General features: G+C 70.1%; 31 protein-coding genes, 1 rRNA gene, 1 pseudogene and 1 riboswitch. Of the genes and pseudogenes, 19 read left to right on the plus strand and 14 right to left on the minus strand.

Going from position 1 to position 42,045, the window contains the following annotated elements; translation table 11 throughout:
• Positions 1 to 92: ribosomal RNA gene (gene rrf / locus ACWGJY_RS28625) — 5S ribosomal RNA — on the plus strand; the annotation flags it as partial.
• 104 nt (positions 93 to 196) lie between these two features.
• Here rrf and ACWGJY_RS28630 read toward each other — a convergent pair.
• The 5 genes from ACWGJY_RS28630 to ACWGJY_RS28650 form a co-directional block, all read right to left on the minus strand.
• Positions 197 to 433, minus strand: a complete 237-nt coding sequence (locus ACWGJY_RS28630; RefSeq protein ID WP_453263751.1) for a sigma-70 region 4 domain-containing protein — start codon at positions 431 to 433, stop codon at positions 197 to 199.
• Entirely contained in the window at positions 402 to 4,442 is a 4,041-nt protein-coding gene (locus ACWGJY_RS28635; protein WP_453263752.1) for a trypsin-like peptidase domain-containing protein, read from the minus strand. Before ACWGJY_RS28635 ends, ACWGJY_RS28630 begins: the two co-directional genes overlap by 32 nt.
• 44 nt (positions 4,443 to 4,486) lie before the next feature.
• Positions 4,487 to 4,813 carry a CU044_2847 family protein gene (locus ACWGJY_RS28640; RefSeq protein WP_453263753.1) on the minus strand — a complete coding sequence of 109 codons (327 nt, stop codon included), beginning with the start codon at positions 4,811 to 4,813 and terminating at the stop codon, positions 4,487 to 4,489.
• Positions 4,814 to 5,137: 324 nt separating this feature from the next.
• Entirely contained in the window at positions 5,138 to 5,581 is a 444-nt protein-coding gene (locus ACWGJY_RS28645; protein ID WP_453263754.1) for a hypothetical protein, read from the minus strand.
• Positions 5,582 to 5,614: 33 nt separating this feature from the next.
• On the minus strand, positions 5,615 to 6,721 hold the full coding sequence (locus ACWGJY_RS28650; protein ID WP_453263755.1) for a SagB/ThcOx family dehydrogenase: 1,107 nt from the start codon (positions 6,719 to 6,721) through the stop codon (positions 5,615 to 5,617).
• A 757-nt stretch (positions 6,722 to 7,478) separates the two neighbouring features.
• Between ACWGJY_RS28650 and ACWGJY_RS28655 the strand changes: the two genes are divergently transcribed.
• Together ACWGJY_RS28655 and ACWGJY_RS28660 are read left to right on the plus strand one after the other, a co-directional pair.
• On the plus strand, positions 7,479 to 8,081 hold the full coding sequence (locus ACWGJY_RS28655; RefSeq protein WP_453263756.1) for a hypothetical protein: 603 nt from the start codon (positions 7,479 to 7,481) through the stop codon (positions 8,079 to 8,081).
• Between the two features lie 32 nt (positions 8,082 to 8,113).
• A pseudogene (locus ACWGJY_RS28660) lies at positions 8,114 to 8,292 on the plus strand (IS5/IS1182 family transposase); the annotation flags it as partial.
• 360 nt (positions 8,293 to 8,652) lie between these two features.
• Here the strand turns inward: ACWGJY_RS28660 and metE are convergent.
• Positions 8,653 to 10,971: a 5-methyltetrahydropteroyltriglutamate--homocysteine S-methyltransferase gene (gene metE, locus ACWGJY_RS28665; RefSeq protein ID WP_453263757.1), complete on the minus strand. Its 2,319-nt coding sequence runs from the start codon at positions 10,969 to 10,971 to the stop codon at positions 8,653 to 8,655.
• Between the two features lie 164 nt (positions 10,972 to 11,135).
• Positions 11,136 to 11,363: riboswitch (cobalamin riboswitch) on the minus strand.
• 594 nt (positions 11,364 to 11,957) lie between these two features.
• Here metE and ACWGJY_RS28670 point away from each other — a divergent pair.
• Positions 11,958 to 13,136, plus strand: a complete 1,179-nt coding sequence (locus ACWGJY_RS28670) for a Cmx/CmrA family chloramphenicol efflux MFS transporter (RefSeq protein WP_453263758.1) — start codon at positions 11,958 to 11,960, stop codon at positions 13,134 to 13,136.
• A 313-nt stretch (positions 13,137 to 13,449) separates the two neighbouring features.
• Here ACWGJY_RS28670 and ACWGJY_RS28675 read toward each other — a convergent pair whose 3' ends face one another.
• On the minus strand, positions 13,450 to 14,895 hold the full coding sequence (locus ACWGJY_RS28675) for a glyceraldehyde-3-phosphate dehydrogenase (protein WP_453263759.1): 1,446 nt from the start codon (positions 14,893 to 14,895) through the stop codon (positions 13,450 to 13,452).
• An 898-nt stretch (positions 14,896 to 15,793) separates the two neighbouring features.
• Here ACWGJY_RS28675 and trpC point away from each other — a divergent pair.
• Positions 15,794 to 16,585: an indole-3-glycerol phosphate synthase TrpC gene (gene trpC / locus ACWGJY_RS28680; RefSeq protein ID WP_453263760.1), complete on the plus strand. Its 792-nt coding sequence runs from the start codon at positions 15,794 to 15,796 to the stop codon at positions 16,583 to 16,585.
• Positions 16,586 to 16,658: 73 nt separating this feature from the next.
• On the opposite strand, the gene trpD is transcribed toward trpC, so the two are convergent.
• Positions 16,659 to 17,717, minus strand: coding sequence for an anthranilate phosphoribosyltransferase (gene trpD / locus ACWGJY_RS28685; protein ID WP_453263761.1), 1,059 nt, complete (start codon positions 17,715 to 17,717; stop codon positions 16,659 to 16,661).
• 145 nt (positions 17,718 to 17,862) lie between these two features.
• Between trpD and pdxR the strand changes: the two genes are divergently transcribed.
• Positions 17,863 to 19,281 (plus strand): MocR-like pyridoxine biosynthesis transcription factor PdxR, encoded by a 1,419-nt coding sequence (pdxR, locus tag ACWGJY_RS28690; RefSeq protein ID WP_453263762.1) that lies wholly within the window; start codon positions 17,863 to 17,865, stop codon positions 19,279 to 19,281.
• Positions 19,282 to 19,395: 114 nt separating this feature from the next.
• On the opposite strand, the gene ACWGJY_RS28695 is transcribed toward pdxR, so the two are convergent.
• Entirely contained in the window at positions 19,396 to 19,968 is a 573-nt protein-coding gene (locus ACWGJY_RS28695; RefSeq protein ID WP_453263763.1) for an anthranilate synthase component II, read from the minus strand.
• Positions 19,965 to 21,512 carry an anthranilate synthase component I family protein gene (locus ACWGJY_RS28700; protein WP_453263764.1) on the minus strand — a complete coding sequence of 516 codons (1,548 nt, stop codon included), beginning with the start codon at positions 21,510 to 21,512 and terminating at the stop codon, positions 19,965 to 19,967. The genes ACWGJY_RS28695 and ACWGJY_RS28700 overlap by 4 nt, the downstream gene beginning before the upstream one ends.
• A 273-nt stretch (positions 21,513 to 21,785) precedes the next feature.
• Here ACWGJY_RS28700 and ACWGJY_RS28705 point away from each other — a divergent pair, with 273 nt between their 5' ends.
• From ACWGJY_RS28705 to ACWGJY_RS28755, 11 genes are all read left to right on the plus strand, one after another.
• The gene (locus ACWGJY_RS28705) at positions 21,786 to 23,150 is read left to right on the plus strand and encodes a class II 3-deoxy-7-phosphoheptulonate synthase (protein WP_453263765.1); all 1,365 of its coding nucleotides are present in this window, start codon (positions 21,786 to 21,788) and stop codon (positions 23,148 to 23,150) included.
• Between the two features lie 175 nt (positions 23,151 to 23,325).
• The gene (locus ACWGJY_RS28710) at positions 23,326 to 25,536 is read left to right on the plus strand and encodes a non-ribosomal peptide synthetase (protein WP_453263766.1); all 2,211 of its coding nucleotides are present in this window, start codon (positions 23,326 to 23,328) and stop codon (positions 25,534 to 25,536) included.
• A 55-nt stretch (positions 25,537 to 25,591) separates the two neighbouring features.
• Entirely contained in the window at positions 25,592 to 26,602 is a 1,011-nt protein-coding gene (locus ACWGJY_RS28715; RefSeq protein ID WP_453263767.1) for a TauD/TfdA family dioxygenase, read from the plus strand.
• 22 nt (positions 26,603 to 26,624) lie between these two features.
• Positions 26,625 to 27,662, plus strand: a complete 1,038-nt coding sequence (sbnB, locus tag ACWGJY_RS28720; protein WP_453263768.1) for a 2,3-diaminopropionate biosynthesis protein SbnB — start codon at positions 26,625 to 26,627, stop codon at positions 27,660 to 27,662.
• A gap of 40 nt (positions 27,663 to 27,702) precedes the next feature.
• Positions 27,703 to 28,692, plus strand: a complete 990-nt coding sequence (gene sbnA / locus ACWGJY_RS28725) for a 2,3-diaminopropionate biosynthesis protein SbnA (protein WP_453263769.1) — start codon at positions 27,703 to 27,705, stop codon at positions 28,690 to 28,692.
• A 64-nt stretch (positions 28,693 to 28,756) separates the two neighbouring features.
• Positions 28,757 to 28,963 carry an MbtH family protein gene (locus tag ACWGJY_RS28730; protein WP_453263770.1) on the plus strand — a complete coding sequence of 69 codons (207 nt, stop codon included), beginning with the start codon at positions 28,757 to 28,759 and terminating at the stop codon, positions 28,961 to 28,963.
• Positions 28,964 to 28,968: 5 nt separating this feature from the next.
• Positions 28,969 to 29,949, plus strand: coding sequence for a TauD/TfdA family dioxygenase (locus ACWGJY_RS28735; protein WP_453263771.1), 981 nt, complete (start codon positions 28,969 to 28,971; stop codon positions 29,947 to 29,949).
• 1,002 nt (positions 29,950 to 30,951) lie between these two features.
• Positions 30,952 to 33,066 (plus strand): BTAD domain-containing putative transcriptional regulator, encoded by a 2,115-nt coding sequence (locus ACWGJY_RS28740; protein WP_453263772.1) that lies wholly within the window; start codon positions 30,952 to 30,954, stop codon positions 33,064 to 33,066.
• A gap of 326 nt (positions 33,067 to 33,392) precedes the next feature.
• Complete coding sequence (locus tag ACWGJY_RS28745; RefSeq protein WP_453263773.1) at positions 33,393 to 33,794, plus strand: hypothetical protein; 402 nt, start codon at positions 33,393 to 33,395, stop codon at positions 33,792 to 33,794.
• A 228-nt stretch (positions 33,795 to 34,022) separates the two neighbouring features.
• Positions 34,023 to 34,358: a hypothetical protein gene (locus ACWGJY_RS28750; RefSeq protein ID WP_453263774.1), complete on the plus strand. Its 336-nt coding sequence runs from the start codon at positions 34,023 to 34,025 to the stop codon at positions 34,356 to 34,358.
• A complete protein-coding gene (locus ACWGJY_RS28755) occupies positions 34,342 to 35,547 on the plus strand; it encodes a DUF6545 domain-containing protein (RefSeq protein WP_453263775.1) in 1,206 nt (401 codons plus the stop codon). Before ACWGJY_RS28750 ends, ACWGJY_RS28755 begins: the two co-directional genes overlap by 17 nt.
• Positions 35,548 to 35,605: 58 nt before the next feature.
• Here ACWGJY_RS28755 and ACWGJY_RS28760 read toward each other — a convergent pair whose 3' ends face one another.
• From ACWGJY_RS28760 to ACWGJY_RS28775, 4 genes are all read right to left on the minus strand, one after another.
• A complete protein-coding gene (locus ACWGJY_RS28760) occupies positions 35,606 to 36,436 on the minus strand; it encodes an ABC transporter permease (RefSeq protein ID WP_453263776.1) in 831 nt (276 codons plus the stop codon).
• Positions 36,433 to 37,392 carry an ATP-binding cassette domain-containing protein gene (locus ACWGJY_RS28765; RefSeq protein ID WP_453263777.1) on the minus strand — a complete coding sequence of 320 codons (960 nt, stop codon included), beginning with the start codon at positions 37,390 to 37,392 and terminating at the stop codon, positions 36,433 to 36,435. Before ACWGJY_RS28765 ends, ACWGJY_RS28760 begins: the two co-directional genes overlap by 4 nt.
• A gap of 182 nt (positions 37,393 to 37,574) precedes the next feature.
• The gene (locus ACWGJY_RS28770) at positions 37,575 to 38,231 is read right to left on the minus strand and encodes a response regulator (RefSeq protein ID WP_453263778.1); all 657 of its coding nucleotides are present in this window, start codon (positions 38,229 to 38,231) and stop codon (positions 37,575 to 37,577) included.
• Positions 38,228 to 39,553 carry a sensor histidine kinase gene (locus ACWGJY_RS28775; RefSeq protein ID WP_453263779.1) on the minus strand — a complete coding sequence of 442 codons (1,326 nt, stop codon included), beginning with the start codon at positions 39,551 to 39,553 and terminating at the stop codon, positions 38,228 to 38,230. Before ACWGJY_RS28775 ends, ACWGJY_RS28770 begins: the two co-directional genes overlap by 4 nt.
• A 412-nt stretch (positions 39,554 to 39,965) precedes the next feature.
• Between ACWGJY_RS28775 and ACWGJY_RS28780 the strand changes: the two genes are divergently transcribed.
• Together ACWGJY_RS28780 and ACWGJY_RS28785 are read left to right on the plus strand one after the other, a co-directional pair.
• Entirely contained in the window at positions 39,966 to 40,637 is a 672-nt protein-coding gene (locus tag ACWGJY_RS28780; RefSeq protein ID WP_453263780.1) for a DUF6875 domain-containing protein, read from the plus strand.
• Positions 40,624 to 41,622, plus strand: coding sequence for a methyltransferase (locus tag ACWGJY_RS28785; protein WP_453263781.1), 999 nt, complete (start codon positions 40,624 to 40,626; stop codon positions 41,620 to 41,622). Before ACWGJY_RS28780 ends, ACWGJY_RS28785 begins: the two co-directional genes overlap by 14 nt.
• Positions 41,623 to 42,045 lie beyond the last annotated feature (423 nt).

Genomic DNA, 42,045 nt, shown 5'->3' on the forward strand with positions numbered 1-42,045 from the left:
CGCCCGGTTACATTCCGAACCCGGAAGCTAAGCCTTTCAGCGCCGATGGTACTGCAGGGGGGACCCTGTGGGAGAGTAGGACGCCGCCGAACAATCATTGTGGGAAAGCCCCGCACCTCATGGTGCGGGGCTTTTCTGCGTTCCGGGTCCGTTCGTCTCCTTCCATGTGCCGGTCGTCTGCGCCGGCTCTACCGGTTCATCCGTCGAGCCCGTAGGAGGGACGGGCCGGATAGGAATTCCGGTGTACCCGGAGCGCTGCCACCGCGCGCACGACATGAGTGGCGACCGTCTCCGGCTTCTTGTTCATGGCCGCGGCCGTCTCGGCGTGTGTGTAGGCCAACTCCTTGGTCGCCCACACTGCAGTCCGCTGCTGCGGAGGCAACTCCTGGCCCGGACACTGCTCACTGTGGTGGAGTCTGCGGGCGCAACCCATCGAGGGACAGCGCCAGGAGTCCCTGCTCAAGTCCCACGACGAGCCGGTCGGCTGTCCAGGTCAGGGCGTGCGCGGGATGGCGCACGGGAATCTCTTCCACGAGCGCGCCGGTCGACGGATCCCACAGCCGCACCGTGCGGTCGGTGCTGGCGGACGCGAGCAGTGTACGGCCGCCGAGGTCCACAGCCACCAGGGCGTTGGCAGCCGCGTCGTGGCCCCCTGTCTCGGCCACGGTGTTTCCCGACGCCGGGTCCCACATTGTCACCTGGCCCTCCGCGTCTGCCGTAGCAAGGGCGACGCGGCCGCGCGCCGGTACCGTGCACAGGGCGTAGACGTCTGTGCCGAAGCAGGCGCCTACGACCCGCCGGGTCTCGTCTCTTTCGGGGTCCCACAGCCAGATACCACCGTTGACGCCTACTTGGGCCGTGGCGACGAAGGTACGGCCGTCAAAGTCGAGCCGACACAAGGCATAGCCGTTGCTGTGGTGATGAAGAGCCCGCACGTTGCGGTTGAGCCGGGGGTCCCAGAGTCGTATGGATCCGTCCGCCCCTGCGGTGGCAACCATCGTCTCCTCCCGGTATGGGATCTCGCACGCTGCGTACACGGCGCGCGGGAACCGGCTCGTCACCGGTGTCGTCGTGCCGTCAGGGGCCCATAGCGAGACGGCACCGTCATCCCCGCCCCCGGCAATCCGGGGCTCCCCGTCCAGGGCGATGCCACACAGCGCACGGATCCAGTCGCGCTCCCGGCCGGCTTTGCCGATGACCTGGCCGCTGACGGCATCCCGCAGCCGTACCGTCCCCTCATCCCCGGCGTAGGCCACCAACGGGCGGCCGCCGACGGGGACTGCGCACAGAGCGCGGATCGCGGTCGTCCGGTCGGCCGGGGGCATGGCCGGGTCCCACAGGCGGACCGTGTGGTCATCGCCGCCGCTGGCCAGCAGACTCCGACCGTGGACGTTCAGCACGCACAGGGTGGACACGGCATCGACATGGCCGTGCAGGCTCTGTTCCTCGGTTCCGGTGACGGGGTCCCACAATGCCACGACGTTGTCGTTGGTCGTGGCGAGCAGCGTCCGCCCGGCCGCCTCGACCGCGCGGAGGTTGACGACCTGATCGTAGGGGAGCTGGAGCACCTGGACACATTGCCCACTGACGGAATCCCACACCCGGATGGTCCCGTCTGACCCGGCGCTCATCAGCCGGGTGACGCCGTCGATGGGGGCCGCGCATACGGCATTGACGGCCTCGGTGTGGCCGGTGAGCGTGAGTACACATCCCCCGGCGGGGTCCCAGACCTTGATCGTGGTGTCATCACTGCCGGACGCCAGCAGCACCCTGTTGCCGTTCCGTACTGTGCAGACGCTGGTGACCCAGTCGTTGTGGCCCGACAACACCTGGAGTTCGCGACGGATGACCGGATCCCACACACGTACGGTCTCGTCGGAGCCGGCCGTAGCCAGCCGGGGGCCGCCTGCCATGTCGAACGAGCACATGTCGTTGACCCTGCCGCGGTGCCCCCGAAGCCGACCGGCGCCCGAATGCCCGGAGTCGTTCCACAGGCTTATCCCGTCCCCCGCGGCGACGGCGAGCCAGGTATGGCCGGCGTGGACGAATCCGCACATGACGGCGCCCACGCCATCGCGTACAGAGAGCATGCGCGTCGGGAGGGAGGTGACGGGGTCCCAGAACCGCACTGCCCCGTCCGCACTGCTGCTGACGAGTTGGGTATACGGGGGCAGGCCGACACCGCAAACGGCGCGAATCTCGGCTCCGTGGTCTTCCAGGACGGCTTCCTCAGCCCTCGGGGCGACAGCTGCCCACTCGGCGCGGTAGGTGCTGGTTGCCGCCAGCCGTCGATAGGTGTCGCCGAGCTCTTCCTGCGCCTCGGTCACACTGAACAGGGCGGCGCGCCGAGCGGGCGGTCGGTCGATCGCCTGCGGGGTCTGCCGCAGCAGCTGGCCACGAGCGCGGGCCGCGCCCCGGGCGGTGCCCGCCGCGGCGATGAGCCGTCGCAGATCGGCGTGAAGCGGATATTGGTCGTCGTCCAAGAGTTCGTCCACGACGCCGCCGCGTGACGCGTGCCGGGGCAACGACCGCAGCAGATAGGCCGGCACCCGCGCCCAGCCGGTCTGCTGCCCACTGGCAATGAACGCGCGAGTGATTGCACGTTCGTCGGCCGCCGTCGAGCCGGTTTGTGCGCGGGCATGCTGCAAGGCGTCGTCCAGCGCCTGGTGGAACAGCCGGAAGGATCCGGCGTGTTGTTCGCTCGTGCTGGCCTCGACCAGGAAGTTCGCAGCGGCGGAACGGGCGAAGGCAATGAGGCGTGCCTCGGAGGGATGGCTTCCGGTGAGCGCCTCGGTCGCCGCGCGCCACAGGGACAATGGCAGGCCAGGGGCTTCCGCGTATGCGAGGGCACTCAGTACGTCGGATGCCGGAATGCCGTCGACGGGCGGCAGCGCGGCCATATAGTCGCCGAGGGCGGCGGCGACGGTGGGAGTGAACGAGATGTCCTCGGGCGCGGCGGCGACGGTGTCATGGAGGCCGTGGGCACGCGCGGTGAGCCCCGCAACCAGGAAGTTGGCGTCGGCCAGTTCAGCGATACGGGCAGCGGCAGGGCGGGCGACTTCATCGTCGTCGTAGGGGTTCTCGGGCCTTTCGTCGCCGAGCAGCTGGAGGGTGGCCATGGCGTAAGCGACCAGGTCGGCCCGGTCGAAGTACGCCGGGTCGTCCAGGTCGATGACGCGAGTGGCCACGCCGAAGGCGTGAAACAGATCGCCGTCGTCGTCCCGGCGGCGGCTGCCGACCAACACCCGGATCCGGAGGTCGGCGCAGGTCTCGGCCAGCGGTACGGCGATGTGCCGGGCGATGAGCCGGGCTTGCTCCGGAGTGGTGGCCTCGTCCAAGGCGTCGATGACGACCGTGAAAGGGCGCCCGCCGGCGGTCGGTCCGCGCTCGGTGAGCGCGACGCGCAGCACGGCGGCTAGATCGTCTGGAGATGAGGGCGGTGCGGCAGAGGCGGCTCGGGCTATCTCGTGCGCGACTTCCAGCGCGGTCTTACCTTTGGCGTGGACGGCGCAGGCGACCGAGCCGAGAGGGGCCCGTACCGCGTGGTCCTCGGCCGGCAGCGCGGCGGCGATCTGAGGGTCCGCCGAGGTGACGATCCGGCCGAGTACGGCCGACTTCCCCACCCCGGGCGAGCCGGTGAGCACGAGCACATGACGCGGGGTACTTCCGTCGCTCAGCCAGTCGACGATTGTGGTGAGCGCGGTGGCCCGGCCCCGAAACCGGAAGCCCCGCTCAGCGTCGGTGCTCACGCCTCGGGCACGCGGTCTCCAGTGCCGCCCGGCCTCGGGGTCGTCGTCCAATGCCCAACCCCAGGCCGCTAGAGCGGACTCCCCGGCAGCCTCCGCGGTCCACTCGGTGAGCAGTCCTAGCTTCTGGCCCGGTAGGTACCGCTCGACCTGATGCAGGGTGAGGGCCCGTGCGTCTCCTGTGGCTCCGCTGGCTTGGCCCACCAATCCGACCACGGACCGGTACGTCGGCGACCAGAGCGCGGCCCCGCTGTAGCCGCCTTGCACCTGATAGCGCGATCCCGTGTCCAGCCTGATCCAGCCGTAAACAAGCGACTCACCGACCACACCGTCCGCGGAGTTACCGAACGGGTCGCCGCCCGGGAAACCGAAGGACCACCACGGTTCGCCGACGAGCTGCGTTGGCGGAGGCCGCCGGAGTCGAGCCGCGATCCCGCTACCCACGCTCTCTGCGAGAACAAGGACTGCGACGTCCTGGATGCGCCGAATCCTCTCGGGCTCGGGCGCCACGACCTCGCGTACCGCGATCCTGCGGTCCATGAGCTGGTCAGACTTGGGGAACGCCACCCACAGCGGCTTTTGCTTGCTCCAAGGCGGACAGGCGACATGGGCGCAGGTAAGCACCCGGCGGTCGTCGATGAGGAAACCGGAGCCGAGCGGTTCGTCATCGAACTCGCTCAGATGGACTGCGGCCACCCACCCGTCGTCCCCGGGGCGCGGACCCAGCCCGGGAGAGACGCTCACTGGGGATCGGCGGTTCCCTCCGGCGCCTGTCCAGGGCGCCAGAGCAGCGACACCTCGAAATTGGCCTCAGTGGCGGCCTTGGCGACGAGCCAGTTCGCCGTACCGTTGACCTTGATGCCGAACTTCACCTCAACCTCGGCAGGCCGCAGCGCCGCCGCCTGGTCGAGGACCGTGCGGGCCGCCTCGACGGCGGGGCGGACAGCGTCCCGGACCCGGCCGATGACTTCCCCCGAACTCACCTGGTGGAACCCGTCGGAGGGATCGATCTCGAACCGTACGACTGTTTCCTCATCGAGCTCGTACGACACCACCTGCACTGCCACGAACAACCCCCATCCCCTCGGACTCCGCATAGCTTATGTCGTGAACGCGGGCCCCCGCTTCCGGGTGCGTACGGGGCCTGTCCCGAGACGTCACAGGGGGCACGCGTGCCGTAGCCGGGACACTCCCTTGACGCCGAGCGGGTAGAACTGGGGGCTGACTCGATGGTCGTGCCGGAACGGTAGTTCGACTCGTAGTGCTCGTGGAGGCGGCAGGAGGCGCGGTGGCCTCGGATGCCGCCGTCGCGGAGTGGTTCGATCTCGTGGTGGAAGCGACGCGCGATGATCCCGCGGGGCCGGCGGTTGCGTTGACGAAGTGGCGTCTGGTCAGCTCGTTTCTGCTGTGGCTTTCTTGGTTCGGCTCTTGGTTAGTCGGTTTGCAACAGTCAGCCAGACGGCCATGGCCAGGCAGGTGATGGCCGGCAGGGGCAGGAGCACGAGGGCTGGGTTGACCCATGCCGGGACCAGGTCGTAGGTGGCGTTGCATTTGTCGTGCAAGGGGAACCATTGCGCAGGCTCTTGCCAGTGGATCGAGCGGTCGGTCCTGTCGTAGGTGGTGCCGGACGCGTGGCAGGACTCTTCCGGGTCCATGGAGGTACCTGCGAAGGCGCCGATGAACCACGTGACGACGGTGGCGATGATGCAGAGGCCGGCTGTTCCGACGAACCAGCCGGGGGTTTTCCACCGGCCGGTGAACAGGGGCCTGGTCCACAGCCACAGGATGAGTACGGCGAGTACGGCGAGGAAAAGGGAGTTCGCGATGACGTCCATGCCTTACCGGTTGGCCAGGCCGTGTCCGATGCGTCAGTTGTCAGACCGTCCCGGTTGTCCGTGGTGGAGGGTCGTGTGCCGGAAGGCGTTCAGGTCGGCGGTGTCGGTCGGAGTGCCGGAGGTGGGGTGTCCGGCAGCCAGGATGTAGAGGGTGCTGTGGGTGGTGCTGTCGAGCCCGAGGCGGCCTTCGACGGCGGTGTCGTCGAAGGCGGCGGTCTGGAAGGGGCCCAGGCCCAGCGCGGTGGCGGCCAGGGCGAAGGTCTGCCCGAGGTGTCCGGCGTTCAGGTGGCTGGCCCGGTAGACGCGGGGGTGTCGGTACTTCGCGCGTATGCGTTCCCAGGCGGCGGTCACGAAGATGATGAAGGCCGCTTGGTCGATGCCCTCCTGGTGTGCGCACAGGTCCCCGGCTTCGGTGTGGGTGAAGCCTTCGCGCAGGAGCTCCAGGCTGTGTTCGCGGGCGTTGTAGTGGAACAGACCTGCGGGGACGCCGGTGACGTTGGGGGTGGCGAGGTAGGCGTCGAGTTCTTGCCGGGCTCCGCCGGAAGGGCTGGTGCGCCGGATGAGGGCCCCGTACTCGAAGCCGTCGATGAACTCGGCAGGGCCGAAGACGGTACCGAGCAGGACCGCGAGATCGTGCAGGCTCACCGGCTGGGCGCTGAAGGAGCGGTGCGTGCGCCTGCGGTAGAGGGTCTGCTCCAGCGGTGCGGACAGGCGAGGGTCCGGTATGCGGGGCAACAGGATGCGGTCGGCCTCGGGGTACTCGGTGAACAGCGCCGGACGCCCGTCCCGGGTGAGGTGCTGACGCAGCTCGGGGGTGGCTGCCTCGAAAGGGACATCGCGGGTGGCGTAGTGGAAGAAGGATGCTTCCGGTGACCAGGGTCCCCAGGCGTCCGCCAGGCGCTCGTCCTCTTCGGCCTCGGGGCTGCCTTCCTCGGCCAGCAGGCCGCATTCGAGCAGTGTTCCGGCTGCCTTCACCACCGTCTCGGGATGCAGGTGGTCCAGAGCCTCGGCCGCTTGGGCGGGGGTGGTCCAGGTGTCGAAGGCGCTGAGGATTTCAGCGGTCGAGGGGTGCAGAGCAACCGGGACATGGCCCCGGTAGGCATGGGCGACAAAGTCCCCCCGGTGCCAGTAACACGTCAAGCCTCTCAGCCGCCGCAGCCGCACATCTACTCCTCTCGCTCACAGGACTGGTCCCTGATCTGCCCAAGGGCACGAGGCCGGCATCGGCAGATGCCGCGCCGGCCCCGCCCCTCGGGTCACTTGTGAAGGAGAGCACCGGTGCGGCGCTCTTCCCGCTTGACGGGCACAGGCTTGATCTCGATCTCGCGCATGGTGGACACCTCCTTCGGCCTCCGTTTGCGTACGCTGCCCAAATGTCCCCCGCACTTCCCAGGGGACGAGGGTATAGCCCAACGGCCCGTCAGCGGACCGTAATTGTCCGAAAACGACCGCCCGCAGGACAATCCAGCGATCTTGACTGACAGGCACTGGGGGGAGACGCGCCCACGTCGCCACGACGCCCTGGTGCCCGCCGTCAGGCCGCCCCGCCCGCCAGGCAGGACGATGAGCGGCCGGGGCTTGCGTGTGACCTATCGGACAGGGCAATACACCCAGGGCATGTCAGACGGGATGAGCGCAATACCGATGTGGTCCAAGCTTCGCGGGATCACGCGCCGCCGATCCCAGACACTCCGGCGGGCCCCTGAACGAGGTGGGGCAGGCCCTGCATCGGGTCTTCACTGCACGCGGTAGAGACCCGGAGCTCCCGGCGGGTTGAGCGCTTGGGTGCCGAGAGCAGAATGAACCGTTTCTTGACCTCCCGTCCCCTATTCGCTTGTTCGCTCGCCTGCCAGGGTTCTCATGCAAGCCACTGAGGTACGGGGAGAGAGGACTCTCGGTGAACTTAAAGGTGAGATCGGCACTGGCGGCCGGCGTGCTGGCGGCTGCGGCAGTGGCGGGAACAGCGGGCACCGCCCAAGCGAACACCTACCAGTACAACGTGATGCTCCAGGACTACGCCACGGGCTACTGTCTGGACTCCAACGGCGGCGATGTCTACACCAATCCGTGCCAGCCCGGTAATCCGTGGCAGCGGTGGAACGTCGTGTCCTACGACAGCAACGTCGGTGGCTACTACGACCGGGTGCAGATCGTCCATCGCAAGGAGGGCAACTGCCTTCGAGTCCAGTGGTCGCACTCCATCTCGGATCCCAGTGGCTGGTTCGCAACCCGCGCGGCCGGGTGCAATTCGAGCGACTACCACGACCAGTGGAACATGACCTGGGCCGGCAACAGCTCCGGCAACCCTCGCAACAGTTGGCAGTTCGCCAACTACCAGGCGGACTCCAATCTCAACGAGGTGCTCTGCCTTGATCGCGGGCAGGACGGACACTACAACCAGCTGCTGTGGGACCAGGGCCACCCGCAGGGTGCCCCGGTCGCCAAGACCACCTGCTACAACCACACCAACCGGTACCAGATGTGGAACATGGTCCATTGAGCGTGTCCAAGGGGTCGGGTGACGGACTCGTCGGCAGACAACGTCGCCCTTCCCAGCATCGGTCCGATGAGGCGGTGGGCCGCTCACGCGGCGGGTTCACCACCAAGATCCATCTGGTGAGCGAGAGGGCAGGTGCCGGCCGCTGGCTATCCTGATCACGCCCGGACAGTGGGGTGACACACCGCAGTTGATCTCAGTCCTGGACCGTGTCAGTGCGGCTGCCTGCTGTTCTTGTGCGTGGCGGCCATGGTGTTCTCCAGGCCGGTGAGGGCGAGCAAGCGAGGCTGAAGCCCAGTCGGTACGAGTCGAGCTTGTCGCTACCGTCGGGGGGTTGAGCGATCAGCTGGGACGGGAGCATAGCTCCCGAGGTCATGACGAGCTTTTTGCGGGCGGGATCGGTCAGGGCGGCCTGGTCGGCTGCCGCGCCGGTGAAGTAGGTGACGATGCCTTGCGGGTGACCTTCCCTCTCTTCCTGTGGGTGTCGTCATCCCAGGTGAAAGGGTGGGTGGAGATGCCGGGACGGCCGGGAGGACGGGGTTGTGGTTCCTCCCGGCCGTCGACGGGATCAGAATCAGGAGCCGGCGAGCTCTGTCCGGACGGTGCGGGCGGCGGTGACCAGGTTCTTCAGCGAGGCGCGGGTTTCGGGCCAGCCGCGGGTCTTGAGGCCGCAGTCGGGGTTGACCCAGAGGCGTTCGGCGGGGATGGCTTCAAGTCCCTTGCGCAGCAGGGCGGCTGCTTCGTCGGTGCTGGGGATGCGGGGGGAGTGGATGTCGTAGATACCGGGGCCGGCTTCGCGCGGGTAGCCGTGTGCGGCCAGTTCCCGGGCGACCTGCATGTGGGAGCGGGCGGCTTCCAGGCTGATGACGTCGGCGTCTAGGTCGTCGATGGCCTGGACGATGTCGCCGAATTCGGCGTAGCACATGTGGGTGTGGATCTGGGTGCGGTCCTGTACGCCGCTGGTGGTGAGGCGGAACGCCTCGGTGGCCCAGGCCAGATATGCGGCGTGGTCGGCGGTGCGCAGCGGCAGTGTTTCGCGCAGGGCGGGTTCGTCGACCTGGATGACCGAGGTGCCGGCGGTTTCGAGGTCGTTCACTTCGTCGCGCAGGGCGAGGGCGACCTGGCGGGCGGTGTCGGCGAGTGGCTGGTCGTCGCGGACGAAGGACCAGGCGAGCATGGTGACGGGGCCGGTGAGCATGCCCTTGACGGGGCGGTCGGTTTGCGACTGGGCGTAGGAGGTCCAGCGGACCGTCATCGGCTCGGGGCGGGAGATGTCGCCGGCCAGGACCGGCGGGCGGACGTAGCGGGTGCCGTAGGACTGGACCCAGCCGTGCTGGGTGGCCAGGTAGCCGGTGAGCTGTTCGGCGAAGTACTGGACCATGTCGTTGCGTTCGGGCTCGCCGTGCACCAGGACGTCGAGGCCGGCCTTCTCCTGGAAGGCGAGGACGTCGCGGATCTCGGCCGCGATGCGGTCGTTGTATCCGGCGGTGTCGGTCCGTCCCGTGCGCAGGTCGGCGCGGGCGGTGCGCAGTTCGTTGGTCTGGGGGAAGGAGCCGATGGTGGTGGTGGGCAGCAGTGGCAGCCCGAGGTGGGCCCGTTGGGCCGTCGTGCGCTCGGCGTACGGCGCGCAGCGGCGGCCGTCGGCGTCGGTGACGGCGGTGGTGCGGGCGCGCACGGCCGGGTCGTGGGTGAGGGCGGAGTTCGCGCGGGAGGCCAGGTCGGCGCGGTTGGCGGCGAGTTCGGCGGCGATGGTGTCGGTGCCCTGCGACAGACCCCGTGCCAGGGTCACCAGCTCGGCCGTCTTCTGTTTGGCGAAGGCGAGCCAGCGGGCGATCTGCGGGTCGATGTCGCGCTCGGCGGTGGCGTCCAGCGGGACGTGCAGGAAGGAGCAGGAGGCGGCCACGTCGACCCGGTCGGCGAGGCCGAGCAGGGTGCCGAGGGTGGACAGCGACTTCTCCAGGTCGTTGATCCAGATGTTGCGGCCGTTGACCACGCCTGCCACCAGGCGCTTGCCCGGCAGGCCGCCGACCGCGGCCAGGGCGTCGAGGTTGGCGGCGGCCGTGTCGGTGAAGTCGAGCGCGAGACCGTCCACCGGGGCCTTGGCCAGGACGGGCAGGGCGTCGCCGAGCCGGTCGAAGTACGAGGCGACCAGCAGCTTCGGGCGGTCGGTGAGGGCACCCAGGTCGCGGTAGGCGCGGGCGGCGGAGTTCAGCTCGGCCGGGGTGCGGTCCTGGACGAGGGCGGGCTCGTCGAGCTGCACCCACTCGGCGCCGGCGGCGCGCAGGTCGGCGAGGACCTCGGCGTAGACCGGCAGCAGCCGGTCCAGGAGCGTCAGCGGCTCGAAGTCGGCAGCCACCCCCGGGGCGGGCTTCGCCAGCAGGAGGTAGGTGACCGGTCCGACGAGCACCGGCCGGGTGGTGAGGCCGAGTGCGAAGGCTTCCGTCAGCTCGGCGACCTGCTTGGTGGAGTCGGCGGTGAAGACGGTGTCCGGTCCCAGTTCGGGGACGAGGTAGTGGTAGTTGGTGTCGAACCACTTGGTCATCTCCAGCGGCGCCACGTCCTGGGTGCCGCGGGCCATGGCGAAGTAGCCGTCGAGGGCGTCGGCTGCGACGGCGTCGCGGTGGCGGTCCGGGACAGCGCCGACCATGACGCTGGTGTCCAGCACGTGGTCGTAGTACGAGAAGTCACCGGTGGGCACCTCGTGGATGCCGGCGCCGGCCAGTTGCTGCCAGTTTGTACGGCGCAGGGTGCGGGCGGTCTCCTTCAGGGCGTCGGCGGTGACCGTGCCCTTCCAGTAGCCCTCAATGGCCTTCTTCAGTTCCCGGTGCTGTCCCTGGCGGGGGTAGCCGTACACGGTGGCCCGTGCTGCCGCGGCTGCGGACTTCGCTGTCACGGAACTCTCCTTCGCGAATACGTGTCATGAAGTCCCGGAGATGGAACGAGGCACGCGAAGGGGTGACGAACCCGGCGGAAGCACGGTGTGTCTGCGACGCACGTGTCCGCCTGGTATGTACGCCGACCCGCCCTCGAGGTCACCGGGATATCCGTCCACACATGGGTGTGCACGGGCAACGGGCAGGTCTTCGGACTCGTGGGCGCGCCTGCCGGAGTGTTCCGGCGGGCACCTACTGGCCGTCGCTTCCCGGATCCGCTTCCCGGATCCAGTGCGTATGACGGCGGTCGTTCCCACTCACCGCTGCGGGGCAGTCCCGGATTCCCACCGGGTTCCCTCTTACGACGCGGCCCGTCTGGCGGACGGGGCGAACCAATTGCCCGGCCAGCGTAGAACGTGGCCGCCGGGCCGGACACCTCTGTTCACATGCCGGACCGTGAGATGAGACACCGGAAACACGGCACGCCGCCCCGTCCGGTGTGGGGCACGCTGAGCAAGGTGCCCGGAGTGCCGGGTGGAGATGCCGAGTTGTGCGACGCCAGGGCGGGAAATCGGGTCGGAGTCGCCGTCCGGCCGACGGGGTTCGGCGGGCCGTACGGAGGCTTGGCAGGGGCGCCGAGGGCCATCAAGCGGGGAGGGGTGCCAATTTCTGCGCGCCCCGGACCACCCTGGGGCCCGGCCGGTTGAAGCAGGCGGGGCCGTCGAGGATCCGGGCGGCATCGTTGCGCATGGCGGGCAGCCCTCCCAGCCGGGCAGTTCGGTGATACCGACGTGCTTCGTCAGGCATCGGTCGGGTAGCGTGCGGGGCATGTCGAGCCCTGAGGCATCCACGGTGGGGGTTTTCGGTCACGCCGTCAGCCCCCTGAACCACTGAGTTCGTAGCTCTGTCGTCCCGCCGCGTCTGCGGCCGGACGAGTGCGCCTTTGGGTGCTGACCGCGGTGACGAGACGTCTCTTCTCGTGCTTCTCTCACCTCGGAGTCACTCGATGCCGCTCCCGCTGTACATGCTTGCCGTGGCGATCTTCGCTATGGGCACTTCCGAATTCATGCTGGCCGGCCTGTTGCCGGACATCGCCTCAGATCTCGATGTGACCGTCGGGGCAGCAGGCACGCTCACCTCAGCCTTCGCGATCGGGATGATCGTCGGCGCCCCGCTCATGGCCGGGCTCGCCCGCAACTGGCCGGAACGGAACAGCCTCCTCGGATTCGTCGTCGTGTTCCTGACGGCCCATGCGGTGGCAGCTGCCACTTCGAGCTTCCCGATCCTGTTCGCGACGCGGGTCGTCGCGGCGCTCGCGAACGCGGGATTCCTCGCCGTGGCCTTGACGACTGCCGCGACGCTTGTCTCTCCCGACAAGAAGGGACGCGCACTCGCGGTGCTGCTGTCCGGCACTACGGTGGCCACGATCGCCGGAGTACCAGGGGGATCAGTACTGGGCACGCTCCTCGGATGGCGCGCCGGCTTCTGGGCCGTCGCTGCCCTCTGTCTTCCCGCTGCCCTCGGCATCATTAAAGCAATCCCGGCGCGCAGGGCGGACAAGCTCACGACCGACGCGCCGTCCTTGCGATCGGAGCTCGCACAACTCCGCAAACCGCGATTGATCCTCGTCATGTTGCTCGGCGCACTGGTGAATGCGGCAACCTTCGCAAGCTTCACTTTCCTCGCCCCCGTCGTGACCCACACCGCCGGCCTGGGCGAACTGTGGATCTCCCTCGTTCTGGTGCTCTTCGGCGCCGGTTCCCTCGCCGGTGTCACCCTTGCCGGCAGGTGGTCCGACCGGCGCCCCGGCCTGGTCATCGCCGTCGGTGGTCCCCTGCTGCTCATCGGCTGGCCGGCCTTGGCCGTGCTGGCCGACCGGCCGACCGCGCTGCTCGTCCTCGTGTTCGTGCAAGGCGCCCTCTCGTTCGCACTGGGCAGCACTTTGATCACGCGGGTCCTTTACGAGGCAGCAGAAGCCCCCGTCATGGCCGGCTCGTACGCGACCGCGGCACTCAACGTCGGAGCCGCCGTGGGGCCCCTCATCGCCGCGACCACCCTCAGCACCGCAGCAGGCAACCTCGGGCCGCTCTGGGCCAGCGCACTCCTCGTCCTGGTCGCGCTACTCGTCGCGTTCCCCCTCCGCAGTGTGATTGCGGCCGACCGGAGTACGGAGGTGCTCCGGTGACGCATGCGAACGCGGTCGTTCCCACTCACCGCGGGGAGGCAGTCCCGGACTTCCACCGGGTTCCCTCTTGCGACACCCCGTCCGGCGGGCGGGCGGGCTGAACCAGCTGCGGGTCCAGGGTGGACAAGGCGGCGCCGGAGCCGGGCCGCCTGTCCGCTTCGCCGTCTCGCCGGTGCCGCGGATGCCAGCGTGCCCCGGGCATGCCGACGCCCCGGGCATGCCGGCGCCCCGCATGCCGGCGCCCCACATGCCGGTGCCCCGCATGCCGGGCGGCGGCATGCGGGGCGCCGGAGGGCCGGACCGTTCGCGGAGATCAGGCAGCCGGGGCCGGGTAGGTTGGGTACTCCACCCCGGAGACGTGCTGGACGACGCGGATGACCTGGCAGGAGTAGCCGAACTCGTTGTCGTACCAGAGGTAGAGGATGGCGTTGTCGCCGTCGACCTTGGTGGCACCGGCATCGATGATCGAGGCGTGGCGCGAGCCCATGAAGTCGCTGGAGACCGCGTCGGGGGCGGTGGTGAAGTCGATCTGGCGCTTGAGCGGCGAGGTCAGCGACACATCACGGAGATAGTCGAGGACCTCCTCGCGGGTGGTCTCCCGGCCGAGCCGCAGGCTGAGGATCGCGATCGAGACATCCGGCACCGGGACACGGATCGAGCTGCCGGTGATCGGCGCCTTGAGGTCGGGCAGCGCCTTGGCGACGGCGGAGGCGGCACCGGTCTCGGTGATCACCATGTTGAGCGGCGCCGAGCGGCCCCGGCGGTCGGCCTTGTGGTAGTTGTCCAGCAGGTTCTGGTCGTTGGTGAACGAGTGGACGGTCTCCACGTGGCCGCGCAGCACGCCGTACTCGTCCGCCATCGCCTTCAGCGGCGGGACGATCGCGTTGGTGGTGCAGGACGCACAGGACAGGATCTGCTCGTCCGGCTTGATGGTGTCGTGGTTGACGCCGTGCACGATGTTGGGGACGTCGCCCTTGCCCGGCGCGGTCAGCACGACCTTGTCGATGCCGGGGCGCAGGTGCTCCGACAGGCCCTCGCGGTCGCGCCACTTGCCGGTGTTGTCGATGAGGATGGCGTCCTTGATGCCGTACGCCGTGTAGTCGATCTCCGCGGGGTCGTTGGCGTAGATCACCTTGATCTCGTTGCCGTTGGCGATGATCGTGCTGTTCGCCTCGTCGACGGTGATCGTGCCCTGGAACTGCCCGTGGATCGAGTCGCGGCGCAGCAGCGAGGCGCGCTTGACGATGTCCTGGTCGCCGCCCCGGCGGACGACGAGGGCGCGCAGCCGCAGACCGTTGCCGGAGCCGGCCTTCTCGATGAGCAGGCGGGCGACGAGGCGGCCTATCCGGCCGAACCCGTAGAGGACGACATCGCGCGGCTCACGGCGCTCGATCCTGTCGGCACCCGTGGCGCCGTCGACGGCCTCGGCGGTGAACTCCTCCACCGACAGACCGCGGTCGTCGGTCCGGTACGTCTCCGCGAGCAGGGCGATGTCGATCTGGGACGGGCCGAGATCGAGCGTGGTGAGCGCCTGCAGGAACGGCAGCGTCTCGGTGACCGAGAGTTCCACACCGGCGATCTGCCGGGCGAAGCGGTGGGTCTTGAGGATGCTGACCACCGACTTGTTCACCAAGGAGCGGCTGTGAAGCAGGACCGTGACGTCCCGCTCCCGGTGCAGCTTCCCGATGATCGGGATCATCGACTCCGCGATCTCCTCGCGGTTTTTCCAACTGGTGAACGAGTCGTCATTGACAGTCACAGGCTTATCTTTCGAGCTAGGCGGTGCTCATATGCTAGCCCCCCGCTACTTTGATCGTTCAAACGGCCCCACTCGGGCGGGATGCCGCGATCGGGATCCATGGCCCTGCCTGCGCGTTTTGGCGCCCACCGCTCGGTGTGGTGGTGTCGAGTTTGCGGTGATTTGGGGGCAATGATCCTACTCTGTTTGATCTTCAGTTACTTCAGTGACTTCGGTGACAGTGGTGACTTCGGTGGCAGTGGTGGCAGTGGCGGCCTCGGTGTGATGTTGCGGTGGCGCGGGTGCGGCCCCGGCGCGAGCGCCCCTCGTCGACGTGTGGGCGTACCTCCCCGTTCTCGCCCGATGGGACGCCGGCCCCTTTCTCTGGACGCCGGCCCCCTTCTCTAAGGGTCCGATAAGCCACCGATAAATCGACCTCCTAGCGTCATGCCCGCCCGGCGTGAAACCGCCGACGCTGTCATGCTGCGGCTGACGTCCGAGCGGGAATGCCGTGCGGGACGGCGTCCGTGCTCCAGGAGGGCAATTGATGCAAATGGTCCCGTTCCAGGTCCAGGCCCAGCCCCAGGCCTAGCTAGACGTGCGGACGGGTGCACGCGCCGTGGCCGCAGAGAGAAGGGGAACGGGAATGCCTCGCCGGCCGTGCCTCGTCGGCCCTGTCCCGCGCGGGCAAGTCCGTACGGGCAAGTCCGTACAGGCAAGCCCCGTACGGGCCAGGGGCGGGCGCAGGTGAATCACCCGGCGTCGGCCGGGACCCTGCTCCGTACCGGGGCGGGCCGCTGAGCAAGTGAAGGTGACGGCGCCGCCGTTGCCCATCGAACCGGGAGGGCCCGCGCCGTGGACCAACCCCCTGCGGCGCGCGGCGTTTCCCCCTGTTTGCCACCGGAAGGAACGGACCTCCATGACCATGCTGGACGAGATCATCGGCGGTGTACGCGAAGACCTGACGGAGCGGCAACGCCGGCTGCCCGAGGGGGAGCTGCGTGCTCGCGTCGCGGATGCGCCGGCCCCGCTGGACGCCGCCGCGGCGCTGCGCTCGGCCGGCGGTGTCCAGGTCATCGCCGAGGTGAAGCGGGCCAGCCCGTCCAAGGGGCCGCTGGCCGACATCGCCGACCCGGCGGAGCTGGCCCGGGGGTACGAGCGGTCCGGCGCCGCGGCCGTCAGTGTGCTCACCGAGCAGCGGCGGTTCCACGGCACGCTCGGTGACCTCGACGCCGTACGCGCCGCGGTGCGGATTCCCGTGCTGCGCAAGGACTTTGTCGTGACGCCGTATCAGCTGTGGGAGGCGCGGGCGCATGGTGCCGACCTGGCGCTGCTGATCGTGGCGGCGCTGGAGCAGCACCAGCTCGCGGAGCTGACGCAGCTGGCGCGGGAGCTGGGGCTCACCGTGCTGACGGAGGTGCATGACGAACACGAGATCGAGCGTGCACTCGCCGTGCACGCCTCGGTGATCGGCATCAACGCCCGCAACCTGAAGACCCTGGCGGTCGACCGCGGCACCTTCGCACGGCTCGCGCCCCTCGTCCCGGCGGGCGTGGTGCGCATTGCGGAGTCCGGTATCCGCGGTCCGCAGGACGTGTCCGCGCTGGCCGCCCACGGTGCGGATGCCGTGCTGGTGGGCGAGGCCCTGGTGGCAGGGCGGGGCGGGCCCGGCCCGATGCTGAGCGCGTTGCGGGAAGCGGGGCGGCGCTGAGCGGGCCGCGTGGCGGGATGCGGTGCACCACCGCGGCGGGTCCGGGCAGGGACCGGCCGCGGTGCCGGCCGGCTCAGCCCGCCGCGGCGAGCTTGGTGGAGACGGCCGCCCAGCGCTCCAGGACCGCGGCCGCAGCTCCCGTGTCGATCGCCCGCGCACCGCGCGCCATCCCGGCGGCGATGCGCTCGGTGACCGGCCGGTGGGAGGGTTCGAGCGCCGCGAGTCCGGCGGCGGCCGACAGCAGCACGGCATCGCGCACCGGTCCCCGCTCGCCTCGCAGCAGCGCCCGCGCCACCTCCGCGTTGTGGGCGGCGTCGCCACCGCGCAGCGCCTGGGGCGGGGAGTACGGGACGCCGACGTCGCGCGGGTCGAACACCTCCTTGCGCACCTGCCCTTCGAGGACCGACCAGACGGTGGAGGTGGTGGTGACCGTCAGCTCGTCGAGCCCGTCGTCGCCGCGGAAGACCAGCGCACCGACCCCGCGCCGGGCCAGTACACCGGCGAGCAGCGGCGCCATCCTGGCGTCCGCCACACCGACCGCCTGCGCGGTCGGGCGCGCCGGATTGGTCAGCGGGCCGAGCGCGTTGAAGACCGTCGGGATGCCCAGTTCCCTGCGGGGTGTGGCGGCATGACGTACGGACGGGTGGAACAGCGGGGCGAAACAGAAGGTGATGCCGACCTCCGGGACCAGTCCGGCGATGTCGGGGACCGGCAGGTCCAGGGCCACACCGAGCTGTTCGAGTACGTCGGCCGAGCCGCACGCGGAGGACGCGGAGCGGTTGCCGTGCTTGACGACCCGCGCGCCGGCTCCCGCCGCGACGATCGCGGACATCGTGGAGATGTTGACGCTGTGGGAGCGGTCGCCGCCGGTGCCGACGATGTCGAGGGCCGGGCCCGGGACGTCGAGGGGCACCGCGTGGTCGTACATGGCGCGGACGAGTCCTTCGACCTCCGCCACGGTCTCGCCCTTCGCGCGCAGGGCCACCAGCAGACCCGCCAGTTGTGCGGGCGTCGCACCGCCCCGCATCACCTGGTCCATGGCCCATGCGGTGTCGTCCGCCGGGAGATCATTTCCCGTCAGCAGAGCCGTGAGAATGACCGGCCAGGACTTTTCCCGAGGTGTCACGGTCATACGGCATCCCCTTTTTCGGCCCATTCAGCCCATTCGGCAGTTCCGGCAGGCTCGGCAACGGGGTAATTCTGCGATCCGGTGCGGAGCGTCGGCCAGACCAATTGTCTCCAGTGACTCCAGTCCACTTTCCCGGAGAGGGAAAAGAATGACCTGGCACGCGTTGATCGATGTGTCGCGGGAATCCGAAGAACCGCTGACCGCCCAGATCGAGGGCAGAATCAGAGGGGAGATCTCCGCGGGTGTGCTGCATCCGGGCACCCGGCTGCCGTCCAGCCGGCAACTCGCCGAGGACGTGGGGGTTTCCCGCAGTGTGGTGGTCGAGGCCTACGGCCGGCTGATCGCCGAGGGCTATCTGGAGGCCGTCCAGGGCTCCGGCACCCGCGTGGCACAGCACCTGACCGCTCCCGCCCTGCCGACGCTGCTCGATGACCGTCCGGCGCCGCCGGTGCGCTGGGACCTGCGGACCGGTACGCCCCGGGTCGCCGGTTTCCCGCACCGCGAGTGGCTCGCCTCCTACCAGCGCGCCCTGCAGTCGGCCGAGCCGGGGGACCTCGACTACCCGCCGGTGTCCGGGGCCGAGGGGCTGCGCGAGGAGCTGGCCCGCTACCTCGGCCGGGCGCGCGGTGTGCTGACCACCCCCGGGCAGGTCATGGTGGTGTCCGGTTTCGCGCAGGCGCTCGGGCTGCTGTGCACCGTGCTGTCCGGCTCCGGTATCGACCGGATCGCGATGGAGGACCCCTGCCACCACCGTCAGCGGCAGTTCATCCGGGAAGTGGGCCTGCGGCCGGTGCCGGTCCCCGTGGATGAGGAGGGCATCGACGTCGAGGCGCTCGCCGCGACCGGCGTACGCGCCGTACTCGTCACCCCCGCCCACCAGTTCCCCACCGGCGTGACCCTGTCACCGTCCCGCCGGGAGGCCCTGGTCCGCTGGGCCCGCGAGACCGGCTCCTGGGTGATCGAGGACGACTACGACGGTGATCTGTGGCTGGAGCGCGGCGCGCGCCCCCTCGCCCTCCAGCGCCTCGCCCCCGAACGCGTCGTGTACGCAGGCACGGCGAGCAAGTCACTCGCTCCCGGCCTGCGCTTCGGCTGGCTGGCGGTGCCGGCCCGGCTGCTCGCCGCAGTGGAGCGGACCCGCTCGCACCGCGATCTGGGCTCCGACGTCCTCACCCAGCTCGCGTTCGCCGACCTCCTGCGCTCGGGGCACTTCGACCGCCATCTGCGCTGCCGGCGGGCTCACTACCGCCTGCGACGCGAGTGTCTGGAGCAGTCCGTACGCCGTTTCCTGCCCGGTGCCCGCATCATCGGCTCGGCGGCGGGGCTGCACGCGTATGTGCGGCTGCCACGCCGGGTCGACGAGGCCGCGCTGGTCGGGCGGGCGCTGGAGCGATCGGTGCTGGTGCCCGGCGGCCGGCGCTACCACGCCCGGCCCGAACGGGCCGCCCCCGCCCTGGTGGTGGGCTACACCGGGGTGCCGCGCACCGGCATCGTGGAGGCGGTCCAGGAGCTGGGCGCCGCCTACGCCCGGCTGCCCGCGGCCGTCCGTGCCGAGCGGTGCGCCTGAGCGCTCCGCCGGACGGGAGGCGCCCCGGGCGCGCGACGGCCGTCCGGCGCACGGCACCCGCCGGACGGCCGGACGGCCACCGGCGCCGGCCGCCCCGCCGTCACCGCCCCGCCGTCACCGCCCCGCGTCGGCCAGGAAGTTCTCGAAGAGCTGCAGCCCGCCCTCCGTCATGATGCTCTCGGGGTGGAACTGCACGCCCTCCACCGGCAGCGTGCGGTGCCGCACCCCCATCACATAGCCGTCGTCCTCGGCCGTCGCCGTCTCCTCCAGTTCGTCCGGCAGCGTCCGGGAGACGATCAGCGAGTGGTAGCGGGTGGCCACCGTGCTGTTCCCCAGGCCCTGGAAGAGCCCCCGGCCGTCGTGCCGTACCGGGCTCGTCCGCCCGTGCATCAGGTGGCCGGCGACCGCCACCCGGCCGCCGAACGCCAGGGCGATCGCCTGGTGGCCCAGGCACACCCCCAGCAGCGGCACCTGCCCGGCGAACCGGTGTACCAGCTCGACGTGTCCGGAGGCGGCGGGGTGCCCCGGGCCCGGCCCCAGCACCACCGCGTCGGGCCGCCCCGCCGCCAGCTCCCCGGGCGTACGCGCGTGGGAGCGCACCACCTCGGTGGTGACACCGAGAGTGCGCAGGTACTGGTCGATGATGTGCACGAAACTGTCGTACGCGTCCACGAGCAGAATCTTCATGACAGCAGTTCCTCACCGGTCAGCGCCCAGTAGGCGGCGCCCATCTTCGCCAGGGTCTCGTCCCACTCGGCCTCGGGCACCGACTCCGCGACGATGCCCGCCGAACTCTGTGTGGAGTAGGTCCGGCCGTCGTGCACGATCGTGCGGATGCACAGGGCGAGGCTGCTCCAGCCGCGTACGTCGATCAGACCGACCGCGCCCGCGTAGCTCCCGCGCGGCTCCTGCTCGATCCCGTCGATGATCTCCATGGCGCGCAGCTTGGGCGCGCCGGTCATCGTGCCTGCGGGGAAGGTGGCGCACAGCGCCTCCCACACGCCGGCATCCGGCTCCAGGTGCCCGCTCACCGTCGAGACGAGGTGGAAGACATGGGAGTACGCCTCCACCGTCATCAGGTCCCCCACCGACAGGGAGCGCGGCCGGCAGACCCGCCCGATGTCGTTGCGGCACAGGTCGACCAGCATCACATGTTCGGCCTGCTCCTTGGTGCTCGCCAGCATCTCCTTGACCCGGCGCTCGTTCTCCCGCGCGGTGTCCGCCTGCCGGGTGGTCCCGGCGATCGGCCGCATGACGATCTCGCCGCCCCCGGTGCGGAAGAACAGCTCGGGGCTGGCACCGATGAGGGTCTCGCCGCCCGTGCGCGGCACCAGGTACATGTACGGCGACGGGTTGCGCGACCGCAGCCGCCGGTAGACCTCGACCGGCGTCAACTCCGTCTCGACATCGACGCGGTGGCCGATCTGGATCTGGTAGATGTCGCCGACCCGGATGTGCTCCAGGCACCGGCGGGCCCACGCCAGGAAGGTGCCGCGCGCGACGGTGTCCCGCACCGACCGGGGCGCGGGCGCCTTTGGACACGTTCCGCCGCCGTCGGCCAGGGCGGCGGACGCTGTCACCAGGGCGCCGGGATCCGGGACGCGGGCAGCGGGGAACGCCTCCGCGTGGGCGGTCAGTTGCCGCGCGCGAACCGCCCCCGGGTCGTACCAGACGGTGTCGCGGAACAGCGTGAACGTCATGTCGGGGCCGCGCGGGGAGGCCTTCCGGTCCGGCAGCTCGTCCATGTGCCAGGCCGCCTCGTAGCCCAGGGCGGCCAGGAAGCCGAAGGCGTAGCTGTCGTGCGGCCGGCCGCTCTCCACGGCGAAGAGCTGCTGCGACCGCTTCATCAGATCCCAGACCTGCGCGGAATCCGCGAACCGGCGGCGTGCCGGGCCGTCCTCCGGGGCTGCCGGGTCCTCGGTCATCCCCGCCTCGCCGGCCGCCGCCAGCAGGGCGGCGCACAGCACCGGCGTACCGCTGACCTCGATGTGGCCGGCGAACACGCACACCTCGGCGAGCCGTCCGAAGCCGACCACCGCCGGGCCGCGGTCCCGCTCCGGCCCCGCCAGGCTCTCGAAGAGGAAGACCTCCTGCTCCCCGAGTTCCCCGAGCAGGCCGGTGTAGAGCCGGAGCGGGTCGTGCCACGGCAGCTCCGCTTCGGTGACCCGCACGCGCAGCGGCGCGCCGGTCCGATCCTGCCTATGGGCGCCGGCTCGCGTCATTGGTGTCATCTGAATTCCTTGTCCGCGCACTTTGGGCATGCGTGCTGTCCGCTCGGCGCTGGATTGCATTCCGGCCGCGGCCGCCGCGTCGGCGGGCGGCTTCGGCAAGAAAAACACCGGGCGGACGACGGCGACCAGACCAATTGACGAGGCGCCGGGCAGACCATTCCACCGATCCTTGACCGCATTCCGCGGACACGGTTGGAATGCTCTGCGCGGACCCCGTGCCCGGACGCCGGAGCCGCCCTCTCTCCGCGAAAGGCCGCGATGAATCTCCCCCCGATGACGGAATCCCGCCCCTGCGCCACCGCGCCTTCCCGGCCGGCCGCCCAGCAGCCCGGGTGGCCCGACCCGGATCTGCTGGGCGAGGTCACCGCCGGGCTCTCCCGGCTCCCCGAACTCGTCTTCGCCGAGGAGTGCGAGCGGCTGCGGGAGCGGATGGGCGCGGTGGCCCGTGGTGAGGCCTTCCTGCTGCAGGGCGGCGACTGCGCAGAGACGTTCGCCGGCGTCACCGCCGACGCGATCAACGGCAAGCTGCGGACGCTGCTGCAGATGGCCGTGGTGCTGACCTACGGCGCCTCGGTACCCGTGGTCAAGGTCGGCCGGCTGGCGGGCCAGTACGCCAAGCCGCGCTCGCAGCCGACCGAGACCCGCGACGGGGTCACCCTGCCGGCCTACCGGGGTGACGCGGTCAACGGCCTGGGCTTCACCCCGGCCGAACGCCGCCCCGATCCACGGCGGCTGCTGCGCATGTACGAGTCCTCGGCGGCAACCCTCAACCTCGTGCGTGCCTTCTCCACCGGCGGCTACGCGGGCCTGCACCACGCCCGGGACTGGAACCGGGACTTCATCACCGACTCGTCCGCCGGCCGCCGCTACGAGGAACTGGCCGACGACATCGACCGCTCGCTGCGTTTCATGGAAGCCTGCGGGGTCACCTCCCAGCAGCTGCACGCCGTCGAGTTCTTCGTCAGCCACGAGGGCCTGCTGCTCGACTACGAACAGGCGCTGACCCGCACCGACCCGGGGACCGGGCACACCTACGCCGGCAGCGGCCACCTGCTGTGGATCGGCGAGCGGACCCGCGACCTGGACGGTGCGCACGTCGACTACTTCTCCCGCGTCCGCAATCCGGTCGCCGTGAAGCTCGGCCCCGGCGCCACCGCCGATGAGGCTCTCGGTTACGCGGCCCGGCTCAACCCCCGTAATGAGGCGGGCCGTTTGACCTTCGTGGTCAGGATGGGGGCCGAGCGGGTCCGCGACCGGCTGCCCGCCCTGGTCGAGAAGGTCAGGGCCGAGGGCGCGGTGGTCGCCTGGGTCTGCGACCCGATGCACGGCAACACCTTCGTGGCCTCCAGCGGCCACAAGACCCGCCGCTTCGACGCCCTGATGGACGAGGTCCAGGGCTTCTTCCAGGTGCACCGCGCGCTGGGCACGCACGCGGGCGGGCTCCATGTCGAACTCACCGGCGACGACGTCACCGAGTGCGTCGGGGGCGACGACATCCTGGTGGAGGATCTGCACCGACGGTACGAGACGGCCTGTGACCCGCGCCTGAACCACCGTCAGTCGCTCGAACTCGCCTTCCGCGCCGCCGAGATGCTCCTTGATCCACTCCATGCCGGGAGATGCTCCCCGTGCTGGTGAGACACCAGGTATCGGTGTGAGCAAAGGGTCTCGATAATCCATCGATAAAGAGACCTCCTAGCTTCCCTTCCACCAAGCGTGAAATCGGCCGCCGATTTCACGATCCGACGGACATCCGGTGTGGGGTGCAACGCTCGTGGTGGGCAGCGCAGGAAGTCAGGGCGACGGCAAACCGATGGCTGGGTATCTCCCCGTCATACCCGCGGACGTCGCCGACGCCGTCGAGCGGGTGGCCCGGGAGTCCGGGGTCGACGCCGGGACCGTCCGGCTCGCCGCCCGGTCCATGGTGGCGGGGGTCGTCGCCGGTTTCCACGATTCGTCGGCCGGCGAGGGCACCTGGCGCGAGCTGATCGGCCGGGTGGCCACGGAGGACGGCCGGGCCGAGGCCCTCCGGGCGTGGCAGGGCGTCGGTGCACAGGACCGGGTGAGCCCCGAGCGGGTCGCCGGTTATGTGCTCACCGCGCTGCGGGCGCTGACCGGGGACCCGGACGGTGCGCACCACTCGCGCAGCCTGCTGTCGCCGGCCGAACTCACCGTCCAGTTCGAGGACTTCTCCGGCCCGGTCCGCCCCCTCCCGGACCGCCGGTTCCACGAGCTGTTCGAGGAGCGGGTGCGCCGTCACCCCGAGGCGGTCGCGGCTGTCCTCGGCGAGCACCGGTGGAGCTACCGGGAACTGAACCGCCGGGCCAACAAGATCGCCTGGTCGCTGCACCACAGGGGGCTGCGGGGCGAGGACGTGGTCGCCGTCGTCACCGAGCGCAGCCTGGAGTGGCTGGCCGCCGTGATCGGGGTGTTCAAGGCGGGCGGCTGCTATCTGCCGCTCGAACCGCACTTCCCGGCCGACCGGATCGCCACCGTCCTGACCCGCAGCGGGAGCCGGTGGGTACTCGCCGCGCGCGGTGTGCCCCACCTGGCCCGCGCGCTCGACGGCCGGGAGGGCGTGGAGCTGTCCTACCTCGACGACCTGCTGGCACAGGACGGGCCGGAGGACGACCCCGGCCTTGCGGTGGCCGCCGGCCAACTCGCCTACATCTACTTCACCTCGGGCTCCACCGGCGAGCCCAAGGGCGCGATGTGCGAGCACAACGGCTTCCTCAACCACCTGCTGGCCAAGATCGAGGATCTCGGTATCGACGAGGGCGAGGTGGTCGCGCAGACCGCCCCCCAGTGCTTCGACATCTCGCTGTGGCAGCTGGTCTCCGCGCTGCTGGTCGGCGGCACCACCCGGATCATCGGGCAGGAAGTCGTCCTGGACGTCCGCAGGTTCCTCGACACCCTGGCCGACGGGGGCGTGCAGGTCGCCCAGCTGGTCCCCTCCTACCTGGAGGTGGTGCTGTCCGCCCTGGAGGAGAGCCCCCGGGCTCTGCCCCGCCTGCGCTGTGTCTCCGTCACCGGTGAAGCCCTCAAGAAGGAACTCGTCCAGCGCTGGTTCGCCACCTTCCCCGGTGTGCTGCTGGTGAACGCGTACGGGCTCACCGAGACCTCGGACGACACCAATCACGAGGTCATGGACCGGGTACCCGGCCATCGCTCGGTGCCGCTCGGCAAGCCGATCCGCAATGTACGGGTGTACGTCGTCGACGAGCGGCTCTCGCCGGTGCCGCTCGGGGTGCCCGGCGAGATCGTCTTCTCCGGCGTCTGTGTCGGCCGCGGCTACATCAACGACGAAGCACGCACCAAGGCCGCCTTCGGGCAGGATCCGCACCGGCCGGGGGAGCGGCTGTACCGCTCCGGCGACTTCGGGCGGTGGCTGCCCGGCGGGACGCTGGAGTTCCTCGGCCGCCGGGACTCCCAGGTGAAGATCAGCGGATTCCGGATCGAGATCGGCGAGATCGAGAACCGGCTGCTCCAGGTGCCGGGCGTCCGCGACGGAGCGGTGGTGACCGCGGGAACCTCCGAACGCCCCTGTCTGGTCGGCTACTACACCGGCTCCGCGGACGTGGGCCCCGAGGCCGTACGCGAGGCGCTGGCCGGGGTACTGCCCGGATACATGGTGCCGCAGCACCTGCACCACGACACCGACCTGCCGCTCACCGCCAACGGGAAGATCGACAAGAAGGCCCTGGTCCGGATGGCGGCCGAGGCGGAAGAGGCAGCCGGCAGCACCGGGTTCGAGGCCCCGGCGACCGCCGCCGAACAGCGGGTCGCCGCCCTGTGGGCAGGCCTCCTCAAGGTGCCGCCGGAGCGCATCGGCCGCGGATCGCGCTTCGCCGAACTCGGCGGCACCTCACTGACCGCGATCCGGCTGGCCATCGCCCTGGACCGGGTGGTGTCGGTCAAGGAACTCGCCCACACGCCGACCGTCGCCGACGTGGCCGCGCTGCTGGAGCGGAAGGCGGCCGAGCAGCCGGCCCGGGAGCCGCAAGGCACCGGCGGCGCCGGCTGACCGCACGGCCGTCCGTGCCCGCCCCGCGAGGAAACCACCGAGAGAGACAGAGAAAATGAGTTCCCACACCGTGCACGCCTCACCCGCCATGGCCGCGCCCGCCGCCGGCGGCCCGGCCCCGCACCCCGCCGGTCTGCCGGTTCTGCGCGCGGCGCCCGAAGGCGGCACCGCGGCCGGCTGGGCGCAGGATCACCGCGGCGCCGTCCATGACCTGGTCGCCGAGCACGGCGCCGTGCTGCTGCGCGGCCTGGGCGTCAGCTCGGCGGACGAGGTGGCGGCGGTCGCGACCGCGCTCGGCCTGGCGCGGATGACCGAGCGGGAGCGGTTCGCCCCGCGGCGCTCCCGTGCCGAGGGCGTCTACTCGTCCTCCGAATGGCCCGCGGACGAGCCGATGTGCATGCACCACGAGCTGAGTTACGCCTCCGAGGTGCCCGGCCTGTTGCTCTTCGGCTGCCTCACGGCTCCGGACGGGGGCGGCCGCACCGCGGTCGCCGACTCGCAGGAGGTCCTCAAGGCGCTGCCCGACGGCCTGGTGGCCCCCTTCGCCCGCGACGGCTGGCTGCTCACCCGCATGTACCACGACATCGGTGTCTCCTGGAAAGAGGCGTTCGGCACCGAGGACCCGGCCGAGGTCGATGCGTACTGCGCACGGGCGGGCCTGGAGCACGAGTGGCTGCCGGACGGCCGGCTGCGCACCCGGCAGCGCCGCTCCGCCGTGGTCGACCACCCGCGTACCGGCCTCCCGGTCTGGTTCAACCAGGTGGCCTTCCTGAACGAGCGGACCCTCGACCCGATGATCCGCGAGTACCTCGTCGACCTCTACGGCCCCGAGGGCCTCCCGTTCAACACCGCGTACGGCGACGGGACGCCCCTCACCGGGGAGACCGTCGAGACGATCAACGCGGCCTACCGCGACGCCACCGTGGGCGAGCCGTGGCAGGACGGGGACGTCCTGCTCGTCGACAACCTCCGGATGGCACACAGCCGCGAGCCGTACCAGGGCGCCCGCGACATCGTGGTGATTTTCGGCAACCCGGTCCGGCTCGCCGGGCACGTCCGTCCCTGACCTCTTGAACTGTGGAGTCCTGATGTCCCGTTCCGCCCCGGCGCCCTCGTTCGCCGTGATCTCCGGCGGCCAGGTGCACCGCGCCCTCGAAGGCCGGCACCGCGAGGTCGTCGATCTGATCGAAGCCGCCTACCGCACCCATGGCGCGGGTGACACCGTCAACCCGCCCTCCTACTTCCTGCGCTTCCCGGACCGCCCCACCTCCCGGATCATCGCCCTGCCGGCGTCGATCGGCGGCGAGGTGCGGGTGGACGGGATGAAGTGGATCTCCAGCTTCCCCGAGAACGTCGCCGCCGGGATCCCCCGGGCCTCCGCCGTCCTCATCCTCAACGACCACGACACCGGCTATCCGCTGGCGTGCCTGGAGAGCTCCATCATCAGCGCCACCCGCACCGCGGCCTCCGCGGCGCTGGCCGCCGACCGGCTCACCGCCCACCGTGAACGCCCGCGGCGGATCGGCTTCTTCGGCGTCGGGCTGATCGCCCGCTATGTGCACCAGTACCTCGCGGGCACCGACTGGTCCTTCGACGAGATGGGCGTGTTCGACCTGTCCGCGGAGTACGCCGGCGGGTTCGCCACGTATCTGAAGGACGCGACGGGCGGCGCCGGCCGGATCACCGTGCACGAGAGCGCCGAGGACCTGGTCCGCAACAGTGACCTGCTGGTCTTCGCGACGACCGCGGGCACACCGCACGTCACCGACCCCGGCTGGTTTTCGCACCACCCGGTCGTGCTGCATGTGTCACTGCGCGATCTGTCCGCCGAGGTGGTGCTCTCGGCGGCCAACATCGTCGATGACGTGGAGCACTGCCTCAAGGCGGACACCTCGCTCCACCTGGCCGAACAGCGGCTCGGGCACCGGGACTTCGTCGACGGAACCCTCGACGATGTGCTCGCCGGCCGCCTCACCCCGGCCGCCGGCCGCCCGGTGATCTTTTCGCCGTTCGGGCTCGGGGTGCTCGACCTGGCCGTCGGCAAGCATGTCTACGACACCGTGCTCGCCGCCGGGGAACTGCCGGTCGTCGAGGACTTCTTCCATGAGATGCGTCGATACGGCTGAGTGGTCCGCATCCTCCAACAGCGCGTATGCGGGAGGTACTGTGCCGATTATCTCGGCTCCGCAAGAGTTCAACGAGGACGATCTCTACGTAGATCTGCGGTCCTCCATCGGGGTACCCCTCTACCTCAAGTGCGAGGGGTTCAACTTCGCCGGTTCCATCAAACAGAAGGCCGCCCTGGAAATGGTCGAGGCGGCCGAGAAGTCGGGTCTGCTCACCAGCCGCTCGGTCCTGGTGGAATCCTCGTCAGGCAACCTCGGGGTCGCGCTCGCCACGATCGCGGCGAGCAAGGGCTACCGGTTCGTGTGCGTCACCGACAGCCGCTGCAACCTGGCGACCAAGCAGATGATGGAAGCGCTCGGCGCCGAGGTGCACACCCTCAACGAGCCCGACCCCGAGGGCGGGTTCCTCGGCGCACGGCTCGCGCACGTCCAGCGGCTGTGTGCGAGCGACAAGCGGTACGTCTGGCTCAACCAGTACCTCAACGCCAACAACTGGCGGGCGCACCACCGGCTGACCGCGCCGCACATCGCACAACGGTTCCCCGCGCTCGATGTGCTCTTCGTCGGGGCCGGTACCACCGGGACGCTGATGGGGTGCGCACGCTGGTTCGACGAGCACCGGCCCGCCGTGCGGATCGTCGCGGTCGACAGCGTCGGCTCGGTCACCTTCGGCGGGCCGGCCGCGCCCCGGATGATCCCCGGCCTCGGGGCCGGGGTGCGCCCGCCGCTGCTGGACGAGTCCCTGGTGGACCAGGTGGTGCAGGTCCGGGAGATCGACACCGTACGGGCCTGCCGCCGGCTGGTCGGTCAGGGATTCCTCTTCGGCGGCTCCACCGGGACGGTCGTCGCCGGTGCTTCGCAGTGGCTCGCCGAGCACGCCCCCGACCGCGAGGGGATCACCGCCGTGGCCATCGCCCCCGACCTGGGCGAGCGCTATCTGGACACGGTCTACCAGTCCAACTGGGTCCGTCACATGTACGGATCCGAGGCGATCGACCTGGACGAATCCGCGATCGCCGAACCGGCGTGACGCTCCGCCGGCTCCTCATCCCTCCGCGCCGCAGCGGAACCGGTACTGCAGAAAGAGACACACGATGACCAATCCGTTCGAGAACCCCGAAGGCCGCTACCTGGTCCTGGTCAACGACGAGGACCAGTACTCCCTGTGGCCGGCCTTCGCCGAGGTCCCGGCCGGCTGGCGGGTGGCCAACGAGGAGGCGGGGCACGAAGAGAGCCTCGCCTACATTTCCGAACACTGGACCGACATGCGTCCGCGCAGTGTCGTCGAGGCGATGGGTTGATCGGCATGACGTTGACAGTGGAGACCGGCGCCCGGCCGGTGACCCTGACGGTGGACGGCGACGAGGCGCTGCTGACGGAGCGGGTGGCCCAGGAGCTGTCCGCACCCGGCGAGAGGGTGGACGACCCCGCCTGGCTCGCCCGCGCCCGCCGGTCCTGGTCCGACCTGCCGGCCCAACTGGCCGGTGGACTCCGGGAGTTCCGCAAGGACTCCGGACCCACCGGCACGATGCTGATCCACGGTCTGCCGGTGGGCGGGGCGACGCTGCCGCCGACCCCCAGCAGGCCCGGTTCCGTGCAGCGCGACGCCACCGTGTCCGCTTCGGTCCTGGCCATGGTCGCGAGCGGTCTGGGGGATCCTGCCGCCTACCGCCCGGAAAAGACCGGGGCTATCGTCCAGGACGTGGTCCCGGTGCCCGGACAGGAGGACTACCAGAGCAACGCGGGCTCGGTGCTGCTCACGTTCCACACCGAGAACGCGTTCCACGCGCACCGTCCGGACTTCGTGATGCTGCTGTGTCTGCGCGCCGACCACGAGCGGGTGGCGGGTCTGCGTACGGCGTGCATCCGGGAGGTGCTGCCGTTGCTGACCGAGGAGTCCCGGCAGGCGCTGTTCAGCAAGGAGTTCGTCACGGCGCCGCCGCCCTCGTTCGGCCTGGACGGTGCGGGGGCCGAGCCGCATGCGGTGCTCCGCGGGGCCGTTGAGGACCCGGACATCTGCGTGGACCTGGCGGCCACCGAACCGAGGACCCGGCGGGCCAAGGAGGCCATGGCCGAACTGCAGGAGCTGTTCGACCGTACTGCGCAGACCGTCCGGCTGGTCCCCGGCGACCTGGCCATCGTGGACAACCGCGTGACCGTGCACGGCCGTACGTCCTTCCGCCCCCGCTATGACGGACAGGACCGCTGGCTGCAGCGCACCTTCGTCCTCACCGACCTGCGCCGCTCCAGAGGGCTCCGGGACGGTGACGGGCACGTGCTCGACTAGGACCGTGGCGCCGCGGATGCCGCGGCACCACGGAGGGCAGCGGTGGAGGGTGCCTTCGCCCGCGCCGGCCGGTTCACCCCGGACCGGATGACGTCGTGGGGGAGGTGCCCTCCTCCGGTGTGTGCGGGGTGGGGGAAAATGCGCCGCACGGGAGGGGGATTCGGCCAAGAAGCCGGCAGGCGCGCGTCGGCAGAACCGGTACTTCCCCTTCCGGGTTGGCCGGATCGTGACGCCGGGACGGTGCTCCATGAACGGTTCCTTAAATGTCCACTCGACTGTCCAGCAAACTTGACGGAGAACAGTCGTTCCCATAGCGTTAACCACGACATCGCGACCCGGGGGGTAAGGGGGGAACCCGTATCCACCACCGGGGTTCGCAACGGGGCGAGCGTGCTGCACTTCCGTGATCTGGTCCTCTTTGAGTGACGCAATCCATCGCGTGAACGGTGCTGAAGGAAGATGTGGCGCGATCCATGCTGAATTTGAGTGGGCGATGAAGACCAAGAATGCGTTCCCGTGATGTGAGCCGCCGTCTGGTAAACGGTCAGGCTTGACAGCCGGCGGACCCACGGGGGGTCCGGGGGCGAGTGTGCCGCGGGGTGAGGACCTGCCGGGGGATCCGGCGAAGAGCCTTCGACCAGCCAAGACGTTCACGTTTCAGCATCTTCGCCGGCGTCGCACGCAGTGCACGCCCGGTGCGGCGACGGCCGTCGGCATACGGTGCGGCAGGCCTGCCAGTTGTTGTTCGTCCGGTTGTGACAGGCGCCATCGGCCAGCCGTCACGGGCACCCGGCGAACTCTGTAGCACATTTGCCGTGGACGCCGGAGGGAATCCGGCGGATCCGGTACGGGGGTTGGGGACCGCTTTTCAAGCTGTCCGCTCGTCACATCGTCAGGACCGTTTGCCCGGCCTGGTGACTCCCCCATTCATTGTTGAGGCACGGTCTTTCAGTGCAGGGGGAACTAGTGGGGGACCAGCTCAGATTTCATATCCTGGGTTCTTTGGAGGTAACCAAGGATAACCAAAGGATAGCCATCGGCGGCGCCCGGCAGCGCACCATTCTCGCGCTGCTGCTGCTCAATCCGGGGCGCATCGTTTCGGTCGACACCCTGGTGGAAACGGTGTGGAACGGCCGCCCGCCCGCCACCGCGCGTACGCAGGTGGCGATCTGCATCGCCGCACTCCGCAAACGGTTCAAGGCCGAAGGGTGTGACAACGAAGTCATCGTCACGGCGCACCCCGGCTATCTGCTCGCCCTGGAGAACCACTACGTGGACTCGGTCGAGTTCGAACGCCTCACGTTGCACGCCCAGGAAGCGGCGAAGGAGCAGCGGACGGCCGACGCGGCGGCCTTGCAGGAAGAGGCGCTGGCGCTCTGGCGCGGCCCCGCGCTGGCGGGGGTCGCCGGAACCCTGGTCGAGGACGAGATGGAGCGCCTGGAGGAGCTCCGCCTCGCCGGCTATGACGGCTATGTCGGCGCGCAGTTGGAGCTGGGCCACCACGCTGACCTGATCCCCGGGCTGGTCGCCGTGGTCCGCGACCATCCGCTGCGCGAACGCTCCCGCTATGCCCTGATGCTCGCCCAGTACCGCGTCGGCCGCCGGGCGGAGGCGATGGAGACCTTCCGGGAGGGGCGGGCGCAGTTCATCGAGGGGCTCGGCCTCGAACCCGGTCCCGAACTCCGTGAGCTGCACGACGCCATCCTGCGTGACGACCCCTCGCTGATGGCCTCCGCGGTTGTCGTCCCGAAGAAGGCGACGGAGACACCGCGGGCCGCCCCGCTGGAACTGCCGGCCGACATCCCGGCCTTCGTCGGCAGAGAAGTGCCGCTGGCCAGCCTGCACACCCTGGTCCAAGGGCAGGGCCGAGGGCCGGCCATGGGCTTCATCACAGGTGGCGCGGGCGTCGGCAAGACGGGCTTGGCCGTCCACTGGGCCCACCAGGCCGCCGATGACTTCCCCGACGGGCTCCTCTTCGCTGACATGTGGGGGTACGACGAGAACCACGAGCCCGCCAAGGCCACCGTCGTCCTCGGCTGGTTCCTGCGCTCCCTCGGCGTTCCGGAGGCGGAGATCCCCGCCGAGACGCATGAGCGCGCGGCGCTGTACCGCAGCGTGCTGGCCGACCGCCGGGTGCTGATCGTGCTGGACAACGTCCGCTCCTTCGACCAGGTGCGGGCCCTCATCCCGGGCAGCTCGCGCAGCTGTGTGCTGCTCACCAGCCGCAGTCTGCTGGAGCAGCTGGTGGTCCGGCACGGCGCGCTCCGGATCCATCTGGACGTGCTGCGCCGGCAGGAGGCGACCGGACTGCTGGCGCAGTTCATCGGCGAGGACCGGGTCAATGCCGCCAGGACGGACGCCGAACGGCTCGTCGAGCTGTGTGACCGGCTGCCGCTGACCGTACGGATCGCCGCAGCCCGGCTGGCCGCCAAGCCGCACTGGCCGATCGGCTACCTGGCCTCCCGGCTGGACAACGAGCAGCTCCGGCTGGACGAGCTCAGCTCGGGGGAGTCGCAGGTCAGGTCGAGTTTCGCGCTGAGCTACCGTGCGCTGCCGCACGATGCCGCCCTGCTGTACCGCAGACTCGGCCTCCTCGATGCCCCGGACTTCGCCGGCTGGGTCGGCGCCGCCCTGCTGGCGACCGACACCCGCAAGGCCGAGGGTCTGATGGAGAGCCTGGTCGACGCCCACCTCCTCCAGACCGTGGGCTTCGACTCCACGGGGCAGCCGCGGTACGGCTTCCGGAACCTGCTGCGGCTCCATGCGAGGGAGCGGGCGGAAGAGGACGGAAGCGCCCTGGAGCAACGGGAGGCCCTGCACCGTGCCTTCCGCGGCTGGCTCTGCGTCGCCGGGCACGCACGCCGCTCGGCCGGCAGCGGGCGGGAGTTCGGCCCCGGCCACGGCGCGCAGGCGCTCTTCGGGGCGCCGGCCCCGTCCGGTCCGATGGACGCCGCGGAACTCGGCCTGCTCACGGCATCGCCGTCCGGTTGGTTCGAGGCCGAGCGGCTCGCCCTGATCTCCGTGATCGACCAGGCCGCCCGGTGCGGCATGGACGACATCAGCCGGGAGCTGACCGAGCTGGTGGTCCGGCCCGCGGTCGCCTGTCAGCACAGCTGAGTGGTTTTGGCCCACGCGCCGTCCCGAACCGGCATCCGGCCGGCGACGGCGCGTGGGCCTGCGTCATGACCAGGGTCCGGGTGCCCCGTGACCGCTCCTCGGCCACCCGTGTGACCTGCGAGATTGTCGCGGAACGCCGTCTTTACTTCGCCCGTCCGGCCCGCCGAAAGGCCCGGCGGGCTCTGCGTGTTGTCCCCGGCCGGGCCGTTCTGGGCAAGCATCAAGATGCTTCATTATTTTTCCCGAAGTATCGGGCCATTCCTCTCTCTTTACCTGCCATGTACACTCGCATGGACATGCAGAGGCTTGACGGGAGGTCGCCGAGCATGAACACGGCGTCGGACGACGCTCCCGGAGTCTGGCTGGCCAGTGCGGTCTGGGGCCTGTTGGAGGAAAAGTACGGCCGGGGGAATGTCCCCTCCGTCAGGAAGCTCACCCAGCTTATTCGTGAAGCGAATGACAGTGCCACGATCTCGCACAGTCATGTGCACAATATCCTCAAGGGTGAGGCACCCAATATCACGGACAAGACGCGGGAGATGCTCGCGCGGTTCTTCGAACTGCCGCCCGCCCGCCTTGTTCCCCCCGCCGCCCGGCCCTCCACTGACGGGGAGCACCGGTGGGAGACGCTGGCCTTCCGCTTCTCCTCCTTGCAGCCGGATGAACTGGCCGCGATCGAAAAGGCCATTCAGATGGTCAAGGAGGAAAGAGGCGGCGGCGCCGGGTAGCCCGCAGCGCGGCATGTCCGCACAGTCCCTCGGGGAGCGATGAGCCGACGGTGCCCACGGTCGAGAAGGAGCGATTCCATCGCCAGGAAGCACGTGCGAGCGATCGCGAGGAAGCTCGTCCTGAGACTTCCGGATCTTCCCCAGCCGTGGGACGTCGAAGAGTTGTGCCGCGCACTGCAAAGGTCACGGGGGCGATCCCTGACGCTGCATCCGGCGGACATACCTGCCATGCCGTCCGGCTTTTGGTACGACGACGGGGAAAGCGACCACATCTTTTATGCCGCTGCGGTCTCCGGGTATTACCGGGACCACATCATCCTGCACGAGATCTGCCATATGCTCGCCGGCCACGGCAGGGCCCCCGGTGATCTGCCGGCCACGCGTTCTGCCGGCCCCGCCGTCCGCGGCCAGGTCCTGCCCTGCCACACCACCGAAGAGGAAATCGCGGAGACCTTCTCCGCCATGGTGCTGAAACGCGCCCGTCGCATGCGGCACAAGGGAGTCAGCGCGGTGGAGAGCCGGGCGCAGGAGCTGTTGGGGGCCACCGGTGCTCGACGCGCCTGATGTCGTCGAGACGGTGCGCGGTGTTCTGCTCCTCGTCGTGTGGTCCGTGCTGGTCCTGCGCATTCCGGCACTGTGGAATCCACGGCGGCGTCCCGTCTGGTACGTCCTCATGGCGCTGGCGGCGGGGTCGCTGGTCCTTCAGGCCCCGGTGGGGGAGTGGATCGATCGCACCACCGGAGCTGCCAAGGCCGGTGAACTCGCCGTCGCTCTTGTGGCGCTCACGGACTTCGCGGCCGTCTGGTGGTTCGCGATACGGCTGCACACGGCGGGGTGCGCCGTGCCGCCCTGGCTGCGCCGCGCTCCGTGGGTGAGCGGCGCCACCATGGCCGCGCTGGCCCTGTTCTTCTTCGCCGTGACGCCCGCGGCCGAGCGCTTCGGCGCGCAGGCCCGCGGATGGTGGACCGGCTACATGGCCGCCTGGATCGCCTACGGCCTGCTGACCGCGGTGGGAGCGGGGGTCCTCTTCTGGAAGCACGGCCTCACCCTGTGCAGGCCCGTGCTGCGCCTGAGCGTGCTGGCGCTCGCCCTCGGCACCAGTGCGGAGGTGCCGTATGTGATGGTGCGGACGGTCAGGTGGATCACTCCCGACGGCTCGCCGGAGCTTGCCCTGACCGGCTTCTGGTGCTCCTTCGCGCGCTTCGTCCTGGTGGCGCTGGGCTGTTCGCTCGCCGCCCTGGAACCGCCGATGAAGGCCTTTGTGCACTGGCACCGCAGACAACGGCTGCGCGGTCTGTGGCTGCTGCTCCGTCAGGCGACACCGGAGCTCGTGGTGGTGAAGCCGCGCTCGCGAGGTGCGGATCTCCTCGACTTCTCCCACGCATGGGAGCAACTCCACCAGCGCGTCATCGACATCCGTGACAGCATCACGTATCTGCACGACGGCTGGGCATCGCCACGGCTCCTGCGGGAGGCACGGCGGTGTGCGGCCGGCACCGGAGCCCCCGGGCGTGGGAGGCTGCTCGCCACCGCCTGCTGGATCGAGGCGACCCGGCGCGATGCGATGGCGGGCCTGGCCAAGCGTCATCTCGGCGCCGACAAGGGCCTGTTGCCGCAGGTGCTGGCCGACGACTCCACCATGTACCGCGAGATCGGCCATCTCCTCCGGCTCCACAGAACCCTCCGGTCGCGACGCGTCCGTGCCTTCGCCGATGACGTCCGCCACCAGGCCTCGCCGACCGCCCGCCGGTAGCCCGGCGCGACCCGCGCACCCCGGCTCGCCGCCCGTCGGCGCGGGCCGTCCGGTCGCCTCAGAGGGTGCGGCGCCCGTACTGGCGTACCGCCAGCGGAACGAAGAGCAGCATCAGACCACCGATCCAGAGCAGCGCCCCGGACACATTCCCGGCCACCGGCCCGCCCACCAGCAGCCCCCGGCAGGAATCGACCACCAGCGTGGTCGGGTTGACCTCCACGAATGCCTGGAGCCAGCCCGGCATGGTCGACGGCGGGGCGAACATCGAACTGCCGAACTGCAGCGGGATCATCCAGAGGAAGCCCACCGACTGGACCGCCTGGGGGCTGCGGATGACCAGACCGATATACGCGGCGATCGACGACAGGGCGACGCCGTAGAGCACCAGAAGACCCACGGCGGCGAGTACGCCCGGCACATCGGTGCGGACGCGGAACCCGATGAGGAACGCGAAGGCCAGGATGACTGCCTGGCCGAGGGCCAGCCGGCACACGTCCGCGAGGATCCGGCCGGACAGCACGGCGGAGCGCGCGATGGGCATGGACCGGAAGCGGTCCATGACTCCCTTGCTGAAGTCCAGGTTGAGCGCGGTGCCCGTGACCTGGGCGGCGAAGCTGACGGTCTGCACCATGATGCCGGGGATCAGGTACTGCCGGTAGTCCGCCTGGCCCTTGCCGATCGCCCCGCCGAAGACGTACACAAAGACCAGCGTGAACACCATCGGCATGAGGGTGGCGTCGAGCAGCTGTGAGGGATCGTGCTTGATCTGGACCAGATTGCGCCGCGCGATGGCCAGCGACTGGCCCACGGCGGTCCGTACGCCGACCCGGGACCGGGAGGGCCCCGGCTCGGTGTCCGGGCCGGGTGGGGCGAGCAGTGCGGCGGTCATGCCGTTCTCCGTGTGTCGTCGGCCGGGTTGCCCGCGGTGAGCGTGAGGAAGACCTCGTCGAGGCTGGGGGTGTGGGTGTCGATGGCGTCGACCGGCACTCCGGAGGCGGCGAGCATCCGCACCGCGGCCGTCAGGTCCGCCTGCCCGGCGACCGGCAGGGTGATCAGTCCTTCGACCGGGTCCGCGACGGCGGTGCGGCCGCCGGTGCCGGTCAGCTGCCGTGTCACCTCGGCGAGATCGGCGCCGCGGTCCGGCCTGATGCGCAGCACCTGACCGCCGATCCTGCCCCGCAGCTCGGCGGGGGTCCCCTCGGCGATCACCCGCCCGTGGTCGATCACCACGACGTTCTCGGCGAGGGCTTCGGCCTCTTCCATGTACTGCGTGGTGAGCAGGACCGTGGTCCCCCTGCCGACCAACGACCGCACCATGTCCCACAGTTCGTTGCGGCTGCGCGGATCGAGGCCCGTGGTGGGCTCGTCCAGATAGAGCACCTCGGGCTCGCCGACCAGACTGGCGGCCAGATCGAGCCGCCGGCGCATACCGCCCGAGTAGTCGCGCGGCAGCTTCCGGGCGGCATCGGTCAGCCTGAACCGCTCCAGCAACTCGTTGGCCAGGGCCTTCGCGCGCCGGGCCGGCAGCCGGTGGAGCCGGCCGATCAGATAGAGGTTGTCCCAGCCCGGAATGGTCTCGTCCACGGACGCGTACTGCCCGGTCAGGCCGATCCGCCCACGGACCTGGTGGGCCTCGGCCACGACGTCGAACCCCGCGACCCGCGCCCGGCCGCCGTCCGGGCGCGCCAGCGTGGCCAGCATCCGGACGATGGTGGTCTTCCCCGCCCCGTTGGGCCCGAGCAGGCCGAGCACGCTGCCGGCCGGCACCTCCATCGTGACCCCGTCCACGGCCCGTGACGAGCCGAACTCCTTGACGAGATCCTCGACTTCGATCGCGGCGGTCATCGGGCGGCCCGGACGGGGCCGGTGCCCAGGGGCCCCGTTGAAAGACCAGAAGTGAGCATGTGACGCCTTCCCGGGACAGTCTCGACAGCATCGGTGCGGGCGATGCTAGGAAGCGCGCTTATCGCCTGTGTATCGGCCGATTTCCACGGGCTCTCGCGAGGGCGCCGGCTACGGGCCGGGGCTCACTGCCCCGCGACGACCAGGCCCGCCTCGTAGGCGAAGACCGCCGCCTGCGTACGGTCGCGCAGGCCGAGCTTCACCAGAATGCGGCTGACATGGGTCTTCACCGTCTGTTCCGCGATGACCAGGCGCGCGGCGAGTTCCGCATTGGACAGACCCTGGGCTATCAGACGGAGCACCTCGGTCTCGCGCTCACTGAGGTCCGCGACGCGCTCGTTGCGCAGACGGGGCGTGTGCATCCGGGAGAATTCCTCGATCAGACGCTTGGTGACCGTCGGCGCGAGCAGGGCTCCGCCCCGGGCCACGGTCCGTACCGCGTCCGCGAGTTGATGGGCGGACGAGTCCTTGAGGAGGAAGCCGCTCGCGCCCACCCGCAGCGCCTCGTAGACGTATTCGTCCGAGTCGAAGGTGGTGAGAATGATGATCTTGACGTCGGGGTTGCCCTCGGTGATCCTGAGCGTGGCCTCCAGGCCGTTGAGCACCGGCATCCGTACGTCCATCAGCACGATGTCCGGGGCGAGCTCACCGACCTGCCGGACCGCGTCCTCGCCGTTCACCGCCTCGCCCACCACATCGATGTCGGGCTGGGCGTTGAGCAGGATGCCGAAACTCTCCCGGATCATGGTCTGGTCGTCGGCGACCAGTACGCGGATCGTCATGCCCGCTCCCCCTCGTTCGTGGGCAGCGTGGCCGTCACTTCGTACCAGCCGTCTTCCCGCGGCCCGATGTGCAGGGTGCCGCCCAGTGTGGAAGCCCGCTCCCTCATTCCCAGCACGCCGTGTCCCCTCCCCGCCTGACGCCGCGCACCGGTTGCCGGGCTGTTGGAAACACGGATGCGGATGTCGGTCCGGCCGTAGGATAGCTCGAACTCGACCTGGCAGCCGGGGGCATGGCGCAGCGCGTTGCTCAGTGCCTCCTGGACGATCCGGAACGCCGACAGCTCCACGCGCTGGGGCAGCGGCCGGGACGTACCGGAGACCACCGACTCGATACGCAGTCCGGCCGCCCGGACGTTGTCCACCAGCTCCCCGATGTTCTCCAGCGTCGGCTGGGGGGTGAACCGGCCGTCCCCGGGCTGCTCGTCCGACCGCAGCATGCCCAGGATGTGCCGCATCTCGGTGAGGGCCGCCAGCGCGTTCCCCCTGATGCTGGCGAAGCTGTCGCTGAGTTCCGCGGGCGGGTCCGTCACCCGGTACGGCGCCGCTTCCGCCTGCACCGCAATCACGGACATGTGGTGGGCGACGACGTCGTGGAGCTCGCGGGCTATGCGGGTGCGCTCCTCCAGCAGGGCCCGCCGGGTCCGTTCGAACTCGGTGAGGACCTCCTGCTCCCGCAACTTGTGCTCGGCCTCGCTGCGCCCGCGCACCACCGCGGTGACCGCCAGCCCGAACGCGGAGAGCAGGGCGAGCAGGAAGAGGTCGTTGTCGTCGGACACCGGGGTGAGCACAGCGGTCAGCAGCCCGCCGACCAGCACGGTGAGCAGCCACTGGGTGAGGTACACCCGGGGCTGGGCCCGCCAGGCGACGATCAGCGTGACGGTCAGATGCGTGATGAGCCCGGTCTCCGTCCAGGGCCATGGGGCATCGGCCGGTGCGGCGGCGCCCATGGCGGCCAGACCGATCCCGTACGGCAGCGTCGCCACGAGCGACAGCCACCAGGCCGCCATGGGCCGCACCAGAGCCAGCACGACCGGCGCGGCCTGGGCGCAGGCGAGGGCCGCGGCGCCCGCCCACATCAGATCCAGCCGGTCGGAGACGGCCAGGGCGTTCGGTACCGCCAGATCCACCGCGAAGAACACGGCGAGCACGACCAGGAGCTTCCGCAGTACGCGGTGGCGCACCCGGGGCAGGAACGGCGCGGGGCGGGCGGAGAGGGCGAACAAGTCATGACGCAGCGCCCGCAGGGTGGAGGCGGAGAGCGGCCGCGCGCCGCCGGTCCGCCGGGGTGAGCGCTGCGGCGGGCTCTCGGTGTCCGGTATCACCGGCCCATCGTACGGAGGCGTCCCCGCCGCCCGAGCCGGTGAAGCGCCCGCGTTCCGGCCGGCCCGGGGCGCTGCCGGCGGCGCCCGCTAAGGGGGTGATAGTCCCGCGATAAGGCCGGCCCCTAGCGTCCACCCGGCGAAGCGTGAAGTCACCGGTGGATCCCGTGGTCCGCCGCGTCCGGCAGGTACGCGGGCGCGGGAGGCCCAACGGCCCCTCCGCTCCCGCCCGGTGCCGTGCACGGGACGCGGACTTCGATGCTCGCGGCCCTCGCCGAGGGCCTCCGTCCGCCGGCCGTCACCGGTCCTCGAACTGCCGGACCGGTGGGCAGGCAATTTCTCATTCGCGGAGACCGATGTTCCAGGGATTTCTCCTCGGTGCTCGGCTCCGCCGGGCACAGGGAGGTGGGGGTGTATGTCTCTCGGCCACGACGATCCGTCGGACATCGTCCTGGAGTCGTACGGACAGGACGACACGCAAATCCTTACCGAGATCGCGCACTGGCTTCGCTCCTTTCTCACCCGTGCGCATCCCGGTCTCGGCCGTAAGGGCGCGGTGTGCCCCTTCATGGAGCAGTCCCTGAAACTGGGGCGGACCGCACTCAGTTCCGTGGACATCAGCGGGACCCGCGGACCGGGGCGGCTGGCCACCACCGCCCGTTCCGCGCTGTCGCGGCTCGGGGACCGCAGCGCGCCGGACAGTGTGTACAACGCCTTCGTCATGGTCCCGGTGGGGGCGCCCGCCGAGGTGTGCCGCGAGCGGATTCTCGACGTCCAGCAGGAACTGAAAGCGGAAGCCGTCGCGGCCGGCAAGATGGTGGGTGAGTTCTACCCCGGCCATCCGATGCCGGGAATCCACAGCGATACCTTCCGTCCGCTGGTCAGCCCTCATCCGGTGCTCGCGGTCCGCGCCATGGTGGTCACCGACATCCTCTTTCTGACCTTCCCCGCGATTCCGGCGGCGGAACGGCTCTCGTATCTGCGGGTGTGGCACGGGCTGTTCGGCGAGGGAACGGCCGGGCCCTGGGGCGAGATCTACGAGAAGGCCCGCGCCGAGGCGGAGAGGGACGTCAGTGAATACGCTTGACCAGGAACGCCGGCGGCTCGCCGAGATCTTCGACGTGGCGCCGAGCCGGGTGCTCCACGCCGTCTGTGCGCTCGGCGTCGCCGACCGTGTGCCGCCCGGAGGCAGCACCGTGGAGCAGATCGCCGCTGCCCTCGGCACGGACGCCATGCGCTTGTCGCGTCTCGTCCGGGCCGCGGAATCACTGGGCATCTTCCGGGTCGACGGGGCGGGGACGGTACATCTCACCCCGGCCGGGACGCTCCTGCGGTCCGACCAGCCGGGCAGCCTGCGCGCCGAATTCTCCGACAACGCCCTCTTCACGGCCTGGGGCCCGTTCGCCGAGACGGTGCGCGGCGGCCGCCCCAGCTATGAACTCGCCAACGGCATCCGGATCTTCGACAGCATGAGCGGCGACGCCCATGCGCTCGCCACCTTTCACGAGCACATGCGGATGCGTGCCGGGCAGATGTACCGCTCCCTGCTTCCTTTTCTCCTGGGACGCTGCGCCGAGGACGTCGTGGATCTGGCGGGTGGTACGGGCGGGCTCAGCGAACTCCTGCTGGAGGGCAGCGAAACCCTCCGGGTCACCCTCACCGACCTGCCCGAAGTCATCGGGCTGATGCCACCGGAAATGCTGCGCCGCTACGGGGACCGGTTCTCGGCCGAGGCGGGCGACATGCAGCAGGGAATTCCCCGGGGCCATGGCACCTATCTGCTCGGAAGTGTGCTGCACGACTGGTCCGATGACGAGTCCGCGTCGATTCTGCGGCGCTGTGCCCAGGCCATGATTCCGGGCAGTGAACTCATCCTGCTGGAAAGGGTGCTGGCCGAGTCCGGTCCGGATACGCGCCGCATGGGCGATATGTGGATGATGGCCATGACCGGGGGACGGGAACGAACCCGGCAGGAATGGGCCGAGCTGGCCGGTCGTGCCGGACTGACGCTGCGGCACGTCCACCACGGAGCCGGCGAGATCTCGGCGGTGGTGCTGGGCCGTGCCGGGTGATTCCTGGCTTCGGTTTTCCCGCGATGGGGAAAAGGCGAGGAAGAGAGCCGGAGCGGTTTTCGCCGTCGCGGCCGCTGTTGTCGCCGCGGGTGTTCTCGCGGCGCCCGCGGCATCCGCGGCTGCACACCCGGTCAAGATCGTGTGCACGGATACCCGGGGTGTTGAGTCCACCGCTTACGGGCCGTGGGCCGGTAACGCGAAGACGCCGAGCCGGCCGTGCCCGGGAGCGTCGTACCTGGTCCGTGTGGGCTCGGTGATCCAGGACTGAATGCGGCATTCCCGTTGAGCGGTGATGCTTCGCCATGGGCGTGGGGGCGGGGGGTGGCGGCCCCCCACCCCAGGCCCGCTGGGGCCCCCTACCCAGGCGGGTGGGGGAGGGCAGAGCGGAACAGATTGGCGGGGGGGCTGGTCGGCACTCGAAGG

The sequence above is a fragment of the Streptomyces sp. NPDC054765 genome, assembly GCF_053612065.1.

Bases quoted from the DNA above. Each gene is read 5' to 3' on its own strand.
- ACWGJY_RS28630 (WP_453263751.1), bottom strand. From the start codon at position 433: ATGGGTTGCGCCCGCAGACTCCACCACAGTGAGCAGTGTCCGGGCCAG.
- ACWGJY_RS28645 (WP_453263754.1), bottom strand. From the start codon at position 5,581: ATGGACGTCATCGCGAACTCCCTTTTCCTCGCCGTACTCGCCGTACTC.
- ACWGJY_RS28670 (WP_453263758.1), top strand. From the start codon at position 11,958: ATGCCGCTCCCGCTGTACATGCTTGCCGTGGCGATCTTCGCTATGGGC.
- trpC (WP_453263760.1), top strand. From the start codon at position 15,794: ATGACCATGCTGGACGAGATCATCGGCGGTGTACGCGAAGACCTGACG.
- trpD (WP_453263761.1), bottom strand. From the start codon at position 17,717: ATGACCGTGACACCTCGGGAAAAGTCCTGGCCGGTCATTCTCACGGCT.
- pdxR (WP_453263762.1), top strand. From the start codon at position 17,863: ATGACCTGGCACGCGTTGATCGATGTGTCGCGGGAATCCGAAGAACCG.
- ACWGJY_RS28695 (WP_453263763.1), bottom strand. From the start codon at position 19,968: ATGAAGATTCTGCTCGTGGACGCGTACGACAGTTTCGTGCACATCATC.
- ACWGJY_RS28700 (WP_453263764.1), bottom strand. From the start codon at position 21,512: ATGACACCAATGACGCGAGCCGGCGCCCATAGGCAGGATCGGACCGGC.
- ACWGJY_RS28705 (WP_453263765.1), top strand. From the start codon at position 21,786: ATGACGGAATCCCGCCCCTGCGCCACCGCGCCTTCCCGGCCGGCCGCC.
- ACWGJY_RS28710 (WP_453263766.1), top strand. From the start codon at position 23,326: ATGGCTGGGTATCTCCCCGTCATACCCGCGGACGTCGCCGACGCCGTC.
- ACWGJY_RS28715 (WP_453263767.1), top strand. From the start codon at position 25,592: ATGAGTTCCCACACCGTGCACGCCTCACCCGCCATGGCCGCGCCCGCC.
- sbnB (WP_453263768.1), top strand. From the start codon at position 26,625: ATGTCCCGTTCCGCCCCGGCGCCCTCGTTCGCCGTGATCTCCGGCGGC.
- ACWGJY_RS28730 (WP_453263770.1), top strand. From the start codon at position 28,757: ATGACCAATCCGTTCGAGAACCCCGAAGGCCGCTACCTGGTCCTGGTC.
- ACWGJY_RS28735 (WP_453263771.1), top strand. From the start codon at position 28,969: ATGACGTTGACAGTGGAGACCGGCGCCCGGCCGGTGACCCTGACGGTG.
- ACWGJY_RS28745 (WP_453263773.1), top strand. From the start codon at position 33,393: ATGAACACGGCGTCGGACGACGCTCCCGGAGTCTGGCTGGCCAGTGCG.
- ACWGJY_RS28750 (WP_453263774.1), top strand. From the start codon at position 34,023: ATGCCGTCCGGCTTTTGGTACGACGACGGGGAAAGCGACCACATCTTT.
- ACWGJY_RS28760 (WP_453263776.1), bottom strand. From the start codon at position 36,436: ATGACCGCCGCACTGCTCGCCCCACCCGGCCCGGACACCGAGCCGGGG.
- ACWGJY_RS28765 (WP_453263777.1), bottom strand. From the start codon at position 37,392: ATGACCGCCGCGATCGAAGTCGAGGATCTCGTCAAGGAGTTCGGCTCG.
- ACWGJY_RS28770 (WP_453263778.1), bottom strand. From the start codon at position 38,231: ATGACGATCCGCGTACTGGTCGCCGACGACCAGACCATGATCCGGGAG.
- ACWGJY_RS28780 (WP_453263780.1), top strand. From the start codon at position 39,966: ATGTCTCTCGGCCACGACGATCCGTCGGACATCGTCCTGGAGTCGTAC.